At 53.6% G+C, this 57671-nt stretch carries 52 protein-coding genes, 1 tRNA gene and 1 riboswitch (2 of these 54 only partly in view); of the genes, 18 read left to right on the forward strand and 35 right to left on the reverse strand.

All coding sequences use genetic code 11. The features are described 5' to 3' along the window. Both BUB60_RS05825 and BUB60_RS05830 read right to left on the reverse strand, forming a co-directional pair. Positions 1–459, reverse strand: partial view of a radical SAM/SPASM domain-containing protein gene (locus BUB60_RS05825; protein ID WP_084726282.1) — the 5' portion only. Its footprint begins 615 nt before the window's first position; only the first 459 of its 1074 coding nucleotides appear in the window; its start codon is at positions 457–459; the stop codon falls past the left edge of the window. 110 nt (positions 460–569) lie between these two features. Beyond that, positions 570–1349, reverse strand: a complete 780-nt coding sequence (locus BUB60_RS05830; protein ID WP_073076724.1) for a hypothetical protein — start codon at positions 1347–1349, stop codon at positions 570–572. A gap of 205 nt (positions 1350–1554) precedes the next feature. Here BUB60_RS05830 and BUB60_RS05835 point away from each other — a divergent pair, with 205 nt between their 5' ends. Continuing rightward, positions 1555–2304, forward strand: coding sequence for an exodeoxyribonuclease III (locus BUB60_RS05835; RefSeq protein WP_073076725.1), 750 nt, complete (start codon positions 1555–1557; stop codon positions 2302–2304). Between the two features lie 163 nt (positions 2305–2467). Here BUB60_RS05835 and BUB60_RS05840 read toward each other — a convergent pair whose 3' ends face one another. The 9 genes from BUB60_RS05840 to guaA all read right to left on the reverse strand — a co-directional run bounded on the left by BUB60_RS05840 (position 2468) and on the right by guaA (position 14535). Further along, the gene (locus tag BUB60_RS05840; protein ID WP_207650760.1) at positions 2468–4030 is read right to left on the reverse strand and encodes an FtsX-like permease family protein; all 1563 of its coding nucleotides are present in this window, start codon (positions 4028–4030) and stop codon (positions 2468–2470) included. Between the two features lie 302 nt (positions 4031–4332). Continuing rightward, complete coding sequence (locus tag BUB60_RS05845; RefSeq protein ID WP_073076727.1) at positions 4333–5019, reverse strand: ABC transporter ATP-binding protein; 687 nt, start codon at positions 5017–5019, stop codon at positions 4333–4335. 17 nt (positions 5020–5036) lie between these two features. Beyond that, on the reverse strand, positions 5037–6272 hold the full coding sequence (locus BUB60_RS05850; RefSeq protein WP_084726283.1) for an FtsX-like permease family protein: 1236 nt from the start codon (positions 6270–6272) through the stop codon (positions 5037–5039). A gap of 78 nt (positions 6273–6350) precedes the next feature. Beyond that, positions 6351–7994, reverse strand: a complete 1644-nt coding sequence (locus BUB60_RS05855; protein WP_073076729.1) for an ABC transporter ATP-binding protein — start codon at positions 7992–7994, stop codon at positions 6351–6353. 16 nt (positions 7995–8010) lie between these two features. Next, on the reverse strand, positions 8011–9099 hold the full coding sequence (locus BUB60_RS05860) for a S8/S53 family peptidase (protein WP_073076730.1): 1089 nt from the start codon (positions 9097–9099) through the stop codon (positions 8011–8013). A gap of 485 nt (positions 9100–9584) precedes the next feature. After that, a complete protein-coding gene (locus tag BUB60_RS05865; RefSeq protein ID WP_073076731.1) occupies positions 9585–9842 on the reverse strand; it encodes a hypothetical protein in 258 nt (85 codons plus the stop codon). A 14-nt stretch (positions 9843–9856) separates the two neighbouring features. Next, positions 9857–10939: a TIGR04066 family peptide maturation system protein gene (locus tag BUB60_RS05870; protein WP_073076732.1), complete on the reverse strand. Its 1083-nt coding sequence runs from the start codon at positions 10937–10939 to the stop codon at positions 9857–9859. A 5-nt stretch (positions 10940–10944) separates the two neighbouring features. Further along, positions 10945–12354, reverse strand: coding sequence for a Cys-rich peptide radical SAM maturase CcpM (ccpM, locus tag BUB60_RS05875; protein WP_073076733.1), 1410 nt, complete (start codon positions 12352–12354; stop codon positions 10945–10947). A 657-nt stretch (positions 12355–13011) separates the two neighbouring features. Next, a complete protein-coding gene (gene guaA, locus BUB60_RS05880) occupies positions 13012–14535 on the reverse strand; it encodes a glutamine-hydrolyzing GMP synthase (protein WP_073076734.1) in 1524 nt (507 codons plus the stop codon). Between the two features lie 286 nt (positions 14536–14821). Between guaA and rpmG the strand changes: the two genes are divergently transcribed. The 6 genes from rpmG (at position 14822) to BUB60_RS05910 (ending at position 18180) form a co-directional block, all read left to right on the forward strand. Continuing rightward, positions 14822–14971: a 50S ribosomal protein L33 gene (rpmG, locus tag BUB60_RS05885; RefSeq protein ID WP_073076735.1), complete on the forward strand. Its 150-nt coding sequence runs from the start codon at positions 14822–14824 to the stop codon at positions 14969–14971. A gap of 30 nt (positions 14972–15001) precedes the next feature. Next, positions 15002–15283: a preprotein translocase subunit SecE gene (secE, locus tag BUB60_RS05890; protein WP_073076736.1), complete on the forward strand. Its 282-nt coding sequence runs from the start codon at positions 15002–15004 to the stop codon at positions 15281–15283. 5 nt (positions 15284–15288) lie between these two features. Continuing rightward, on the forward strand, positions 15289–15810 hold the full coding sequence (nusG, locus tag BUB60_RS05895) for a transcription termination/antitermination protein NusG (RefSeq protein WP_073076737.1): 522 nt from the start codon (positions 15289–15291) through the stop codon (positions 15808–15810). Between the two features lie 146 nt (positions 15811–15956). Next, positions 15957–16385 (forward strand): 50S ribosomal protein L11, encoded by a 429-nt coding sequence (rplK, locus tag BUB60_RS05900; protein WP_073076738.1) that lies wholly within the window; start codon positions 15957–15959, stop codon positions 16383–16385. Positions 16386–16389: 4 nt separating this feature from the next. Then, positions 16390–17082 carry a 50S ribosomal protein L1 gene (gene rplA / locus BUB60_RS05905; protein WP_073076739.1) on the forward strand — a complete coding sequence of 231 codons (693 nt, stop codon included), beginning with the start codon at positions 16390–16392 and terminating at the stop codon, positions 17080–17082. 246 nt (positions 17083–17328) lie between these two features. Continuing rightward, positions 17329–18180 carry an undecaprenyl-diphosphate phosphatase gene (locus tag BUB60_RS05910; protein ID WP_073076740.1) on the forward strand — a complete coding sequence of 284 codons (852 nt, stop codon included), beginning with the start codon at positions 17329–17331 and terminating at the stop codon, positions 18178–18180. 545 nt (positions 18181–18725) lie between these two features. On the opposite strand, the gene BUB60_RS05915 is transcribed toward BUB60_RS05910, so the two are convergent. The 6 genes from BUB60_RS05915 to BUB60_RS05940 form a co-directional block, all read right to left on the reverse strand. Further along, positions 18726–19277 (reverse strand): TIGR01440 family protein, encoded by a 552-nt coding sequence (locus tag BUB60_RS05915; RefSeq protein ID WP_073076741.1) that lies wholly within the window; start codon positions 19275–19277, stop codon positions 18726–18728. A gap of 99 nt (positions 19278–19376) precedes the next feature. Then, complete coding sequence (locus tag BUB60_RS05920; protein WP_073076742.1) at positions 19377–19769, reverse strand: bacteriohemerythrin; 393 nt, start codon at positions 19767–19769, stop codon at positions 19377–19379. Positions 19770–19848: 79 nt separating this feature from the next. After that, positions 19849–20238 carry a bacteriohemerythrin gene (locus tag BUB60_RS05925; protein WP_073076743.1) on the reverse strand — a complete coding sequence of 130 codons (390 nt, stop codon included), beginning with the start codon at positions 20236–20238 and terminating at the stop codon, positions 19849–19851. A 99-nt stretch (positions 20239–20337) separates the two neighbouring features. Continuing rightward, complete coding sequence (gene dut / locus BUB60_RS05930; protein ID WP_073076744.1) at positions 20338–20784, reverse strand: dUTP diphosphatase; 447 nt, start codon at positions 20782–20784, stop codon at positions 20338–20340. Between the two features lie 26 nt (positions 20785–20810). Continuing rightward, positions 20811–22043 (reverse strand): S-layer homology domain-containing protein, encoded by a 1233-nt coding sequence (locus BUB60_RS05935; protein WP_073076745.1) that lies wholly within the window; start codon positions 22041–22043, stop codon positions 20811–20813. Between the two features lie 222 nt (positions 22044–22265). Continuing rightward, positions 22266–22673 (reverse strand): hypothetical protein, encoded by a 408-nt coding sequence (locus BUB60_RS05940; protein WP_073076746.1) that lies wholly within the window; start codon positions 22671–22673, stop codon positions 22266–22268. A 327-nt stretch (positions 22674–23000) separates the two neighbouring features. On the opposite strand from BUB60_RS05940, the gene BUB60_RS05945 reads away from it, so the two are divergent. Both BUB60_RS05945 and argS read left to right on the forward strand, forming a co-directional pair. Next, on the forward strand, positions 23001–23414 hold the full coding sequence (locus BUB60_RS05945; RefSeq protein WP_073076747.1) for a YwiB family protein: 414 nt from the start codon (positions 23001–23003) through the stop codon (positions 23412–23414). 13 nt (positions 23415–23427) lie between these two features. After that, a complete protein-coding gene (argS, locus tag BUB60_RS05950; RefSeq protein ID WP_073076748.1) occupies positions 23428–25125 on the forward strand; it encodes an arginine--tRNA ligase in 1698 nt (565 codons plus the stop codon). 65 nt (positions 25126–25190) lie between these two features. Here the strand turns inward: argS and BUB60_RS05955 are convergent, their stop codons facing one another. Further along, a complete protein-coding gene (locus tag BUB60_RS05955; protein ID WP_073076749.1) occupies positions 25191–26942 on the reverse strand; it encodes an S-layer homology domain-containing protein in 1752 nt (583 codons plus the stop codon). Positions 26943–27184: 242 nt separating this feature from the next. Further along, positions 27185–28360, reverse strand: coding sequence for a M24 family metallopeptidase (locus BUB60_RS05960; RefSeq protein ID WP_073076750.1), 1176 nt, complete (start codon positions 28358–28360; stop codon positions 27185–27187). Between the two features lie 201 nt (positions 28361–28561). Between BUB60_RS05960 and BUB60_RS05965 the strand changes: the two genes are divergently transcribed. Beyond that, complete coding sequence (locus BUB60_RS05965) at positions 28562–29704, forward strand: aldo/keto reductase (RefSeq protein WP_073076751.1); 1143 nt, start codon at positions 28562–28564, stop codon at positions 29702–29704. A gap of 47 nt (positions 29705–29751) precedes the next feature. On the opposite strand, the gene BUB60_RS05970 is transcribed toward BUB60_RS05965, so the two are convergent. The 3 genes from BUB60_RS05970 to BUB60_RS05980 all read right to left on the reverse strand — a co-directional run bounded on the left by BUB60_RS05970 (position 29752) and on the right by BUB60_RS05980 (position 31471). Further along, positions 29752–29964: a hypothetical protein gene (locus BUB60_RS05970; protein ID WP_073076752.1), complete on the reverse strand. Its 213-nt coding sequence runs from the start codon at positions 29962–29964 to the stop codon at positions 29752–29754. A 288-nt stretch (positions 29965–30252) separates the two neighbouring features. Beyond that, the gene (locus tag BUB60_RS20095; protein WP_073076753.1) at positions 30253–30783 is read right to left on the reverse strand and encodes a hypothetical protein; all 531 of its coding nucleotides are present in this window, start codon (positions 30781–30783) and stop codon (positions 30253–30255) included. Between the two features lie 109 nt (positions 30784–30892). Further along, the gene (locus BUB60_RS05980) at positions 30893–31471 is read right to left on the reverse strand and encodes a class I SAM-dependent methyltransferase (RefSeq protein WP_073077036.1); all 579 of its coding nucleotides are present in this window, start codon (positions 31469–31471) and stop codon (positions 30893–30895) included. 180 nt (positions 31472–31651) lie between these two features. Between BUB60_RS05980 and BUB60_RS20750 the strand changes: the two genes are divergently transcribed. The 4 genes from BUB60_RS20750 to BUB60_RS05995 all read left to right on the forward strand — a co-directional run bounded on the left by BUB60_RS20750 (position 31652) and on the right by BUB60_RS05995 (position 34204). Beyond that, a complete protein-coding gene (locus BUB60_RS20750) occupies positions 31652–31780 on the forward strand; it encodes a hypothetical protein (protein WP_278277468.1) in 129 nt (42 codons plus the stop codon). 15 nt (positions 31781–31795) lie between these two features. Continuing rightward, positions 31796–33040, forward strand: coding sequence for a phosphodiester glycosidase family protein (locus tag BUB60_RS05985; protein ID WP_073076754.1), 1245 nt, complete (start codon positions 31796–31798; stop codon positions 33038–33040). 123 nt (positions 33041–33163) lie between these two features. Continuing rightward, complete coding sequence (locus tag BUB60_RS05990) at positions 33164–33802, forward strand: MarR family winged helix-turn-helix transcriptional regulator (RefSeq protein WP_073076755.1); 639 nt, start codon at positions 33164–33166, stop codon at positions 33800–33802. 30 nt (positions 33803–33832) lie between these two features. After that, a complete protein-coding gene (locus tag BUB60_RS05995; protein WP_073076756.1) occupies positions 33833–34204 on the forward strand; it encodes a metal-dependent transcriptional regulator in 372 nt (123 codons plus the stop codon). A gap of 63 nt (positions 34205–34267) precedes the next feature. Here BUB60_RS05995 and nifH read toward each other — a convergent pair whose 3' ends face one another. From nifH to BUB60_RS06030, 7 genes are all read right to left on the reverse strand, one after another. Continuing rightward, positions 34268–35089 (reverse strand): nitrogenase iron protein, encoded by an 822-nt coding sequence (nifH, locus tag BUB60_RS06000; RefSeq protein WP_073076757.1) that lies wholly within the window; start codon positions 35087–35089, stop codon positions 34268–34270. Positions 35090–35129: 40 nt separating this feature from the next. Further along, entirely contained in the window at positions 35130–36263 is a 1134-nt protein-coding gene (locus BUB60_RS06005; RefSeq protein ID WP_073076758.1) for a nitrogenase component 1, read from the reverse strand. Further along, the gene (locus BUB60_RS06010) at positions 36260–37405 is read right to left on the reverse strand and encodes a nitrogenase component 1 (RefSeq protein WP_073076759.1); all 1146 of its coding nucleotides are present in this window, start codon (positions 37403–37405) and stop codon (positions 36260–36262) included. The genes BUB60_RS06005 and BUB60_RS06010 overlap by 4 nt, the downstream gene beginning before the upstream one ends. Position 37406: 1 nt before the next feature. Continuing rightward, positions 37407–38183: an ABC transporter ATP-binding protein gene (locus BUB60_RS06015; protein WP_073076760.1), complete on the reverse strand. Its 777-nt coding sequence runs from the start codon at positions 38181–38183 to the stop codon at positions 37407–37409. Positions 38184–38195: 12 nt separating this feature from the next. Next, a complete protein-coding gene (locus BUB60_RS06020) occupies positions 38196–39248 on the reverse strand; it encodes a FecCD family ABC transporter permease (RefSeq protein ID WP_084726290.1) in 1053 nt (350 codons plus the stop codon). Between the two features lie 103 nt (positions 39249–39351). Further along, positions 39352–40461 (reverse strand): ABC transporter substrate-binding protein, encoded by a 1110-nt coding sequence (locus BUB60_RS06025; RefSeq protein WP_073076761.1) that lies wholly within the window; start codon positions 40459–40461, stop codon positions 39352–39354. Between the two features lie 198 nt (positions 40462–40659). Beyond that, positions 40660–40805, reverse strand: a riboswitch (molybdenum cofactor riboswitch). A gap of 187 nt (positions 40806–40992) precedes the next feature. Continuing rightward, complete coding sequence (locus tag BUB60_RS06030) at positions 40993–41430, reverse strand: YaiI/YqxD family protein (RefSeq protein ID WP_073076762.1); 438 nt, start codon at positions 41428–41430, stop codon at positions 40993–40995. Between the two features lie 910 nt (positions 41431–42340). Here BUB60_RS06030 and BUB60_RS06040 point away from each other — a divergent pair. Then, positions 42341–47731 (forward strand): leucine-rich repeat protein, encoded by a 5391-nt coding sequence (locus BUB60_RS06040; RefSeq protein ID WP_073076764.1) that lies wholly within the window; start codon positions 42341–42343, stop codon positions 47729–47731. A gap of 11 nt (positions 47732–47742) precedes the next feature. Next, positions 47743–48165, forward strand: a complete 423-nt coding sequence (locus BUB60_RS06045; RefSeq protein ID WP_073076765.1) for a hypothetical protein — start codon at positions 47743–47745, stop codon at positions 48163–48165. Here BUB60_RS06045 and BUB60_RS06050 read toward each other — a convergent pair. Then, complete coding sequence (locus BUB60_RS06050) at positions 48155–48454, reverse strand: hypothetical protein (RefSeq protein WP_143162281.1); 300 nt, start codon at positions 48452–48454, stop codon at positions 48155–48157. The two genes, BUB60_RS06045 and BUB60_RS06050, sit on opposite strands and share 11 nt — an antisense overlap. Before the next feature lie 55 nt (positions 48455–48509). After that, entirely contained in the window at positions 48510–48914 is a 405-nt protein-coding gene (locus BUB60_RS19535; RefSeq protein ID WP_084726292.1) for a helix-turn-helix domain-containing protein, read from the reverse strand. Positions 48915–49087: 173 nt separating this feature from the next. On the opposite strand from BUB60_RS19535, the gene BUB60_RS20100 reads away from it, so the two are divergent. Next, the gene (locus BUB60_RS20100; protein WP_207650761.1) at positions 49088–49300 is read left to right on the forward strand and encodes a hypothetical protein; all 213 of its coding nucleotides are present in this window, start codon (positions 49088–49090) and stop codon (positions 49298–49300) included. A gap of 86 nt (positions 49301–49386) precedes the next feature. Here the strand turns inward: BUB60_RS20100 and BUB60_RS06065 are convergent, their stop codons facing one another. Beyond that, positions 49387–50025: a superoxide dismutase gene (locus BUB60_RS06065; RefSeq protein ID WP_073076768.1), complete on the reverse strand. Its 639-nt coding sequence runs from the start codon at positions 50023–50025 to the stop codon at positions 49387–49389. Positions 50026–50178: 153 nt separating this feature from the next. On the opposite strand from BUB60_RS06065, the gene BUB60_RS06070 reads away from it, so the two are divergent. After that, the gene (locus BUB60_RS06070; RefSeq protein WP_073076769.1) at positions 50179–53502 is read left to right on the forward strand and encodes a UvrD-helicase domain-containing protein; all 3324 of its coding nucleotides are present in this window, start codon (positions 50179–50181) and stop codon (positions 53500–53502) included. 698 nt (positions 53503–54200) lie between these two features. Here BUB60_RS06070 and BUB60_RS06075 read toward each other — a convergent pair. The 3 genes from BUB60_RS06075 to pheS all read right to left on the reverse strand — a co-directional run. Continuing rightward, a tRNA-Thr gene (locus BUB60_RS06075) sits at positions 54201–54276 on the reverse strand. A gap of 155 nt (positions 54277–54431) precedes the next feature. Then, positions 54432–56801 (reverse strand): phenylalanine--tRNA ligase subunit beta, encoded by a 2370-nt coding sequence (pheT, locus tag BUB60_RS06080; RefSeq protein ID WP_073076770.1) that lies wholly within the window; start codon positions 56799–56801, stop codon positions 54432–54434. Positions 56802–57115: 314 nt separating this feature from the next. Then, positions 57116–57671, reverse strand: partial view of a phenylalanine--tRNA ligase subunit alpha gene (gene pheS, locus BUB60_RS06085; RefSeq protein ID WP_073076771.1) — the 3' portion only. The gene runs 470 nt beyond the window's last position; 556 of the gene's 1026 nt are visible here — the last part of the coding sequence; the start codon falls outside the window, past its right edge — the gene reads right to left on this strand; it ends in the stop codon at positions 57116–57118.

Consider the following 57671-nt stretch of genomic DNA (forward strand, 5'->3'; position numbering starts at 1 on the left):
CTTCAGCATGTCATCGTCCAGCATCGTCCCGTTTGTAAATACCGGAAAGACGATATCGGGGAAGCCCGCGGCCGCTTCCAGTACCTCTTTACGCATCAGCGGTTCGCCGCCGGCCAGCAGAACAAAGGAAATCCCCAGCTCCTCCGCCTCGCTGAATATTCTTGTCCAGTCGCTGTCGGAAAGCTGCGAGGCGCAGGCGCTCTCGCCGACGCTTTTGTTGGCCCGCGCATAACATCCCGCGCAGCTGAGATTGCATTGGGAGGCGATGCTGGCGATGAGAAACGCCGGGATGTGGGTGCCTTCTTTCTCCGCCCTCAGCCGGCGTTTTGCCGCCCGCCGGGACGCGCTCATATATCTCAAAATAAATGCCGTCTCCAGCGGATTTTTAAACGCTGCCCGCAGGGCCTGCTTCACGAGCGTTTCAACCCCGTTATTCAGGTATTCCGCCAGATTTTCCATACACATCCCCCAGCATAAAACAATCAAGAATTATTATATGAAAGCTCAGGCCGGTATGCAACGGGAGATCGTAAAAAAAGAGCCTGAATTTGCTTCAGGCTCTTTTCCTCCTATGAACTCAGCCCGCTGCTGGGCAGCTGGCGGAGAATGTCCAGGATCTCTTCGGCACTGGGCTGCGCTGGCTCTCCCTCATCATAAATGAACCGGCAGTCGCAAAAATAGCAGAAGTCCATATCCGAGGACTGTTTGCGCCCGCAGACCGGGCAGACGATGTCGGCGCCCGTGCGCTTCGGAAAATGGGCCTCACGCCGCATCCCCACGTCGGCGGCGCCGGATTCCGTCGGATTATTTTCCGTCGTGCTCACGGCCGTTTCCGTCCCTGACGTACCAGGCTGTTCCCCCGCCGGGCTTTGACTGGCGTCCGGCTCCGACAGCGCGATATCGGCATTGTCTCCGGGGCTCACGGGGGCGGCCGTTTCGGAGGCTGCCGCCGCCTGTGCCTGCTCCTCCGCGCTTCGCCGCAGAGCATTCTCGCGCCCCTGGGCCTCCAGTCTTTTCAGTATTTTCGTCTGCTCAATGGAATTGGTGATCATGTCGGCGTAAACGTGCAAAAGCATCAAGATAAAATAAGAAGCGAACATGCCGCCCCCCGCCACCAGGAGCCCGATTGCAAAACCAAAGCCATCGTTTGTCTGATACCAGATAACGACGCCGAACACAAAAGCGGCAACCGCGCCGAGAAAGCCCCCGACATCCGCTATATTCTTGATCTTTTCAGTCGTATGCTCGTCTTTGATGCCGAGCGCCATCATCGGCCTCTTCGTCACGACGGTATTCGGCTCTTTCGCGAGGATACTTGTCATGGAATTGTCGGGCATCTTGCTCTCCACCCTATTCTCCTGCCTTTATCAGTCTGCGGCCTGAACAAGCGTATAGGCGTTATTCAACGGCGCATGATAAACGTACTTTAAATATATATCGGCAGTTTTCAAAAATAATTCACAAAAATAGACACGGGAGCATTTTGGTTGTCATGCGATAAAGTGATGATATAATGGATTCAAAAGACAATTGTGACAGCAAGGAGAACCGTTTATGAAAATGATTTCTTGGAACGTCAACGGCTTACGGGCCAGCTTGAAAAAAGGATTTATCGAAGCATTTAAACAAATAGACGCGGATATCTTTTGTCTGCAAGAGACGAAAATGGAACAGGGACAAGCAGAATTGGACTTTACCGATTATCTGGAGTACTGGAACAGCGCGCAGCGCAAAGGGTATGCCGGCACCGCTGTTTTTACAAAAAAAGAGCCGCTGAACGCGGCATTTGGCATTGGCATCGAAAGGCACGACCAGGAAGGCCGTGTGATTACGCTGGAATTTGAAGATTATTATTTTGTGAACGTCTATACGCCAAACTCCCAAAGAGAGCTGGTCCGTCTGGACTATCGCATGGAATGGGAGAATGATTTTCGAAGCTATCTTTTAGCGCTGGACGCCAACAAGCCCGTGATTCTTTGCGGCGACCTCAATGTGGCGCATCAGGAAATAGATATAAAAAACGCCAAATCCAATCGCAAAAACGCGGGCTTTACCGACCAGGAACGGGAAAAAATGACGCTCCTTCTAAACTCCGGCTTCTCTGATACGTTTCGGACGATGCACCCGGATGATCACGACGCGTATTCCTGGTGGTCACAAATGCCCGGCGTACGGGAGCGGAACATCGGCTGGCGCATCGATTATTTTCTTGTATCCCGCCGGTTTATGCCTCAGGTAAAAGAGGCTTTCATATTGTCCGAGGTGTATGGCAGCGACCATTGCCCCGTTGGGATTATTGTATAAGGTACGGTCATTTTATTCTGCAAACGGTATGAGCCTGAATCCATCAAATTGTAAGTAACCCATCACTTTTAACAAAATTAATCAAGTAATTACCTCCACTAGCGTATCTTTGGACGTTATTCTCCTATTAACAGACAATCTTAACTTCTGCTTTTACGTTAAGCTACTCTTTTCTCCCGCCCAAAAGTTTCAGCGGCTCTTCCTTTACATTACCGCGCATGAAAACCACGGAGACTAAAGTCGTCGTGAGCAACAGCGCCAGCCCCGCCGCGGGGGAATAAAGCCCGGACGGCGTTCTTTCTTTAAGCGCCACGCCGTCACCTCCGAGCGGGCCGACCGTAAAGCTGGTATCATAGTACTGCTGCGATATGAGTTTGTTTGCGATTTGCTTTTCCGCATAAATACCGGCAGCAGCCCCGACTGCAACCGCTAAAACGGCGGCAAGCAAAAAGCCCGACAATAGAGATGCGGCGCATTGCTTTCTCGTATATCCCAGCATACGCTCAATGGCGGTACGCATTTTATTTTTTGAGATGAACACATGACAAAAGAAAAACACAAGCGCCAGCGACATGGCCGAGCCGATTGCTAAAAACAGCACAGAGATCCGCTTCATGTTTTCCAGCCCGCTATGGAGCTGTGTATAGCCCCTGTCGTGAAACGTAAAATCCAGCTCTGCGTTTCCCTGCAAAAGCCAATTCTTCATGAAGGTTTCTATCGTACCGTTGGGGATTTGGAATGTGGTCGTCGTATCCTTCATAGAACCATATGCGAGTATGTTATCCGCGTCGCTTTCCCGCACCGACGCCGCGGGGATGACGACGGTATTGGCGCCCATGGCGTATGCGGCGTCAGTACCCGGCATATTGGAATAAATCCCTTTGACCGTATAGTCATGGTCAGAAAAAACAGGATACGGTTCCCCGTCGGCGTTCAGAGGCGAGCCGATGTTCCATTCAAACGCCCCTCCGATCGTCGTATGGTCAACTTCCGGAAATCTGTCATTTGGCGCGTTTTGATAGTCTGCAAAGTACAACGGCAGACGGAGCGTATCACCCGGCGTTATATTGTTCAATTTTGCGAAATTTTCGGAAACGAGGCACACCCGCTCCCCAGTTTCATATTCCTCCGAGGTGATATCCTCCCCCCGCGAAACGTAAGCCGTACCATTGTAAAAGGGCAGCAGCAGCTGCGTCCTGTTTGTGGGAAGTACCGGTACCGTCTGATAACTGTTATAGATAGCGCCGGCATATTCCAGCCAGTGCCGCCCGTCCTCCGTTTCATAAAACCCATCGATCACTTCCTGAATAGCCGGAGGGGTAATTTTATCTTCCGTTAGGGTCCCGTCCGGACGGTACTGTGTGGAAAACGTTACGGCCTGCGGTACATATTCCACCGGCCCATACACGTCCTGCGGATCATGCGTGCCATTTGATCTAAGGCACATCAGATAGGTTTTCCCGGCATAGAGCCTCTGGGGGTTGTCATTGTAATGGTCGCACAGAAACACGACGTCGCCCGCTTTTATCGGCAGCAGCGCATACTCCGGGCTCTTGCCGAGCACGCTTTTAATCTGTACCTGAACGGGACTATCAGGCACACAGTCCTCCAAAGGCATTACCTCAACAACAAAAGGGACGTTCAAACGATAATGCGTGTCTTCCGGCCACAAACACAGGTCAGGGCGCCAGGCACCATAGAAAGGTCTTTTTTCCGGGCCGAGCATATAACCTGCCCTGTCAAAATCCAAAACAGAGGGCGGAACGATTGAGGAATAGCTTGGCGCGCTTTTTCGTATGTAATCCTTTGTAAAGGCGTCCCATCTTTCTGTGATTTCCATGGATGTCGGCCGCTGCCGTACCGTCCCGATGGTCATAAATACATTCTCATAGGTTTTGATGGCGGCCTGATTGCGCGCCCATATTATTGTCCCGGTACACACGAAAAAGGCGGCGATAGCAAACAGCACCATAAACAGCGCCGCGGTGACCGGTGTGCGGAAGAGCTGCTTCAGGCTTTTACCAAAAATCATGGCACACGCATCCCATCTGTTAACGCCAGTACGCCGTCTTTCATGCGATACGCCACGTCCGCCTGCGCGGCCACATCGGGATTGTGTGTGACCAGGACCACCAGATAGCCTTCTTTGTGGGCAAGTTCAAGTAAGATATTGACAACGTTCTGCCCGTTTTCCGTATCCAGGTTTCCGGTGGGCTCATCTGCGAGCAAGATTCTGCCGCCCGCCGCGAGACTCCGGGCGATTGCCACGCGCTGTTGCTCCCCGCCGCTCATCATCTTTGGGAACTTTCGGTGTGCTTCTTTTGGAAGGCCCACCTTTTTTAAAAATTCAGTCGCCCGCTTTTTGCGCTCAGCCTTCGGTACACCGTTCATCTCCATCGGCAACATCACATTTTCCTCCACCGTGAGCAGTGGCAGCAGGTGAAATGCCTGATAGACGACGGAGGCCTCGCTCTTGCGGTAGTCGTCGCGGTCTTTTTCGCGTATATCTGTGCCGTCCACCATAAGGTCGCCGCCGTCGGGCAGGTCGAGGCCGGCCAGCAAGGATAAAAACGTGCTTTTGCCGCTTCCTGATTCGCCCATAATGGCGTAAACCTTGCCCGCCTCAAAGGTACAAGTGACATCCTTAACGGCGTGTACTGTCTGATATTTTGTCCGATAACTATACGATACCTGACGGACTGTGATTTTTTCCATAAAGCGTTCCGCCTTTCTTATTCCGGCTGTGCGAGTGCTAACATAACATTCGTACGGCCCAGCCGCAAAAGGGCGATAAAACTGCCCAGCATAAAGCATAGAGAAAACAGGAGGAAGACTGTAACCCCCGCGCTAAAGCTCCCACCGCTGAAGGCTGTGGCTAAAAATACGCCGAACAGACTTCCGCTCAGTGTGAGCGCGGTTATTTCGGTAAAATACAAGCCCATGCTTTTGCGTCTACTCATCCCTAAAAGGCGATGCACAGCATATTCCTCACGCCGGTTTTGTATCATCAGGTACGCGACAAAATATCCAATAGCCGCCAGCACTGCCGCCAGCAGCGGAAAAAAACCCTTGAGCAGCGACAGCGATTCCTGCAACCTGGTCGCCGAGCTGATAAAGGCCGCGTCATTCACCAAGAGGGCGGCTCCCTGGTTTGCTAATACCATTATGGCGGCATCACCGGAAGAGGAAACTTGGGACAGCGAAAGCGTTTTCATCTCCGCTTTGAAAGTATTTAGCGCAAGGGCATCACGCACATAGAAGGACGCTGACGACGCATGGAACGCGATACCCTGATTATGAAAGACCGCTCTTCCATACTCAAACGGAATAACAACGTCCGCCGAATTATTCGTCACCGCTGAGCGCAGATCCGCGGCACCTACGATGCGGGTTTCCACAAGTTCCACCGGCTCATAGGATACCGTGCCGCGGCTTCCATAGAGGTAATAGTACAGATTCAAGGGAACGGTGTCACCCAACGTCCAGCCATTGATTTCCATGAGGTGCGAATCCATCAGGCAAACCGCCTCGGCACCGGTTAGGACGTCAGGGCCATAGCCCGGCAGCCATGTGACAGAGTCTGTCTCCAAACCCTCCAATGCCGCGGTGGTGTTGGTGCCTATGGCACCCCAAATCGCGTATTTTCTAAGCTCCTTCGGCGAAAAATCGCCAATCCCGCACCGCAGTAAAACGGTCAATTGGAGATCGCGCACATGGGCGGAGTGAAGCAGTCCGTCAACAGTGGTCTCCTGAATCTGTAACCCATCAAACCGCGTACCGTCAAGGCTGGCCACACTCGCAGATATCGGTATGGCGGCGGGAAGCTGGAGAAGCTGTTTTTCAGTTTTGTCAATGCCTGCCATGTAGATTTGCAATGTCAGCACGGCAATAACGCAGATAAGAAAATACAATGCCGATTTGCGCGAATGCCGACAGATGCTTTTCAGGGCGTTTGAAAATGTAAACATAAGCGGCCTCTTTCTGACAGATTTCTCGAGAGTGCTTTATATTGTCTCTTCAAACACGCATTTCCTGCTGAAATATTTTTATTGAGTTGACACCGGCACGCAACTCTTATTTTCAAGCTCCAGTACCTTGTCCATGTAGGGAAGAATGCCTTTTCGGTGCGTGACGATAAAGTAGAAATCATAATCTGTATTTCCCTGTATGTACCTGTTAAATTCATCGTCAGACTCCTTATCATAGTTGGATGTGGGTTCATCCAATACGAGAACTTCCGATTTGTGGTATAGAGCACGCAGAAGGGCAACCTTTTGCCGCTCGCCGCCGGATAATTTTGTTCCTTCGCTTCCAACTTGGGTTTCATAGTGCTTGTCCCAGTTCTCTATGGTTTCCGTGCAGAACTTTAGCCGGTGATCTTCGTTGAATGCAATATCTGCATTTTTACCAAATGTGATATTGTCCTTAACCGTTCCTTGAAACAGATGGATATCCTGGCTGACGACACTGAACTTCCGTCGATAGTCTTCGATGTTGTATTCTGTGACAGGAACCCCATCCATCAATATCTCACCTTCAGTCGGCTCATACAATCTCAATAATAAGTTGATGATCGACGTCTTTCCGCTGCCGTTATCGCCAACGATGGCAACCTTTTCGCCCCGATTTATTTTAAGACTCAGATTCTTTAAAATTTCAACCCCTCCAAAGGATATAGAAACGTTTCTAAATTCAATGGTTGATATTTTGTCTGCCAGCGGGAGAGTGGCTGCATAGTTTTCCTCTCCCAGCTCATTAAAGCGCTTCAATCCGTCCACACTTGGTGTGATTTGCTTCAGGATGATCCGAAGTTCCATAATGATATTCACGGGGCTGAAGACATAGGCCGCAAAGGTGATAAAGGCCATCAACCCGCCGAACGTGATCTGCTCTCCCATGATCAAAAAAGCCCCTAAAATATATATGGCGTTCATCAATACAAATTCAATATTATCAGAAAACAACGTATTCTTCTCTGTCAATAAAGAAAGCCGCTTGGAGGATTCGTTAATTGTTTGAACATGGCCCTCATATTCGGCTGTGATCTTTTTACCCAAGTTCCAGAGCTTAATGTCTGTAATACCCGACAGAATATTTGAAAGCCAGGAATTATACTGCTTATTATCATCCATTAATTGTTTGCTGAGTTTTTCGGCGCGTTTTCGTATGACGATATTGATCCAGATTTTTATCGGCATGATTGCTGCTACAAGAATAGATAACCGCCAGTCCAAAATGATGAGGCCAATCATCGCGCCGACACACTTGCAAATAACGACGAAGATGGTTAAGAAACTATTATTTGCAATATTCATTATTTTGTTAATGTCATATAATGCGTCGCTGATTCTTTTATAAAACCCTTGCTCTTTGAAGTACTGGGGTTTCAGTTTCAGGCCATGTTCAAAGGCTTCTGTCTTCAGCCTTTTGCCCAAATCATTCGAAATGTCTATCTCCTGCCTGCGTTGCAAATATTCAACGAATCGTCCTCCTATCTGGAGCAGCGCCAATAACAAGACCAGAGCCATCACCGTGTGGATATCTCCCTGAAGTAGACCCTGGTCAATCATATTTCTATTGACAAAAGGCGTTACTGCGGATATGCCCGTAATGACGACTGCCAGCGACATGATAATCATCATCCGAGTACGATAGGGCTTCATCATTTTAAGGGCACTTTTAACTGTCATACAACACCACTCTTTTCTATGATGTCAATATTTCATGTAATCTATCTGCAACCTTTGAATTTATTTCAATTTCTTGATTATTCTCGTAGCATATCAAAGCCCGGCCATCGCTTTGGCATGTTATTTCAACGTCAATATCTATGTGCTGTTGGATTTTTTCCAACAGTTTTTCCCTTCCGACAATAAAGATAAGATCCGTTTTGTAGTGATGTTCCATGAAATGCAAATCATCCGTTATGGTGTCAATGCTTTTCACATTTTTTATTCTGATATCATATATGCCCTCCGTCAATGATAATGCCGTAGATTGCACTTCATATTTTTCATAAAACCTGTCCATTAATGTGCCGCACATTTCGGTTACATCATCTGCCAAAAAGACAATAGGGATTTCTCTCGCTATTCGCGCCACAGGATAATTAAGCTCTTTATGCTCTTGACCAAGAGGATAGGGTTTTAGGTTTTGAAGCATGAATTTTATATCCGATATTGATTGGCCCTTATTAATCAGCTTGTTCACATAGGCGGTTACAACCGGCACCGCAAAGCTGTTGGACGGTCTGCAGTGCTGCTTCCGCAAACACTTAAAATCGCAATTGGCATAAATATTCGCGCCAAAGGGATCATCCGCACTGTATGCAATTTCACCGGGGGACAACAATCCGGCAGCATCGTTCCTGACCCCAAGCACCTCAGGATAACTCGTGGGTATGCAGACATATTGCTTATTATCCAAAGCGCTGACAACGACAGTATCCGCACTCAGACGGAGGATATTATTATACAGGTGTTTGGAATCCGACAACACCGAGGATACTGCGCTCAAGCTGATAATGTCTATTTTTAATTCCCGGCACAGTTTAAGTGAATTTGCCAATAACTCTATCTCTCCGAACACCTTCCCCTTATTGTCTTTAAATATTTGGATATTCACCAGCTCATAATCTGAAGCACAGTAATCCAGAACCAGCGCGCATAATGTCCCATGGCTTATTTCTCGATGGATACAAGGCTTATTTTCCCCGCACAAATTGATATATTCAACAGCCTTGCCGTTAATGTACGCACAATCAATGGCCGTATCGATAATTGCTATTCTGCTCACGTATCACCGCTCCAGAAACTTCATTTTATTGTAAATATTAGTATACACTAATTGAAAGCGTTGCGCCAGTATCTTTACATAATCGGCGTTGTTGAAAATCTATTCCCCCATCATCACAAAACGGTATCATTCGAGCCGTGTTACCAAAGAGGGAAGAGGCGTATTGCCTCTTCCCCATATCAACGCCAAAATATCAGGTCACTTATTCTGCTGAGTCATATGGAGCAAACTGACGAAAGTGTTAACCGGATACAAAAGCCGCTGCAGAAGAAGCCAATGATGCAGACGGAACCCCGGTATAATTGTATACCGTCGTGCAACTGTTTGAACAAGGACAAGTGCAAGTACACATACTCATCATTGATTCAATTGTTTCTCTTGTAGACTGGAAGTTTTTGTGCAACTTTTTCATTTCTTTCCCTCCTTTCCGTTATTGGACTGCTATAATGGCGTTGATTGCACAGTTTTATAAAGCTTCCTCACTTTTAGCCTGGCATCTCCAATTCAAATAACGCATTTGTCAGATTTTCAACTGTCATTACTTCAAAGGTGTGGTCTTTAAAAATGTTGTATACAGGCAATTCGAGCTTTTTTTCCAGTATGTCAAAAATATAGAGGAAACATGCCGGAATAATTGCCAACTCTCTGTCAATTAAACTTGCGTCCTTCTCTAAATTTGTGATTCCTGTTACATCTTTTACAGCATCACGGATTGTATTTTCAATGACTTCTTTTGAATTCATGTTATACAAGCCCCCTATACCGCACTGGCATTTTCCTGAAGCTGTCTTAAACTCATTTTTATTGTCGCCGCAGCTTCTTCTCGATTAAGTATATTAATCAACGGCAGATCGATGCGCTTTATATCTGGATAGTATTTACATAAATATGAATGATCCAAATAGGCGAAAACAAGCTTTTCATGAATTTCATTTGGTATCTCAACAGCCGTACGCGCTATGGCTATCGCACCGACTGGCACGTTAAATTTATTCCGACAATACTCCGCGACCTTCTTTAGGCCATACTCCAACTTAGGGCCACGCATAAAGTAAGTACACAGAATTGCCATGTCAATGGACACTGCGCTGGATACAACCAGCGGATACTCTGCAAAATGGTGATATTCCTGCATTTCAAACGGAGCAATACCCTCCGGGATACCTAATATAATGACGTCTAAATTGTCCTGTTTCGATATTTTCCTAATGTAATGGTTGAATTTGATAATCTTTTCCTGAAATGGTGTGTTTTCAAATAAAAAGGAGGGCATCGTATAGCATCCGAACAAAACACCCAAGGCGTTGGTTGTCACCGTAATTGCTTCATATTCCTCTTCCAGAACCTCTTTTATCAATAATTGGTTTTCAAATTTATCACAGTTTTTCCCCTGACCGAATACGCCGATTACAGGTACGTCAATATCATAAATCTTAATCTCCTGCATGCATGTGTATTCTTCTTCTATGGCATCCATGCCCTCAGGCAGGAGCTCCAAAAGCCGATACTGGCCGCGGTACTCTTTTAAATCCAATTGTGATTGCGCCGACGGCGTTATAAGGAGCTCTTTTTGATGACTGATAGCGTCTTTGATAATTTGATAATATTTTTCTGTGTCATAACCCCTGAAGTTATCAAGAAGGATAACAGTGTCACTCTCTTCTAAGAGCTGATCATAGGGCATGTCCTCTAGCCCTAATGACTGGTTCAATGAATAAATTAACCCTTTATCTTCTATGTAAGAGACAAATCCAGCAATCTGATAGCCCTTCAAAAAATCTTTGTGCTCAGTTAAGGTCTTAAGATCCGGATGATAGGGAAATAATAAGATCTTTTTCATTTATCCTACCTCGTTTCTTCTATATCAAGATCAAATTCATTAAGAGCACATAACTCGTACATGTCAAAGAGCGCGTTGCTGCAACTTTTGGGACATTCCCTGAGTTTTGATTCTCTCGGGAGGTTCGCTTCAAAATCAACCTCTCTGGCACAAATCGAACATTGTCTGAGGTTCCAACACTTTTTGCATTCAGTATCCGTTAATTCTCCAATGTTTATCAACTTTTTTATTTTTCCCACATCAAGTCCATCGTCGAGCGTACCGATTTTAAAATTATCGATCATTTCATTAACACGCTCACAGGGGAAAAGGGTTCCATCCACCCGAACAAATAAGCGCTGCACGCCCGCCAGGCAAGGACCGCCGTGATGTGTGATTGGTAATATTTCTGAATGGTTATGTATATGTTTCTGGCGTCGCTCCACTTTACTTCTTGAACTTATGGTCAAAGGACTGACATATTTTTTGTCTAGCTTTCCGATTAACGAAGACAACATTTTGATATGCTCAAAGTTTCTTATTTTAAAGTAATTTTTGTCATAGTTCAACTCTCGATTTAAGTTGATTTCATTCATCGCGTTAAATATGATTTGCTTATCACTGAAAATTTCTTTCGTACTAAAATACTCGAGCGCGCATCCAAGATCCATATACGGATTGATCGTTGTCAATATCATTATCTCTTTATAATACTCCGGATGTCGTTTTTGAATTCTCTCAATATTATGAATAATGATATCAAAAGAACCCTCGCCATTAACGAATTTACGACTCACATCATGTTCCTGCTTCGAGCCATCCAAGCTGATACAGAGCGTGAAATCATTTTCAACCATGTAATCCACCACGCTGTCCGTCAGCAGCGTGCCGTTGGTGGTCATGTTAAATCTGATTTTCTTTCCTTCGACCCGACTTTTTGCATACTCGACGCACTGCCTTATCAAATCAAATTCCAACAGCGGTTCTCCGCCGTAAAAGCCTATGACCACAATAGGTAATTCTCCATTTCGCTCAAGGAAAAAGTCGATCGCTTTCTTTGCTGTTTCCAGACTCATCCGATGGTTTGAATGGGTTCTGTTATTATCATAAATCCCGGAATATATACAATATTCACAACGCATATTGCACTGCTGCGTAACTTGGAGTGTCAACTGCTTCATTCTTGTTTTTAAATAATGTTCTATGATTTCCGTCCCAGGATGCTCGATTTTTTCTACGACATTGGACTTTAATATCCCAAGTTCCTGGTATTTTTTTATCACCGGACTCTGCTCATGAGGCAATTCCCCCTTCTCCACCTTCAGTAGCTCTCGGTATTCGTCTTCTGAAAGAATGAGAAGTGAATCTGTGTGCCGATCGTACACATAAGGGTGTTTATAGGTTCTGAATGTTTTAAATATAACAGCGTTCGACATTTTATCCCTCCTTTATCATCGTTTTATATCCTTTATAAATAAACCAAAAGTTGTTGATTTTATAAACATTACAGCATAAAATATTAACAGTAAACATTACCTTTGAATGCTTAGTACCGTCAACAAATCGCCAAGTCTGCCAAGTACGGAATGATTTGTTGGCTTTTTTGCTTTACAAATCTAACGTATTGACAATATAACTATATCATATTTATGCAAAAGATCCATTATATGTTATTACATTTATTACCTATTTCATTAAGCTGTTTCGTAGAATATTCTTGACTTTGAAGAAAATATGTTGCATTTCTTCTGCTCACTTGTCAGTAATATTTTATTAGGATATCTCAGATACATTTAATGCATTTTTCTACCAAATACATAAAGCCGCGAGGCTTATTCTGGTTTGAGATTTAAAAAGCACAGGTTTAATTTCACTTCCGATCTTATTAGGGTAGCTAGTTAGCTTACAAGTTGCTTGGAGTCAGAAGGAATAGCCGGAATTGCTAAAGCATCCAACAAAAAAAGAGCTAACTGACACCCAAAATCAGTTAGCTCTTTCATATGAATAATGCAATCAGTGTTGCTAAGACGTTGCCACGAAGAAATCATAGGATCATTAAATCGAATCATTTCAATGCCTGAGGTTTCAGCAAATTATTCCCACTCTATTGTCGCCGGCGGCTTGCCGGTGATGTCGTATACCACGCGGGAGATGCCCTTGACTTCGTTTACAATCCGGGTGGCGGTGCGGTTCAACATGCTGTGGGAGATGGGGACGACCTGGCAGGTCATGAAGTCTGTTGTTTTGACGGCGCGAAGGGCCACCGTCCAGCCGTGGGTGCGGAAGTCGCCCATGACGCCCACGGAGCGGGTGTCGGTCAGTACGGCGAAGTACTGGTCGGCCTTAACCCGGGAGCGCTTCATCTCCTGGCGGAAGATGGCGTCCGCCTCCCGGAGGAGGTCCAGCTTGTCCTTGGTGATCTCCCCGATAACGCGGACGGCGAGGCCGGGACCGGGGAACGGCTGACGCTCAACGAGCGCTTTTGGCAGACCAAGCTGGCGCCCCAGGGCGCGGACCTCGTCCTTAAAGAGGCCGCGGAGCGGCTCGACGAGATCGGTAAACTGCATGTCCTTGGGCAGTCCGCCCACGTTGTGATGGCTCTTGATGACGGCGGAGTTGACGCCGGACTCGATGACGTCGGGGTAGATCGTGCCCTGTGCCAGGAAACGGATTTTCCCGAGCTTCTTGGCCTCGTCCTCAAAAACGCGGACGAATTCGCTGCCGATGATCTTCCGCTTTTTCTCCGGGTCGTCGACGCCCTTTAATAGCTTTAAGAACCGCTCCTCGGCGTTGACGCGGATAAAATGCAGGTCGCGGCCGGAGAAGGCGGCTTCCACCTCGTCGCCCTCGTCTTTGCGCATCAGGCCGTGATCGACGAAAATGCAATGGAGCTGGCCGGGGATGGCCTTAGCCAGGAGCGCCGCGCAGACGGAGGAGTCCACGCCGCCTGACAGGCCCAGAATGACGTGTTCGCCGCCCACCTGCTCTCGGATCTCATTGATCATGCGCGTCTCGTAATCATGGATATCATAGTCGCTCTTCGCCCCACAGACCTCATAGAGGAAATTGCGGATGACCTGCGTGCCGTTGGGCGTGTTTTCTACCTCGGGGTGGAACTGCGTACCGTAGATGCGCCGTTCAACGTCGGCAATGGCGGCGTGGGGGCAGTTGGACGTGGACGCGATGGAGGCAAACCCCGCAGGGAGCGCGCTCACCTGGTCGGTGTGGCTCATCAGGCCGATCTGGCTCTTGTCGAGGCCCCTGAAAATGGGAGAGGACGGGTCCACCGTCACTTTAGTCCGGCCGTACTCGCTCACATTGCAGGGCCTCACCTCCCCGCCCAGGGAGTAGACGACGAGCTGCAGGCCGTAGCAGATGCCCAGGACCGGGATACCCAGCTTGAACAGCGCGGGGTCGCATCTTGGGGCATCGTCGCAGTAGACGCTGTCGGGCCCCCCGGTGAGGATGATGCCGATGGGGTCCATCGCTTTGATCTCCTCAAGCGGCGTGTTGCCCGGCTTGATGACGGAGGCGACGGCACACTCCCTGACCCGGCGCGCAATAAGCTCCTTATATTGCCCGCCGAAATCGAGGACGACAACAAGCTGATTCTCCATAATATCCTCCCTGCCCTCTCAAAACATGTCTAAAATAATCTTTGTATGTTAACACTAAGGCATATCTGTGTCAATAGTCAATACTTTATTCGCTGTTGCCCATAGTCAATATTGAATTATCTATATATTATTGAAAACAGTTGACCTTTTCAGCTATCTTGTGATATACTCGGGTTACCTGTCGGCAGATGGGTTTATTTTGTGTGCATAAAAATGCGGTCTGAATGCCGGTAGGCCGCAGCATCTGTCAATTCAAAACAGGGAGGCAACAAATGGAGGTGCCGAAATGCGCGTTAAAGTCGTTTTGAGATGCAACGAATGCAAGCAGAGAAACTACAACACGATGAAAAACAAGAAAAACACCCCTGACAAGCTGGAACTCAACAAATATTGTCGCTTCTGCCGCAAACACACTGTCCACAGCGAGACGAAATAACGATCATCACATGGAAAGGACGTGTTTTTAATGTCAGAAGAAGAAAAGCTGGACCAGCCGAACGTCAAAATTCCTGACAGCAAGAAGGACAAAGATAAAAAGGAAAAGAAGAAGCGCAAGAATCCCATCGGGAAATGGTTCCGCGAGATGAAAAGCGAGCTGAAAAAGGTCGTCTGGCCGACGCGGAAGCAGATCATTAACAATACGGTCATCGTCCTTGTCATTGTCGTCATTTCCAGCGTCGTGCTCTGGTGCGTCGACCAGGCGGGATCGTATATCGTCAACACGCTCATCAAGCTCGGAGGGCATTAAGAATTATGTCCGAGGAAGCAAAATGGTACGTCGTTCACACATATTCCGGCTATGAAAACGCCGTCGCGGCTACCATTGTAAAGGCCGCTGAAAACCGCAAAATGCAGGACCTGATCCTGGAAGTCAAGATCCCGCTGGAGACCGTCACCGAGGTCCACGACTCCCAGACAAAAACCGTTGAACGGAAGATTTTCCCCGGCTATGTCCTCATTAAAATGATCATGACCGACGAGAGCTGGCACCTTGTCCGCAACGTGCGCGGCGTGACCGGTTTTGTCGGCTCGGCCAACAAGGCCGTTCCTTTGACGGAAGAAGAGATACTGTCTCTCGGCATTGAGAAACACGAAGTCATCGTGGGTTACGAGGTCGGCGGCACCGTCAAGGTCACCGACGGCCCGCTGGTGGGCTTTCTCGGCACGGTTGAGGAAATCGAAACCGAAAAGTCGAGGGTCCGCGTCATCGTGTCCATGTTCGGGCGCGAAACACCTGTCGATCTGGATTTCGATCAGGTTGAGGCGGTTAAATAAGCCCCGTTATCACATCGCAAAATCACGTCAAACCGTTTTTTGCCGGCGGCGTGCCGGCAAGTGGGAGGAGCAGCAAACGCTCCGCCAAGATGTCTGCAGCATCAGGCTGAGGCATCACCACATTTTATATAGGAGGTGCTCACACAGTGGCACTAAAAGTAACAGGATTTGTAAAACTCCAAATTCCTGCCGGTAAAGCGACACCCGCTCCCCCGGTAGGTCCGGCGCTCGGCCAGCACGGCATCAACATCGGTCTCTTCACGAAAGAGTTCAACGAGCGCACGAAGAACGACATCGGCATGACGATCCCCGTCGTTATCACCGTTTATTCCGACAGAAGCTTCACCTTCGTCACAAAGACGCCCCCCGTATCCGACCTTCTGAAAAAGGCCTGTGGCATCGAAAAGGGCTCCGGCGTTCCCCAGCGCGACAAGGTTGCGAAGATTTCAAAAGATGAAGTCCGCAAGATCGCCGAGATGAAAATGCCCGACCTGAACGCCGGCAGTCTGGACGCCGCCGTCAGCATGGTCGCTGGCACGGCCCGCAGCATGGGCATCGTCGTATTGGAGGGCTGAGAATATGTTCAGAGGTAAGAATTATAAAGAGAGCGCAAAGCTCGTTGACAGAGCACAGCTCTATGACGCCGTCGACGCGTTCGGCGTTGTCATCAACGCCTCAAAGGCCAAATTTGACGAGACGGTCGAGCTTCACATCAAGCTCGGCGTCGATTCCCGCCACGCCGACCAGCAGGTCCGCGGCGCCATCGTCCTGCCGCACGGCACGGGCAAAACGCGCAAGGTCCTCGTCTTCTGCAAAGAGGAGCGACAGAAGGAAGCTCTTGACGCCGGCGCCGATTATGTCGGTGCGCAGGACATGGTCGACAAGATTCAGAAGGAAAACTTCTTTGATTACGACGTCGTCGTCGCGACGCCCGACATGATGGGCGTTGTCGGCCGACTCGGTAAGATCCTCGGCCCTAAAGGCCTCATGCCGACGCCGAAGGCCGGCACGGTCACGCCGAACCTGGCCCAGGCTATCCAGGAGATCAAGGCCGGTAAGATCGAATACCGCCTCGACAAGACGAACATCATCCATTGCCCCATCGGCAAGGTTTCCTTCGGCGTAGACAAGCTTGTCGACAACTACACCACACTGATTTCCGCCATCATCCGCGCGAAACCGTCCGCCGCCAAAGGCCAGTACATCAAAAGCTGTGTCACAGCTTCCACGATGGGCCCCGGCGTCAAAATCAATGCGATGAAGCAGCTGTAAAAAATCACAAAAGACGTCCCGATCCGTTCTGCCGGTTCGGGACGTTTTTTTATAATTTCGACGCGTTATGCTGTATACAGCCCGGCCGAAAAGTGGTAACATAGGGGCGCACATTATCAGATCATGAACGGTCCGCCCTGAATTACATCCGGGCTGCTCAATTTTATCGCCGTCACTATTGACATCCTACCTTTTGCGCGTATTATTGTACTAAGCTCTTAATACAATAATAACAGGAGAGACGATATGCTTTTAACATCCAGCATACTTGAAATCATCAAATCCATCATCTTGGGCATTGTTGAGGGCGTCACGGAGTGGCTCCCCATCAGCAGCACCGGCCATATGCTCCTGGTGAACGAGTTTTTAAAGCTCGGCGAGAGCCAGGAATTTATCGACATGTTCCTCGTCGTGATCCAGCTCGGCGCGATCCTGGCCGTCGTCGTCCTGTTCTGGAATAAGATCATCCCCTTTGGGGCGAACAAAAAGCTCGAAGAAAAGCGGCAGTCCTGGTCGCTGTGGGGAAAGATCATCGTCGCCTGCATACCGGCCATGATCGTCGGTCTTTTACTCAACGATCAGATCGAGGCGCTGTTTTACCATAGCTCCGTCACCTCCGTGATCACCATCGCCGCAACGCTGATATTCTACGGCGTATTGTTCATCGTCATCGAAAACCGCAACAAGGACCAGGTCGCCAAGATCAGGACCCTGCCACAGGTTACATATAAAACAGCGCTGTTTGTCGGCCTGTTCCAGCTTTTGTCGCTCATCCCCGGCACGTCCCGCTCCGGCGCCACCATCATCGGCGCCATCCTGATCGGCACCTCCCGCGTGGCCGCCGCCGAGTTCACCTTCGTCCTCTCGATCCCCGTCATGTTCGGCGCCAGCCTTTTAAAGCTCTACAAATTCGGTTTCGACTTCACCGGCCTGGAGGTCGCCGTGCTCCTCGTTGGCGTGATCGTCGCCTTCATCGTCTCGCTCATCTCCATCCGTTTCCTGATGAACTACGTCAAAAAGCATGACTTCAAGGTCTTCGGCTGGTATCGCATCGTGCTGGGCATCATCGTGCTGGTGTACTTTTTGATCTTTGCGTAACGATTAATATCACAATACATGCCAGGGCGGGGTATACACCCCGCCTTTCCTGTTGACGCGGCGTGGGACGAGAACCGACAGTGTGCCAAGGTCGTCGCGCCGGCGCAGACGCCGCAATTTTGCCGAACACCGTAGGGCGGGACGACTCGGCCCGCCGTCGGTCCAGGCCGCCGAGGGCGGCATCCCTTGCGCGGTAAATAAGCCTTTCCGGGATTATCTGCCGCGCCGACAGGAAGGGCGCGTCTGGGAAGCCAGGCCCTACGCAACCAAGGGGATAGCCGCACAGCATGCAGGCATGGCCCAACACATCAGCTGCGCCCAACGGCGGGCGGGCGATTAATAATCGCCCCTACGCACAAGCCGGAGAGTATAACTGCCGGACGGCCATTGCCGTCCGGCAGAGTATAAACGCAGCCACATCAGTGGAATTATGGGCGCAGCCCGGCGGGGTATGAGGCGCAGCCCCAGCGGGGTATGGGGCGCAGCCCCATCAAGCGGGGGCATGGGGCACCGCCCCATACCTTACAAGGGCGGGTGGGCGGGCATTACAATAATCTTTCGTCGTACACCGCACGTATCCCGCCGATAAATTTCGGCCTCGTGCGGGCGGCGTTCACCGGCGCCTCGCCGACGTGCGTTATTTTGAGGCGGAGCGGCACGGCCACTTTTTTCAGGTGCATGCCGATGAGCGTGTTGCCGATATCGAGCCCGGCGTCGGCCCTGATTTCCTCCACCGCCACGGGGTCTGTAAAGCCATGATACGCGGCGGTGGCAAAGGAGCCGCCGGCCTTCGGCTGAGGGACGACGTTGACGGTATCCCGGTTCCCGGCGGCCGCCCGCTCGATGATGATCGCCCTGTTCAGGTGCTCACAGCACTGGGCAGCCAGGTAAATCCCCTGCGCGTCGAGCACCTCGCGGATGCCCTCAAAGACAGCCTGTCCGATTTCCGGGCTTGAATGACTGCCGACCCGATGCCCCCCGATTTCGCTGGACGAGCAGCCCACGACGACGATCTGCTCTCTTGTCAGCCTCGCTTCCGCGCAAAGCTCCCGGGCCAGCTCGGCCGCCTGCCTCTTTATATCCTCCGGTATTGACATCTGTCCCTCTCCCTTCTCAAGGCATAAGCGTACTTTTTCATAAATTATAGCTGAGGCCGCCGGTTTTGTCGACAGCCTCAGCTTCATTTTATGCAGTATTTACGGTTTATAGTATTTGGCATAATCGGCGTCCACCGATTTGATATGCTCGATCAGCCAGTTGGAGATCATCTGGTTGAGGCTGATCACCAGGGCGACGTTGACGCCCTTTTCCGTGGCTTCCTTTTTCATCTTTGCAATCTTGGCCACAAACTCCGCGTGCTTGGCCTTATGCTGCTGGTACTGCGGATATTTGATCTGCAGCTGGAGCTGCTCCTCGTCGGCGAAATGCCTGATTGTGTAAGACTCGAGGAAGCTCAGGACATTCATTACCTCATCCGCGCCTTTTCCTCTCGAGCCGGCCTCAAAAAGCTTGTCGATCTGGTCACAGAGCTCTCTGTGCTGCTTGTCGATCTGCGGAATACCGAGTGCAAAGCTGTCTCGCCAAGTCAATTTATGTGCCCCCTTTCTGATCTCTGTCGGGTGACTGTCTTAAAAGCTGATTCCGGGCATTAAGCGGCTGTTTTTGTTATTAATGCACGTAGTTCTTCAGGTCGCTGTCGGTGTTCTTGATATGCTCGATCAGCCAGTCTGAAATGGCTTGGTTGATCTTGATGACCATGGCAATATTGACGCCGCCCTCGGTGGCTTCCTTCTTCAGCTTTGCCACCTGATTGATGAAATCCGTGTGCTTGGCCTTATGCTGCTGATATTTCGGATATTTGATCTTCAGCTGGAACGCCTCTTCATCAGCGAAATGCTTTACCGTGTACTTTTCAAGAAAATTCAGCACCTTCGTCACTTCGTCGGCGCCTTTCCCGCGCGTGCAGGCGTCAAAAAGGTTATCGACCTGGTCGCACAGTTCTCTGTGCTGCTTGTCGATCTCCGGGATGCCTATTGAAAAACTATCCTTCCAAGTCATATGTTACCCTCCAGTGTAAACGTACTCATTTCTTTTATCGATATAAAATGAGAAAATTACACCCCCGAAGGATAAATTATTAAACTTTATCATTATGGGCTACACGCGTCCCGTGGAGCCAAAACCGCCGCTGCCGCGTGCCGTCTCGCTCAAAAGCGCCGATTCCTCGAAAACACATGCGGCGACGGGCGTGACCACAAGCTGCGCCACCCGCTCCCCCGGGACGATCGTCTGCGCCTCCCGGGAGTGGTTGAACAGTGCCACGATCACTTCTCCCCTATAGTCGCTGTCAATGACGCCGATCTTGTTGGCCGGCGCCAGCCCACGCTTGGACGCCAGTCCGCTGCGGGCGCAGACGAGGCCCGCGTGTCCTTCCGGGAGCTCCAGCATGAGGCCCGTAGGAACCATGACGGTCTCGCCCGGCGCGACCGTCACCGGCCCGTCGATACAGGCGCAGAGGTCCGCACCGGCCGAAAAGGGCGAGCCGTAGGCCGGGACGACGGCGTCCGGCCTGAGCTTTTTCAGCCTGACAATCTTTTTCTCCATATCCATATCCCCACGCTTTTTATTTTTTACGGCATAAATTCCGTGATAAATCTCTGGAGGAGCACGGCGGCCTGGGCCCGCGTCGCCTGTCCCTGCGGGTCAAGGCGTCCCGGAGCGCCCGTAACGAGCCCGTTGGCCACCGCCCACGTCATCGCCGGCACGGCATACGCTGTGACGGCGCCGCCGTCGGCAAAAGCCGACAAATCCTTGCCGTCCACATCCGTATCATAACCAAGCAGGCCGGCAAAACGGTACAGCAAGACGGCGAGCTGTTCCCTTGAAATCACCTGATACTGGCCGAAGGTCCCGTCGCCGTTGCCGGCGGCAAGCCCATTTCCCAGCGCCCACTTTATGTAACCGGCCGACCAGCCGTCGCTGACAACGTCGGCAAAGCCTGTTTGCGCCGCCTGATCCACGTCGGCGCCCTCCATCCGGCCCAGCACCGTGATGAACATGGCCTTATCCACCGGCGCGCCGGGCGCAAAGCTGGCCTCCGTCACACCCTTCATCATCTGTTTATCCGAGACGAACGTCACCGCGTCATAGAACCAGTTACCCTGGGTCACGTCGTCATAGCACTTGACCGAATACCCCGGGGCGAAACGCAGCACCGTGGGCAGGCCGCTCTCGTCATACCGCTCGATGGACACCGTGTGCGGGATGCCGGCTCCGGTGGAGTCGATGATGATCTCGCCGCTCGCGTCTGTCTGATATTCCATGCTGTCCCAGACGACCGTCGCTCCGGCAACGGGGACTTGCGGCAATGCCGAGCCCTCGGTATTCCCCTGTGTTAAGTCCCGGCTTGTGAATTTGACGACGCCGTCGGAAAGCATCCGTCTAAGGTCGATCTCCGGATACTGGATGCGCGACGGGTCGCCGTAATAGACGACGATCTCATCGCCGGCCTTTACCATTGTAGTGTCCAGCCCCTCGGACACGCTTTCCCCGTTGAGCAGGATCATCCATGCATCGCTGCCTCGACTGTTCTCCTTCAGGTCGGCGACCGCGGTGACGCGCGCGTTCCCGCCGGCGGACACCGTCATCACCGGTACGCCGGCGAGGTCGTTATAGCTGTCGAGCACGCCGCGCAGCGTCGCTGATGCGGTATCCTTCACGGCCAGCGTGCTGTTATAGTACAGCGTCTTGTCCATGCCCTCCACCCGAAGGCTGACGACAGGGCCCGCCGCCGCCGCGGCAGGCGCCGCGAATAATCCAAGCAGCAGTACAAAAACGGCAAAAAGCGATATCTTTCGCTTCATATTATACCTCCGATCCGGGCACATTCATAGAGCGCACCGGCTTATTATTGAGGTAATTATATCGTGTTGACACCATTTTGTAAACATTTGTTTACTGTTTGTAATTTTTACCTAAAAAACCATTCTCCCACTCGTCGGCGCACCATTGGGAAATATCGAAAGACCGTAAAAAAGCGGATGACTTCCGTCATCCGCTTCAGGGCATAATGATCATTCGGCGCTTTATCTTTCGAGGACGATATTGTCCATGCCGTTTTGTTCGAACTCCTCGATATATTCGTCGATACGGCTCGTCAATTCGTTAAAGTTCTCCGGGCCGATCGGTTCAAAGTCCATATCCCTTCTGGCAAGCTCCTCGGCCAAAATCTCAAAGAAAACCGTATCCTCATAGTCGGCAATCGCCTCATGGATGCCGCCGTTTTCAAAAGCGACGGAAGGGACGACCTGCCCGTCTCTCTTCTCGAACAGTGTGTCCATCCCGGCTTTTGCGCATTTCGAGAAAAGCAGACTCTCCACATGATCGTAATCTTCGAAGCGGTCGGTGCCTCGTGTGGAATTCAGTATCCAGTTTCCGATATAAACCATATCCAGAAGACGCCTAAATTCCTTTTCTGTCAGTTCAATATTCATTTTGGCCCTCCCAGCATCTATAATTGTCTTTGTCTCTACAGTATAGCAAATTCCATTCAAAAATTCCACTCATATTATTATATTTGACTTGCCCTATTATTGTATATCTTCGCTGAAAACAGCGATGCTATACGCCATGCGGCACAGCCGCCCCGGCCGTGCGTTATGCCGTACGGCGCGGAATTCACGGCAGTTTAAACTGTAATATAATACTTGCTTTTGCAGGTATTATGGCATATCATAGTAAGGACTCTTTTTGAATGACCATAGTGCCCACAATCATTTGTTTATATACATGTTCTAGTTTTTTGAATGGATATCGAATTTATGAAAAAAGCCCTGATTTCTATCAAAGGTTTCCAAGCAGCGCAGTATTCCGACGAAGAGAGCTTTGAGCTTGTCACCGACGGCGAATATTCCCTGGACGACGGCGTGGCGAAATTCAGTTATATGGAAAGCGAGCTGACCGGCTATGCCGGTATGAAAACCTCCTTTGTCGTGGAGCCGGGCCGCGTCGTCCTGATCAGGGCCGGCGGCCTGAACGGAGAAATGATCTTCAGCGAAGGGCGAAAGCATCATTTCGTCTATGAGACGGCGTACGGCTCGCTCATGATGGGCATAGATACGCAAAGCGTCACACACCAGATGGATGAAAACGGCGGCGATCTTGAAATTCATTACGTCATCGATGTTGACAACGTCGCCATGAGCCGCAATTCATTTAAGATCAACGTAAAGTAGAGGTAGAGTACCATTGGCAAACCTGATCGATGCAGCAAAGTCGCAAATCGACGAGCTGATGAGCGACGCATATAACAAGGCCGTCCAGGCGGGCAGTCTTCCCGCCGGCCATGTTCTGAGCGGCGCCGTGGAGATCCCGCGCGACACACAAAACGGCGATTACGCGGCGACGCATGCCCTTGCCGCCGCCCGGAACATGAAGATGGCCCCCCGCAAGATCGCCGAGGCGATCACGGCGCAGCTTGACCTGTCCGGCAGCTATTTCGGCCGCTTTAACATGGCCGGGCCCGGCTTTATTAACTTCACCCTGTCGGACAAGTGGTATAAAGACGTGCTCCGCGCGGTCGAGACGGAGGGCGAAGCCTACGGCGCGTGCGATGTCGGCGGCGGCGCGCGGGTCATGGTCGAATTCGTTTCGGCCAACCCCACCGGCCCGATGACCATCGGCAACGCCCGGGGCGGCGTTTTGGGCGACACGCTGGCCGCGGTGCTGGAGAAAGCCGGTTATCAGGTCTGGCGCGAGTTTTATGTCAATGACGCGGGCAATCAGGTGGAGCTCTTTGGGAAATCCATCGAGGCCCGGTACATGCAGCTCTGCCTCGGCGAGGATAACTATGAATTCCCCGAAAATGGCTACCACGGAGATGATATCCGCGCGCTGGCCCAGCTCATCCGGGAGCGCGACGGGGACAAATACGTGACGGCCGGCGCGGACGAGCGCGTCAGGGCTTTCGTCTCCTTTGGCCTGCCGTATAATATCGCCCTGATGAAAAAACACCTGGAACGCTATCGCATCAATTTTGACCAGTGGTTTCTGGAGAGCACGCTGCACGAGAGCGGCTACGTTGCCGAAACGGTAAATCTCCTCTCCGACCAGGGCTACACCTATGAAAAGGACGGCGCCGTCTGGCTCAAAAACATGGAGCTCGGCGCCGATAAGGACGAGGTCCTCCGCCGTGCCAACGGGTTTTATACCTATTACGCCGTCGATATCGCCTATCACCGCAATAAATTTGTGGAGCGCGGCTTCGACCGGGTCATCGACATCTGGGGCGCCGACCACCACGGCCACGCCATCCGTTTCAAATCCACGATGACGTCCCCGGCCCTGGGCATCGACCCCAGCCGCCTCGACTTTGTCATCATGCAGATGGTGCGCCTCGTCCGGGACGGCGAGACGGTCAAGGTCTCGAAGCGGACCGGAAAGGCGCTGACGCTGAACGATCTGCTGGACGAGATTTCCGTCGACGCCTGCCGCTTTTTCTTCAACGCCAAGCCGGACACACACCTGGAGTTCGATCTGGGCCTGGCCGTCCGCCAGGACAGCGAAAACCCGGTTTATTACGTCCAGTACGCCCACGCGCGCATCTGCAGCCTTTTATCGGCCCTCGGTGCGGAGGGCCACGACGTCTCCGCCATCGCCGGCGTCGATGCGTCCCTGCTGGCGCATGAGACAGAGCGCGACGTTATTAAGCAGCTCTCCCTCCTGCCGGAGGAAATCAAGCTGGCCGCGCGGGACTACGACCCGTCACGCATCAACAGATACGTCATCGAGCTGGCCGCCCGTTTCCACAGGTTCTATAACGCCTGCCGCATCAAGGGCGAGGAGGAAAATCTTCTGGCCGCGCGGCTGAAGCTGGCCGACGCCGTCCGCGTCGTCATCCGGAACTGCCTCGGCATCCTCGGCGTGACCGCGCCGGAAAAGATGTAAAAAGCGTTAACTAAGGCTCGAAAGCACCTGCTGCCGCATTTGGAAGCAGGTGCTTTTTCTGTCTGCTATAGCCTCTTTCTGTCGGCGGGGGTGGCGATGCGCCCGACGATCGTCGCGGCCTCCGAGCGGGTGAGCAGTCCTTCCGGGCGGAATCTGCCTGCCCCGTCGCTCACGGCAAAAACACCGGCTCTGTAAAGGAGATAGACAGAACCGCCGTATCCGGCGTTTTTCTCCACGTCGGACAGTGCCGGGGCGTCATTGAGCGCCGGGAGCTCCTCCCTCGGCACACAGCCGGAGAAAATGTAAGCCGTCTCCGCTCTGGTGGCAAAGGCGCTGAAGTCATCGAATTCCCCGCTTTTGATGATGCCGTTCCGGACGGCGTAGCGCACGTAGGGCGCGTACCATGGCGTCTCCTCCGGGAAGCTCCCGCTGCCGCCGTGATAAATGTTATGAAGGACCGCCGCCATTTTGACGGCCTCCGACCGTTTCAGATAGTCCGCCTGACCGGCCGGTTTGAGGGCCTCACCCTTCGACGGTGCCGCTTCTTCTTCCTCTTCCTCCGGGGGGCGTTTTCCGGGCGCCGCAGGACCGAAGAGATAGAGCGAATACGGCAGCTCCGTGATTTTCTTGAGGTTTGCCATATTGCCCTCAGGCATAATGTCCCGTGCGGCGGCGCCGGTCAGCAGGGCGGCCATGAGGCGCCCGGCCCCGTCGTCCGTGTCAAAAATCCGGGCGTCGGTGAACGCCGGTTCCGTTGCCGCCGCGCCCGGCACGGCCGCGGGCGGCATAGTGCGCGGCGGGAAATCCGGCAGGCGCGCCGCGGAGGCCACCGGCTGGCCGAGAAACGCCGCCCGAATGTCCGCCTCCCTGCCCTGGACGGACATGGTGATGGTGGCCGTGCCTTTTCCCGGGGCGCTCTCCTCCACCATATTATTGCCGGGGATGCTGTTCTCAGGCCCGGTTTCATTTGAAATATTCCGTCCGGCAACCGGTACGCCGGCCGCGCTTTTCCGCTCGGCCGGCGCGATGATGATGCCGCCTTCGCCGAGCATATTGATCAGTGTCTCCTGGAGCTCGGGCTCCAGCGAGAAGATCGCCTCATAATCCGACGGCGTGAGAAACACCGGCGTTCTCTGCGGCGCCTCGGTCCGGGCCGGTACGGGTGCTTGCCCGGCCTGCCGGAGCACCTCGCCCGCACCCGCTTTGGCGCCTGGCGCGTCCTCCGGCGCCGCCGCCCATGGCAGCTCCGGCTCGGGGGACGCCGCCCGCGTAAATATCTCTTCCTGCCCGACGAGCTGCTCCAGGAGGTTTCTGACGCTGCCGCTGATCAGCGCGCTCGTTTTATTCGGCGCGCCCGGCGCGTTCGGTTCGGCCGGCTGGGTGTCGGGATTGCGGTATATCTGCCGCGGCGCGGCCTTTCCCAGCATCTCGTAATTTTTCGCCCGTGCCAGCTCAAGGGCCATCCCAGAGGCGGCTGGGACCTCCTCTCCGCCCCCAAGGCTGAGCTCGTAGGCGTTGCCGGCCGCGCCCGGCGCCGGCTCTTCTGCCGGCGGCATTCCGCCGGTGGGCGCGCCCGCCCGGCCGCCGGCCGGACTGCCGACGTCCGCTTCGTCGCCGCCGTCGGAGCCCTTGATATCGAGATCCAGTGTAAACGGGTTATTAAGCATTTCCGCCATCGCGCCGTCCGACATAAAGCTGTTGTCCGGCAGCGGTATGATTTCGACCGGCGGGCCGTTGATGCCGCCTTTTCCGGCAACCAGCATCGTCTCCGGCAGTATCGGTGTCACCGATGTGAGGCCTGATGGGATCGCGTCCATGCGGCACCTCCTTTGCGCGTTCAAGCGTTCCTGTTTTGTTTTGTAATGATTATCGGCAGATTTCGCCTTTTCTTGAGCACGGCGGCGGTTAAAAAATACGCGAAAACAGGGCCGGGCGCTCAGATTCGCAATAAACGGGCGCAAAAAAGCCCCCGCAGCATGAACAGCCGCAGAGGCATTCCTCAGCAATACCCGTGATTTTATATTTTGAACACACATTCAATTTTAATTCGGTGCCGATATTACGCACCTGCCGCCCGGCGGACGAAGCCGCCTTTCAACGATTTCAGCGGGCGCCTGTCCTTCAGCGTCAGCGCCGCGAGCGTGGCCGGGTACGTGGTCAAAGGCTCATAGCCGTCCTCCGTCACAAGGACGGTGTCCGAATGTCGGAAGCCGCCGGTGTCGCGCAGGTAAAGGGCGGGCTCGATGCTGATGACCATGTTTTTCTCCAGCACATCCTTGGAGCCGGCGCTCAGCCAGGGCGCCTCATGGCTCCCCACCCCAAACCCGTGGCCGGTACGGTGCAGTATGTACTCCGACAGCCCCTGGGACTCAAAGTAGTCCCGCGTGGCCTGGTCGATCTCCGCGCATGGCGTGCCGGGCTTTATCATGGAAAACGCGATTTCCCGCGCCGTTTCCATGTGATGGAACAGCTCCGCGTCGCTGCCGGAGGGCGGCCCGAGAAACACCGTGCGCGCGCACTCCGCGGCGTAGCCGGCAAGGCGCAGCGTACACACCAGGGACAGCGGCCCCCGCCGGAGCCTGTCGCCGTAATCGGGGACGCTGCAGGGCTGGGCGCTCTGCGGCGCCGGCCGGCCGACGGTTATAAATTCGTTGTCCAGCGGGTCGTAATCGCCTGCTTTGACGATCTCCTTTTGCAGCTGCCGGGAAAGCGCCAGCAGCTCGACGGCCGAGACGCCGTTATACATATTCTTGACGAGCAGTGCCATACCCTTATCGGCGTAACGGGCAACCTGCCGGATACTTTCTATTTCGTCATCCGTTTTGATCAGCCGGAGCTCGCTCACAAGACTGTAGGTGACGATGTCCCGCGCCCACAGCTTTGAGGATATCTCCGCCGGGATGGACGGCTCGACCCCCAGCTTCGAGATACCTCCGACCAGCGCGTTGATCTTATCGTACCAGTTGCCGCCCGGGGCGGCCGGATAGTCGAAATAGGACTGCACCACCCGTATGCCCTGGGCCTTTTTCATACGCGCGCGCTCCAGCTCCGGTACCACCAGATCGGGCGGGCTGTCCGGATAGATGACGACGAAGAAGGGGCGCTCGGCCGTATCGTACGTCGCGCCGGTCAGATAATAGATGCTGTCCTGCGCGGTGACCAGGTATGCATCCAGCTCCTCTTCCCTGATTTTCCGCTGCAAATTGTTCAGCCGCATGACATAATTGTGGACCATGGCCATTCTCCTCTGGGATGCTTTTACAGTTATCATAGCCTTAAAGGATAAACTTGTAAAGCATATTGGGCCCGGAACAGGGCTTAAAGTGACAAATTTCTTTATTCTCTTGACATCCCGCGGCGCTTTGCTTACAGTAAGGTCAATAAAACAGGCCGCCGCCGCGTCCGCCGGCGGGGAATGCCGAAAGGAGAAAATAGTTTGGATAAATCAACATGGGAGCGCCTGGGTATCGAAACGTCGCGGCTGGGCTACGGCTGCATGCGGTTTCCGGTGAAGGAGAACGGCGAGATTGACGAGGGGCCGGCCTCGGAGCTGCTGGACAGGGCGTACGCGGTCGGGATCACGTATTACGACACGGCCTACTTCTATCACGACGGGAAGAGCGAGGAATTTATGGCCCGGTGCCTCTCTAAATATCCGCGGGAGAGCTACACCATCGCCACAAAGCTGCCGGTGATGATGGCGAAAACCCGCGACAACGCCGAGAAAATCTTCAACGAACAGCTGGGCCGCCTGAAAACGGATTACATCGATTTTTATCTCCTGCACGGCCTGGACATGGAGGCCTTCCGCCTGGCCGTGGACCAGGGCATCGTGGATTATTGCGAGGAGCTGAAAAAGGCCGGGAAAATCAAGTATTTCGGTTTTTCCTTCCATGACGCCTACGCGTCCTTTGAGGAGATACTGAATTACCGCCAGTGGGACTTCTGCCAGATTCAGCTCAATTACATGGACACGGAGGAGCAGGCCGGCCTTAAAGGCTATTATCTGGCCGAAAAGCTGGGCGTCCCCCTCGTTATCATGGAGCCCGTCAAGGGCGGGTCCCTGGCCATGCTGCCGGAGTCGATTGCCGAGGAATTCATCCGGGTCCGCCCCAGGGCGACGCTGGCCTCCTGGGCCATGCACTGGATCGGCAGCCTGAGTAACGCAAAGGTCGTTCTGAGCGGTATGACCGTCATGGAGCAGCTGGAGGACAACATCAGGACGTTCACGAATTTCAAGCCCCTTGTCGAGGAGGAGCTCAAGGCGATCCGCAAGGTCCGGGAAAAGGTGCGCCAGCGCGTCAAAAACGGCTGCACCGGCTGTCGCTACTGCATGCCGTGCCCCACCGGCGTGGACATCCCGGCGAATTTCTCCCTGTGGAACAAGTACGGCATGTATGAGAACAAGCCGGACATCGCCTTCTGGTGGACCGCCATGTTCGACGAGAAGGAGAAGGCCAAAAACTGCGTCAAATGCGGCCAATGCGAGGAAAAGTGCCCGCAAAAGCTCAAAATCCGCGACGACCTGGAAACGCTCCAAAAAGAGCTCGACCTCGTCGGCGCGGAAATGAAGAAATAAGCAAACTGCAAAAATCCCTGTGCCGGCAGCGGTCACAGGGATTCTCCTTAAAGCGCCTGCAGCTCCAACAGGACCCTTTGGATCTTCTCCTGGGGATACCGGTCCCGGGCGAGGTTCAAAACGCTGGCCAGCGTCATTTTTTTCGCCATCTGCAGCATGAGGGGATTTGCCACCTCAGGGAATTCCTTTTTCAAAAGTGCCTTGGCCGCGCCATTGGAAATCAGCGCGCCGATGGTGATCTCGTTATTTTGCAGGTCCATATTTTTTCTCCTTTTCAGAAGTCTTTCAAACTGTCGGCAAAGCCCTCCGGGCTCCGCCGGCAAAAAGCCGCATACAGCGCGCTCAGCCGCTCCCTGCTTCCGCCGGGCGCACCGGAAATTCTGCGAAGCTTTTATCTGGAAAACAGGTTTGTCTACAGTCTGAGTCTTTCTATTTCTATATTGTATGACCGGCAGGCCAGCTCATCAACAAAAATTTTGGCAAAGCGAACCCCCTGTGCGCCATCACAGGGGGTTCTGCCGTCATAGGGGATTCTGCCGTTTCAGTTGTTACGAAGCGGAGGGCGAGGCATCGGCCGACGGGGACGGCGATGGGGAGATATAGGCGCTCGGGTTGGGATCGATGTTCGGCCCGTCGTTGATAATTTTCAGCGCTGTGGTGCCGTTTAAGGTCGCGGTAATCACGTCGCCCACGGCGATATCCGACAGTGCGGCGCTCTTAGTGCTGCCGCTGACGGCAAAGCTCGTATTGGTATCCGCCGTAATTGTCTTCGTTCCGGCCGGGTTAACGACGCTCAGCGTGATCTGGTTGCCGTCGATGGTCGTGACTTTGCCCATGACGAAGCCGTCGGGCGCGACGCTGACGCTTGGACTGGGGCTCGGGCTGGGACTGGCCTCCGGGCTCGGGCTGCTGCTGGTTTCCGCGCTTGGGCTGGCCTCCGTGCTGGGACTGGCGGTGGTGTCGGACGCCGAAGGGCTCGGCGACGGCGTGGCGCCGTTATCGGCGTTGCCGGCGCAGCCCGCCAGGGCAAAGGTGACAACGGCCAGGCCGATCAGCAGCGCGATGCCTCTTCTTTTCATGCTTCAATCCTCATTTCGTTTTTATCGTCTGTTATCGAGGCTAAAGTATATCGATACTACTTGAATAAACTCTGAAATAAATATGAACAAATTGTGAATTTTTACAAAATTATCTGACGCCCGTCACAGCATAGAACGCCGCGCCGACCGGTGTTTCCTCAATACCGGTAAACCCGACGCCTTTCAGGAGCTCTTTCACCTGCCCGGCCGGCAGCCTCATATCGGGCGGCGGGCCGCAGCCGGCGTCGGACTCGTTGAACTCGATCACCGCGATTTTACCGCCCTGACCGCAAATTCTCAGCGCCTCGCCGAGAAATCTCGGTTTGTCGTCGATCTCATGCAGCACCGCGCAGATCAGGATAAAATCAGCGGTCAGGTCAGCCAGGCGGAAATCATAGCCGGAGGAATGGACCGTTTCAATGTTATTAAGGCCCCGCGCCGACGATTTTTCAGAGACCTCCCGCAGCATCTCCGGAGAAACGTCAACGGCGTAGATTCTGCCGGCGCCGCTGATTTCAGCCGCCGGGATCGTAAAAAGCCCGGTACCGCAGCCGATGTCGGCAAAGCTGGCACCCTCGCGGTATCCCAGCTCTAAAAGCGTCTGGCGCGGCGTCAGCAGCCGCACCCGCTCCGGGTCGTCCAGCTTCTTTCTTTTGGCAACGTCAAATTTATGTGCTTCATGCGGCATTTTTCTCATCGCCCACTCTCTGTTATTGCACGTCATATTTATGACCGGCAATCTATAATATCACAAAACCCCGCGCATTTCATGCATTTTCTGCAGCAAGCCCGGCAGGCGGCCTTTTCCTGTTGTCAAGCGCGTCGAAACGATGTATGATAAAGTCAGACAGTTTCTGGGAGGGACCACATGGATTTTTTCAAACGTACCGGCGCGGGACCGGAGGCGGCCGGCACCATCGGTCATCACACTGCCCGGCCCGGGGAACTTCCGCCCGGCGCGCACGTCTTAAACATAAAGAAACCCGAAAGCCTGTGAGACGTGGGTAACGATATGGATGTTAAAGAAAAAAAGGTCGTACTGTTCAGCAGGAAGAAAAGAGCCAAAAAGCCAAAGTCGCTTAAGAAAAGGCTGGCGGTATTCGGCATTGTCATTTTGTTGCTGGCCGGCGTATACTGCACGGCCGTATTTTCAAATATTCCGTTTATTAAGAAGTGGCGCGACCTCTACATAGAAACGGCGATGGACACCTACACGCACAAGTGGCTGGCCACAATGTTCATCCCGAAATCCGTGATCGACGGCGTCATGAACGCCAAGGAGGGATTTATCGAGGGGCAGCAGGACCTGCAAAGCTCCTGGACGCCGGCGCCCTCGACCCAGGACCCCAGCGAGGCCCCTTCCGAGGAGGATCAGGCCAAGGCGGACTTTCTGAGCCTGTTTTACGAGCTTGACAAGTCCAGCTTTGACGGTTATATCGCCAAGAACCCGGACATGCTGGCGGACGGCTACGGCAAGCTGCTCATCAACAAGAGCGGCGTCAACGACAGCGGGACGGCCATCTATACGACAAACGGCGATCAGGTCGTGGTGCTGGACGCCGAAAACGGCATCCTTATCGTCAAGGTCACCGGCGAAGGATACGTCGGGAAGCTGGCCATCGTCAAGAATCCCGCGCAGGTCCGGCTTGGCATCTCCAAGCATTTGGGGAACGTCGGCCAGACGGTGGGACAGATCGCCAAGGACAACCACGCCGTTCTCGCGATCAACGCCAGCGGTTTTGCCGACCCAGAGTGGAAGGGCAACGGCGGCCAGGTGGTCGGTCTGCTCATCGCCAACGGCAAAACCCTGAACGGGCCGGTCAAAAACGGCTACCTGAACATCGGCTTCAGCGAGGACGACAGGCTGTATATCGGTGTGTCGACCAGCAAGCTCAAATACAGAGACGCCGTTGAGTTCATTCCCGCGCTCATCATCAACGGCAAAAACGTGACGGACGGCTCCACAGGCTTCGGCATCCAGCCCCGGTCGGCCATCGGCCAGGCGGAAGACGGCACGGTGTTCCTGCTGACGATCGACGGCCGGCAGGTCGGCTACAGCCTGGGTACGACGGTCGGTGTCTGCGCGGACATCCTGCTCAAATACGGCGCCGTTCAGGCCTCCAATCTCGACGGCGGCAGCAGCACGATCATGATCTACCGGGACAAGGTCATCACAAAGCCCTCCAGCACCACCAATATCGGCCGCCTGGTGCCGGACGCCTTCATCGTGGATTACGCGAAGGCTGCGGAAAAATAACCAAGTCCGGAAAAACGTAATATATTTATTAGGTACCTAAAAATTTTACTTGACAACAGCCGCGGTGCGTGCTATTGTCAAGTATATTAGGTACCTAATTATTTTTTTGAAAGGACGATTATTATGGATCGCAACGATTTACGCGACAGCTTCCCCGGCGGCGGCAGCGTCCCGGAGAGATTATATATTCTCCTCCTTCGCTGCTCGCATGCCCTGAGCAGAGGGCATCACCACGAGCTTGCAGCACACCCTGGGCAATGGCGCGTCCTGTCTTTTCTCGCGGCAAACGGCGCCACGGCGCAGCGGGAGCTGCTGGAGGCCGTTCAAATACGCCCGGCGTCACTCAGCGAGCTTCTGGCGAAGCTGGAAAGCAAAGGGCTGATCACCCGGGCGAAGGACGAGGACGATAAGCGCAGCGCTGTCGTCGAGCTCACGGCGCTGGGCCGGGCGGTCATCGACGAAAACGCCGGCCGTCAGCAGAGCTTCGCGGCTGAACTGTTCTCTCCCCTCTCCGCGGAGGAGCAGGAACAGCTGGCCGGGCTTTTGGACAAGCTCGTCCAACCGTGGCACGAGAAGTATCACGCCGGACGTGAAGACGCCTTTGGGCATCACCGTGACCACGAGGAACATGGCTTCCACGGCGGCTGGCACGGCGGGCACGGTTTCCACGGCGCGCATGGGCATCACGGTGAACCCGGCGGCCGCGGCTTCGGCCACGAGGATTACGGCTTTCACGGCGGGCACTGGCGCCCGGCGGACTGATCCGTCAGGACACAAAGGCAGGCGATGGGCATGAAAACGGCCGGGATCACGGCGTCAAAAGAGAATTATTTAAAAACTATTCTGCGCTTGAAACAGGAAAAATGCGTTGTCCGGGCCATCGACATCGCAACGGAAATGAACTTGAGCCGGCCCAGCGTGTCGACCGCGCTCCGGGTACTCGCGCAGGAGGATTATATCCGCCTGGACGATAACCGGTATATCGATTTTACGCCGCAGGGCCTCGCCGCCGCGTTAAAGGTCCAGGAGCGCTACGACACCCTGTACGCTTTCCTGCTGTCTCTCGGCGTCTCGGAAGCCGTCGCCGCCCTGGACGCCGGGCGCATGGAACACGCCATCAGCGACGAGTCCTTCAGCCGCTTCAAGGAGCTTGTGGCGGTATAACAGGAAAACATAAACCGCAGGATTCGCATCAGCGTTTGATCCTGCGGTTTTGTATTTTGTTAATCACAGGAGCGGATTGTGGTTTTCAAACAGCGTCTCCAGCTCCTCGTTCGTCAGCGGCGTGGGGACGGAAAACGCATTGTTTTCGTCAACGGCCCGCGCCAGGGCCATGTACTCGGCGGCCTGGGCCGAGTCCGGGAGATATTCCAGCACGGTCTGGCGCCGGAGCTCCGCGCGCTGCACGTCGTTGTCCCGGGGCAGGAAGTACAGAAGCTTTGTGTTGACCGCGGCGGCGAATTCCTCCACCAGCTGCCGCTCGCCGTCCACCATGCGCGAATTGCAGATCAGGCCGCCCAGCCGCGTCTTCCCTGTGGCGGCAAAGCGCTCGACGCTGCGGCAGATATTGTTGGCGGCGTACAGGGCCATCATCTCGCCCGAGCAGACGATATAGACCTCCTGGGCGCGTCCCTCCCGGATCGGCATGGCAAAGCCGCCGCACACCACGTCGCCCAGCACGTCGTAAAAAACATAGTCCGGATTCTCGTCAAAAGCGCCCAGCTCCTCCAGAAGGCCGATGGCGGTGATGATCCCGCGCCCGGCGCACCCGATACCGGGCTCCGGCCCGCCGGACTCCACCGCCCTGACGCCGAGAAAGCCTGTACGCAGGATATCCTCGAGGGCAATCTCCCCGCCGCCGGAACGCCGCAGCAGGTCCATGACCGTCGTCCCCGGTACGCCGCCCAGAATAAGCCGCGTGGAGTCGGACTTTGGGTCGCAGCCCACAAGCATGATCTTTTTGCCCATTTTGGCAAGGGCGGCAGACAGATTTTGGGTGGTGGTGGATTTGCCGATGCCGCCCTTGCCGTATATGGCGATTTGTCGCATGATGCGTCTCCTTATAATTAATTAAAGCAGATTTCAGAGCTTACAGGACCGTCTCCAGCCATGTGTCGGCATTATCGCCGGTCAGGAGCGGTATCCGGTCCATGTACAGCTTGGCGGACACCGCCCGGTGGGGCAGGTCGATCCACTTGCAGCCGGCAGGGGCGTAACAGCGCATGAACGGGTCCCCGAAAACGACGTCAAACCCGCCTTCGGCGAGCAGGCGCTTTAAATCCTCCTCGCTTTGCAGCCGGATATCCCGCGATGCCATGAGCGCTTTTTCCATGGGGAAAAAGCTGGCCGCGCTGACATCTCGGAAGCCGAAGTCCGACATCAGCGTATACCGCAGCGCATTGGCGCAAAATTGCTCTCCGATGATCAGGACCTTACGGCCCTTTTCCTCCGGGGCCGGGCAGGTCGGCTGGCCGCCGCCCGACAGCGCCTGTGCCAGCAGCCCGCTCCAGGTCTTCCCAAACGGCGCGCCCAGAACAAAGGGCGTGCCGTATTGCTTGCGGAGCCACTCGGCCAGGCGCACGCCGGCGCTTGTCACGACGAAATTCACCGCCGCCCCGGCGGCCCTGCGGAAGTTTTCCGAGACCTCTCTCGGCCCCCAGCCGGAGACGACGGAAAGGTCCCGCGCGTTGAGCCAGGGCGCCAGGTCACAGACCTGCGCGTCACTCCAGTCGATATGGTTGGCACCGATCACGTTGACGCCGCTTACCGGGCCGTCATGCGGCGCTGTGAAGAGCTCCGCCAGGCGCACCAGGGTGCGGGAAACACCGTCGGCGTAAGTGCCGTGGCCGTTGAGCTCCACGTAAGAGGCGGGGATGCCGCCCTCCCGGGAGAGCGCCCGCGCAGCCTCCGCCAGGTCCGTGCCGATAAAGGCGGAAATGGGGCTGCCGGAAATCATGGCAAAGCGCGGATGTATCTTCGGCGCGGCGCGGTTGAATCGCGCGACGATCCTCCCCTGCGTGCCCAATATGACGTCCTCGTTGCCGATTTCGGAGGAGAACACCCGCCGCGTCAGGTCCGCGCGGCTCTCCTCCTGGGTAAAATGGTTGCCGCCGCAGCCGCGCACGTCGTCGATGATGCCGATGCCGTCCGTGCCGTACATGACGGTGGCAAAGCCCGAGGTGTCGGGCGACAGGGGCGGGATACGCTGCCAAAGGTCCTTCATGCTTTCACCTCCCCCACGGCGTTTTCCAGGGCGTCCAGAACACGGTGCAGCGCCTGGAAGCCGGCGGGCTGGGGCAGCGGCCTTTTCAGCTCCCGCAGCCGGCGGATATCCTCTCCCGGCTCGGACAGGCGATAGATATCCTGCTCGACCCGGAACCCGGGCCACGCTTCCCGGAGCGCACGCTCCGCCTCCTGCGCCACCGTCGAAAAGTTATGGAGGGCCACGCCCGACAGGTTAACCCCACGGCTTAAAAGCCACCGGCAGACCTCCAGCGGCGACTCCGAATCGCCGCCCTCCAGATATACGCTTTGACCGGACAGGGACTTCGCCAGGACGCCGGTGCGTTCCTCCAGCGCGCTTTCATAGGCGCCCGCGTCCAGCGGGACGCCGAGGGCGCGCGCCAGCCCGCCGTACTGCGCCGCCAGCAGCTCAGGGTCGTAGTCGCCGTAAAGCGGGAGCCAAGGGGTACCCAGCTTCTTTTTTAAAAATTCGCCGGCCGAATCATACTTCCGGTGCAGGACGATGTTCAGATGCGCGGAGGCCATTTTCAGGTATTCCTTAAAATCGCCGCACGCGCACAGCTCCCGCACCGTGACGCCGTTGCTTTCCAGCAGGGAAATCAGCTCGCAGCCGCCGTCCACCCCGTAGGGGGAGCCGATGAGATTTACCGACGGCTCCGGGCTTTTGGGCGCCGGAACAAGGAAATCGTACCGGAGCAGCTCCGTGGGCAGATTCATGGTCTCGGCCTTGCGCCCGGCGTAAAGATTGAGCCTGTTGACCTCCAGATACCGGACCGGTATGTGCACGGCCTCCTCCATCCTGGCGGTAAGATCGGCATAATCCGTGCCGATCAGGGCGTTCTGGCAGCAGGTGATCAGTATCATGCAGCTGGGCGTGCGCTCCGCCGCAATCTCCCGGGCCGCCTGAATTGTCTTGTCCAGATACAGCCCGGTCACCACATCCGCCTCGCTGACGCACAGGAAGGACAGCTGCTCCCGCAGCTGGAGGATCGAGGTATATAAGCCGTGGCGGGTACAGGAAAAGGGGCCCACAAAAAGCATCTGCAGGCCGGGGATACCCGCCAGGGTCGGGAAAATCGCCGGTGGCACGCCGGGCAGGCGCACGGTTAATTCATTTTTCATATCAAAACACCGCCAAACAAGCGTTTCTGTTGACCTTTTCCACGTAGCTGACCTTGACCTCCGTGTGGTAGACGGCGGAGAGGCATTCCTCCGTGAGGATTTCGGCCGCGGTGCCGACGCGCATGTGCCCGCCCCCGTCCAGGATGCCGATGGTGTCGTCCAGCATCACCGCGTGATCCGGGTTATGCGTCGTCATGATGACGGAATAGCCCTTCTGCGATAGCTCCCGCACCATTTTCACCACCTTGATCTGATTGCCGAAATCCAGGGCGGAGGTGGGCTCGTCCAGCAGTATGAGCTGTGGATTCTGCACCAAAATGCGGGCGATGGCCACCTGCTGCCGCTCGCCGCCGGACAGCTCGGAAAAGCTCCTGGCGGCCAGGTGCCCCACCCCCATCGTCTCGATGGCCTCGAAGGCGGCGGCATAATCCTCCTTCGTGGGCCGACGCAGGGAGCTGATGTAGGGTGCGCGCCCCATGACCACATACTCGGCCACGGAATAGGCATATACGGAATTCAGCGTTTGCGGCACAAAGCCCTGGAGCCTTGCGATATCCCGGCGCGACATGGCGCCGATATCCCGGCCGCCGAGCAGTATCTGTCCGGCGGACAGTTTGTTCAGCCCCGCCAGACAGCCGAGGAGCGTCGACTTCCCTGCGCCGTTGGGGCCGAGAATGGTGAACACCTGTCCCTTCCGCACGGTGAAGGAGACGTCGGAAAATGTCTCGGAAAAAGCGGGGTAGGCAAAGGCCGCATTTTTAACTTCAAGCAGACTCATATTACCCCTCCCCTACAGCCGCGTCCGCGTTTTCATCAGCAGCCAGAAAAACAGCGGCGCGCCGATGACGCCGGTGAGTATGGACAGCGGAATCTCCGCGGCAATGATGATCCGCGCCATGGTGTCGATGAAGAGCATGAAGATCGCCCCCACGAAAAAAGACAGGGGCATCAATCGTACATTGTCCTGCCCGATGATGAGGCGGGTCAGATGCGGAATAATGAGACCCACCCATCCCACAATGCCGCTGATGCAGACGGCGCAGCCCGTCAGCAGCGTGGAGGCGAGGATGAGCACGCCGCGGGTGACCTTGATGTTGACGCCCAGCGCGGCCGCCTCGGTGTCCCCTAGGGACATGATGTTGACCCGCCAGCGCATAAGGAACAGAACGACGACGGAAGCAAGCATGGCGGGAAATACCGACAGCACCTTTTCCGGCGAGACGTTCGCCAGGCTCCCCATCTGCCAATATATAATTTCGGGGAGCTGGGTATCCACGTCCGCCACGTATTTCAATATGCCGATGATCGCGTTCATGAGCCCGGAGACGATGACGCCCGAGAGCACCAGCATGAGCGTAGAGTCGTTTTTCAGAAGCCTCGGTATCGCCATGGACAGAAACACGGCCAGAAGGCCGCCCGCCAAAGCGTAGATTTGTATACCGGTGCTGCCCAGGCCCATAAGGATCGCCGTCGCCGCGCCGACGCAGGCCCCGGCCGAGATGCCCAGCAGATCCGGTGAGACAAGGGGGTTTTTGAATATCCCCTGATATGTGGCGCCCGACAGTGTCAATCCTCCGCCGACAAGGATATCAGCGAGGACACGCGGCAGCCTGACCCGGAAAATGACGTTGTACGTCATAGCCGGCCACGCGTCGGCAGTCCCGGTCACCTGTGAAAGCAGAATCCGCAGGGTGTCCAGGGGCGTCAGGCCATATCTGCCGAGGAAAAGCGCGCAGAACGCCGCTATGACGGTCAGTATGACGCCCAGGGTAAGCTTCACGCTTCCAAATTTGCCGCCCGCGATGGCGGCCGGCCGGAGCTGTGCTTTTTCCGAGTGATTCATAAAGCCTCCTTTCCAGGCTGCGCCGAAAGGACGGGGAAAGTCCCCGCCCTTTCGGCCCGGTCACAGAAGTATTGACAGATGCGCTGAAATGCCATTTCCCCGTTTAGGGCGCGGGGAACAGGATGGCGTTGATCTCATCGTCGGTCAGATCAAGGCCGTAGAACTTGCTGTGGAAGTCGCGCGTCTCCTTCACCATATCGATATCCGAAAACAGCTCCGGCTGGATCACGGTTCCGGCCCACAGGGGCTGGATCGCCTCGTCCGCGCTGCGGACGCACCAGGTATACAGGCCCATGGGGTTGACGTAGACCTTGCCGTTCTTCACGGCGCTCAGCTTGGACAGGGTGGGGTCCTTGGCATACTCGTCCTTTGTGGCGGCGTCACGGCAGACGATGATATCGGGATCCCATTTCATCAGCTCCTCCTGCGTCACGTCCACGAACATGCCCTTGACGCCGTTGGCGGCAGCAACGTTGATACCGCCGGCCAATTCGATCCATTCTGTGACGATGGACCCGATGGCCTCGGTGGTGAGCACCGCGCCGGCCGAGTAAAACACCGTGGGCCTGTCGGCCTCGGCGATGGAATCGGTCCGCGAGGTGCACAGCTCGATGTTGGCGTTATAATAGTCGATGAGGTCGGCGGCCTTCTGAACGGCGTCTCCGCCGAGAATCTGGCCGATGAGGTCCACCGTGAACTGGAGGTCCTTGATGCTGGACGTATTAACGGCAACTGCCGTCAGGCCGGCGTTCTTAAGAATATCCAGATTGCTCTGGCCGGACGTGATGATAACGTCCGGGGCGAGGCTCATGGCCTGCTCCACATTGCCGGCGGTCAGGTCGGCAAAGGGCTGCGGCAGTGTGGTGATTTTCGGCAGCATACGGGCAAACAGCGCATTTTTGGCGTTGTAATCCGTCGTGGCCACGAGCTTGTCCCCGCCGCCCAGCATCAGCACAATGGCGTCCGCCGCGGGATATGTGGCGCAAATGGATTTTACCGTTGCGGGCACCTGCACGCTGTTGCCCAGGGCGTCCACCACGGTCTGCGGGCCGGTGCTTTCAGCCGACGGACTGGCCGACGCCGAAGCCTCGGGGCTGGCCGACGGGGATGCGGTGTTCGCCTCCGTGCCGCCGGTACCGGCGCAGCCGGCAAGGAGCGCCGCCAGCAGGCAGAGCACCATCGTCAGGCTGGCGATTTTTCGTGTCTTCTTCATTTCATTTCTCCTTTTGTCAGTGTGTATATTACCATGCAGCCGCATGTGTAATCCCGGAAACCGGCCCCGATCCGGCAAAATAAAACAGGCATCCGGGCGGAGCCCGATGCCTGAAATCATAAGCGCACTGTACGCGCGTTATTTTTGCCGTATAAATAAAAAAAGCGCTCGACTCGTCAAGCGCCTGAAATTCGTTTATCAGCAAAATTACAGGCTTCTTTCCTGGCAGGATATCCCCTGCGTCATGGGAGGCGGCAACGTTTCCGTCGCCGCCCTGTGAGTTATACTCAGGATCAACCGGCATAGTACCCCTTAGCCGGAAAATCTCGAAGCTTTATGAACTTTGCTATAGGTTAACAAAAACTGTTCGCCGCTGTCAATACGGGGCTTTTATTTTAGTCGTTTTATGACGTTTTAAAGCCCTGCGCCCCCGCACTCTTATATATAAACACAATAAAATCAAATCAAATAAATCTAAACATAACTAAAACTAACTATATTGCGGCATCAATATGCATCCTCACCCCCGCTTTAAACCCTCTCCTGAATCAGCTTAAATAGGCGGTCTTCAAATTTTTTATCCTGCTCTGCCGTGCGCTTGGCCGGACCCTTCAGTCTCCCGCCGGCATTGCGGATCTTTCGGGCCGTATGGCGGGCCAGGAGCAGGGCGTCGATATTTTCATCCGAGTACACCATGCCGTCCTGGCTTAACGGCACGGCCCCCCGGGCCAGGCACATGGCCGCCAGGCCGTAATCCTGCGTTACCACGATATCGCCGGGCTTCAGCAGATTGACAAGCGCGAAATCCACGCTGTCGGCCCCCTTTGAGAAGGTCATTGTCTTAGCCCCCTCCTTCTCAAAAACATGCGAGGTGTCACAGAGAATGAGACATTCGATATTGAATTTCCCGGCCAGATACACGGTAATGTCCACCACCGGGCACCCGTCCGCGTCGATCAGTATGCGCATAGCGGTTCTCCTTTGACGTTTTACAGCAAACGCTCATTACATGACTATACCCCGAATCAGCCAAAATGGAAAGGCGTTGGCGAATTTTGCTCAGTTGCATACGATATATGGGTGATACTATGAACCCCTGTGAATTGAACGCAATGATAGCGGCAATAACCAATTATCTCTACACCGCGCTCAGTAAAGAAGATTTTGTCTGCCTCAGTATTTTCCTGAACGAGCTGAGCAAATCCATGCTCACGACATCCGTATTTAGCGATCTTTGCAACAAAGAGGGCAAGTTCGGGTTCAAGTCATCTTAGCCTTCAAATATGGGCTTACATATCTTTTCTCGTCTCTTATTTTGCATAAAGAAGCCGCGGCTGCAATGATAAAATTACAGCCGCCGGTGCCGTTCACAAAAAATTAACACAATTTCTGTTGCAATTATTCAATTCTCAGTATATAATAATTTGATAATCAAGAAAGGAGTATTCATGTTAATTTCTAAGCAAGAAAACGAAGCATTATATTATTACATCTTTAAAGACGAAAATGACAATAGAGATGTTGATGATCTGATCTTCAAAGACGCAGAGCTTCCCGTTAGTGACAAGTAGAAACTCGAAGGATTCCAGGGACTGACACCCTGGTATTTTTTTGCCCTTTTTTCAGAGAGCAGCTTATCACGCAAAACCCCTGGTATCTATTGCGGAACGACCCATCATGGCCCTATCCGAGAGATCGGGTATCATCGTATAGTGGGCCTGGTGCCATTTACGGTTTTAAAAAACTGATCGGAGGTACCATGGACAGCAAATTACATTAATAGTAATATAAGGTTGATATTAGTCTGGCGGTCAGTCCTTGGGCAACTCGCAAATGGGTTAATTGAGCGAAACACATAAAGCAGAAAGGACGTCTCAAAATGAAAAAAACTAAAGCGGCGATTTCTGTACTCTTAACTCTTGTCATCCTGCTCTCACAGCTAATGCCATTTGGATATTCCTTAAAGCTTGGTATGGTTCAGGCAGAAGCGGCAAATACGAGCTCAGCTGCCAAGCGCATCGACAGTACCGAAAATAATTCCAGTCTTCCACAATTGCCTGACCAGCCTGATGTACCGGATTTGCCTGAAGAGCCAAGTCTGCCTGACATACCGGAAACGACGGCAGCCTCTGCTAACGCTGTCACAAGCGGCCCTTATACATATACAGATAACGGCGACGGGACAATTACAATAACAAATTACAGCGGCACTGATAAAACCGTGTCTATTCCTTCTGAAATTGACGGTAAAACTGTTACGATTATCGGGGATGAGGCTTTTTTGGAAAAGAGTGTTACTAACGTAACCCTGCCCAATACGATTAAAAGTCTAAATTACTTGGCTTTTGCATATTCAGCACTGACCAGCATTAATATACCGGATGGTATATATATCGGCCGTCAGGCATTTGAAGCTTGTAAAGGTCTTACCTCAATCGCTCTTCCCGGCAGCGTCAGGATGGATGATGGTGCATTTAATTATTGCGGACTTATATCTATTGCATTGGGTTTTGGTATTCAATATATCCCATCAAGTGCTTTTGCATATTGCAGATCACTCAAAACAATAGAAATTCCGGCAAGTGTTTACAAGATAGACTACTGTGCTTTTCAGGGGTGCACAAGTCTGCAAAGTGTATATTTTGACGGATTCACAAAAATCGCCGAGTATGCTTTTTATAACACAAGTCCTAAATTCTATTATAATCCTCATAGCTATTCATATCTTCTGCTTTATTTACAGTACTGCGGTGACCCTGTTGACACCGCCATAGGAGCGCATAAAATGACGAATTCCGTCATCACTTTAAACGGCGCTCAAAATCTGTCCTTTGATCTCGCATACTCCTCCAGCCAACTGACATCCGGCACCATGGGGCCCGGCTGGAGCAACGGATATGAAATATATATGGTGCCCCAGGACGACAACAGAATACGCTTATTCTGGACGCCGGGATCATACAGCGATTTCACAAGAAACGATACAACAAGCACAACGTTTACATGCACCGATATCGGCAGGCAAAACTTTATTCTGACAAAAAATTCTGACGGTCACTATTCGCTCAATTGCAATAACGATAAAAAGTATTTATTCGATTCGTCCGGAACTCTCGCGAAAATTGAGAACCGGACCGGACAAGCCTTGGATATATCGCACGATGCGTCCGGTAATGTGATTATTACGGAACCTGTATCAGAAAAAACGCTCACCGTCACTTACGCCGGCGGCAAGGTCTCCAGCGTTTATGATCAGATGGGCCGTACCGTCAAATTTGTATATGATTCTAACGGCTGTCTGACGTCTATTACCGACCCAAACAGTAAAAGCACGACATATACTTATGATATGTATGGGCATGTAGTCACCGGAACAGACGGAGACGGCGTACGTTTCTTTACTGACACTTACGATGACAGCGGCCGAATCTCAGTTCAGGACGACGGAGTGTCCGGGAACAAAAATACCGGCTTCGGCTACGGTACGGCAAGCGTTAACGGCCAGACCACCGTCACCATTACGGACAGGAACGGAAAGACGCGTAAAAATACGTTTAACAGCTTGAGCGAACTGATCTCCGTAACAGACGAGAACGGACATACAACGTTGTTCACATATGATGCAAACGGAAATGTGACGAGCGAGACGGATGCGCTGAATAACACAGTCTCCAAGACTTACAACACACAGAACAAGGTTTTGACCGCGACCGATGCTACAGGTGCCCAAACATCCTATACGTATGACGCGCAAGGAAACCTCCTGACCCAAACGAATCCGGACGGCAGCCAAAGCACACGCACATACGACAGCGCCAACCGTCTCACCAGCCTGACCGATGAGCGCGGTATGGTAACGACATACATCTACGACATAAACGGTCAGCTTACCGAAAAGGATGCCGGGACAATCAAATACCTCGTTGCATATACCGACGGTCTCCCGACAACGATCACAGACTCAAACGGCGGCAAATCATACTTAACATACGATGAGGCGGGCCGGGTTATCCAGATAACAGACGCCAAGGGCAACGTCACAAAATATTCATATGATGCCAACAGTAATTTACTGTCCAAAACTGATGCGTTGGGCAATACCGTCTCATATACATACGACAGCCGCGGGAATGTACTTACGAAGACTGACGGCAACGGCAATGTAACCACCTACAAATATAACGCCAACGGAAAGGTCACATCCGTTACCGATCCCAAAGGCAACACGACATCTTATTCCTATGACGGCGAAGATCGGTTGACCCAGACTACGGACGCACAGGGCGGCACGGCAAACACCACTCATGATGCCGCCGGAAAAATCCTGACTAAAATCGACACAGCGGGCAAAACGACAAAATATACCTATGACGCGGCAGGCAATGTTTCAACGGTCACAGCGCCGGGCGGCGGCGTGACAAAGTATACGTATTATCCTAATTATTACGTTAATACGAAAACCGACCCGGCCGGAAACGAAACAGCGTATTCTTATAACTCGGGCTGGAAGCTGTCCGGTACAGCAAATGCCCTCGGATATGTTACGGCATATACTTATAACGCCGCAGACGATCTGCTGAGCGTCACCGACCCGCTCGGCAATGTCACCTCCTATACATATGACCAATTTGGCAATCAACTGTCAAAAACCGACCCGAACGGCAATGTCACTACATATACCTATGATGCGGGCAATAACCGAACAAGCATGACAGACGCGCTGGGCAGCAAGACGACCTATGCCTATGACCCGACAGGAAAGTTGCTGTCAGTAACAGACGCCCGTGGAAATACAACATCTTACGATTATGACAGCGTCGGCAGGCTCAGTTCGACGACGGACGCTCTAGGTAATATGACGAACGTCGCTTACGACGGCAATGGAAACATCACAAAAGTAACCGATGCAAATGGAAAATCAATATTATACACGTACGATGCTTTAAATTTGCAAACATCATCAACCGACGCCTTGGGCAACACGACGCAAAATACTTTCGATTCCCTCGGTAGGTTAACTGCGACTACCGACCCAATGGGCAATGTCACCATCTACAACTACAATACAAAAGGTCAGATCATCTCAGCAATCGACGCCCTTAACAATACCAGTTCTCAGACTTATGACGACGACGGCAACATCACTTCGGTAACGAATCCGAACGGCGGTTCAATTACGTACACGTATGACACTTCCAACCGTCTGGCGTCAGAATCCACAGCCTCAGGCGGTAAAATCAGCTATACTTACAACGCCTTGAATCTGATTTCAGAACTTACAAATGCGCGCGGGCAAAAATGTGATTACATATATGACAACGCAGGCAGAATCATAAGCTTTACCAATACCGAGGGGACGACGTCATTCACGTATGATAAAAATGGCAACATCCTGGCGGTGACGGACCCAAGCAACACCATCTCTCGCGAGTTTGATGCGCTGAACCGCGTGACAAAATATACCGACGTCAATGGGAATGTATTACAATACACTTATGACGCCGCGGGGAATCAAACCGCTATCGGTTACCCAGACGGCAAGACAGTGATCTATACGTACGACGCGCTGGGCCGCATGACCGGCGTGAAGGACTGGGCAGGCAGAACAACCTCCTATACCTATGACGCCGCCGGAAATTTGATTGCCACCATCAGGCCGGATGGCAGCGCGCAGACCAACGGTTACGACGATGCCGAACGGCTTATTTCCGCCGCTGATATCGACAGTAGCGGTCTGGTAATCAACAGCTATGCCTACACTTATGACACAAACGGCAACATCACAGCCGAAAATGCGGCTTCGATGACGTATGACGCGCTCAATCGAGTGACGAGTAAGACGGATACGTCCAGCGACAGCGTTTATACATACGATGACGCCGGCAACATTACCTATTCCAACCAGAACAGCACAGCCGCCTATAACGTCGGCGCAGCTTATTCCGTTTCAGACAGCACGCCCGTCTCCCCTGTTGACAGTTCTTCCGGCAATTCCACCTATACGGTCACCCCCAGCACGATGGCCTATGATGTCAATAACAGGCTCATAGACTATAACGGGCAGCCTGTATCCTACGATGCCGACGGCAATATGATCAGCGCGCCGCTCGGCGGAGCTGATACGAGCTTTACTTATGATTCGGGCAACCGGCTCATCTCGGCCGGCGGGACAACCTATGCCTATGACGCCGAAAACAACCGCATTGCGCAGACTGTCGGCGGCGTTACGACGAAGTATGTCTATGACACAACGGACAGCCTGAGCCGGATGCTCGTGAGCATCAACTCAAATGGCAACACGGTTTACTACGTCTACGGTCTCGGGCTCATCGGCTCGGAAAATCAAACCGGCAGCTACAGTGTCTACCACTACGACTACCGCGGCAGCACGACGGCGATCACCAATCAGGCCGGCGCTGTAACCGATACGTATGCCTATAGCGTCTATGGACAACCGGACAGCCACACCGGGGCAAGCGAGACCCCGTTCTTGTACAACGGCCAAGACGGAGTTATGACCGATTCCAACGGTCTGGAGTACATGCGCGCCCGGTACTATTCACCGGAGCTCATGCGCTTTGTCAATGCGGATACGTACAAGGGGACGATCACCGATAGTCCCACGCTGAATAACTATGCTTATGCCAATGGGAATCCGATCTCTCTGGTTGATCCGTTCGGCATGAGCGCGGATGGCGGCCGATATCCCAAGCCTATACTGGATGGCGCATCTTTATATACTTGGGCACTTCTTGAAAATCCTACTATAAACAAATATTATGTTAGATATGGTGAGGATGACATACAGCAGAGTTTTTTAAAATATATGATTGGTCCTGAATCTTGGGAAGAACGCTTGCTCGGCATAGCTACTGGATTTGGAGCATATTCAATAATTTTGATGGAGGAAGCAGCTTTAACAGAAGGGACGATTATAAAGGGAACGGGTAAGGCTGCGAAAGTGTATAGTGCCGAAGGAGATGCGGCTCTAAGGGCTACTCGAAGATCTACATTTGATAGCTGGATAAATGAAGGTGTGGAAGTAAATGGACAGACTTTTAAGATGAATCAACATGCAGAGAATAGTCTTTTTAAATCTGGCAGAAAGGACATTATGCCAGATGATATTATTGATGCTCTTGCAAACAAACCGCAGCCAGCACAACCTGGTAGTGTAATGTATGTAAATCCAACTACTGGAACAAAAGTATATGTTAATCCTACTACAAAAGAAATTGTTGGTGTTCAACCTATCAATTTTAAAGATTAGGAGTGAAATAGTTGATTAAATTAATAGAGATAGTTCACGATTCATTTGCGAACATAGAGACATCGTATATTGACGAAATAAAAACATTTAACATTGTTACAAACTTTATGGACGATAACTGTAAGGCTTACGAGATTGGCATTGGTGCAATGTTATGGGTTAATGACAATTCAATAATGGGGGAGTTAGAATGTATTTACCCGCCTATTGTTCAAAATGACCAGTGCACTTTAGCCAAAGACATTAGGTCAGTTACGGGAATTCCAAAACTGAAAGTTATTGATAATAAAGCAGATGTATATTTGCAACTTAGTGAATCGGGTTGCATCATTTGGTTTAAAATGGAATCGAATATTAACTTACAAGTTAATACAAACAATGCTGAATTCCTATTTTCTGATGAACAATTGGCCGCGATAAAGATTATATCGTAATTAAGAATACAGCAAGAATATAGAATATCATAATCAATTTAAAGGCCACACAGTTTCGGCTGATGTGGCCTTTCTTTATGCTTTCAAATGTGTTGACATAATCCAGCTCCGGCGGTTGACCCCACATTGGACCCTTTTTTGCGGTAAGTGTGGTTTTCCTCGCCACATACCCCAAAGCCGACCCAAAGGGGCAAATTCTGGCCCTGGCAAAAATGCCCTTCGCCCCACACTGCGGGATGGTGTTCGCCGGAATGGGGGCGCTCTGCGCCCCCGCTCCTTTAACCTGCATGGTTTTCGTCCCCATGGTTCACCCGCAAATCGGCAGCACAAACCATACACCAGAACTACCTAAAGAATAAAAGGTAGACAGCAGCAATCAGAACAATCGTCAGGCCCGAAAACAAAATCGGCATCCATGTTCTTTTTTTCGACTTTTGATTGTACGCTTTTAGGGCGAATCGATCAGCTTCATCTTTAACCTCTTTTTCAAGCAAGGACTGAATAATATCTTTCTCTTGGTTGACGTTTTCTGTTGAGGCATTGGGGATGTCAACTTCATCGTTGAGTAAGAAATCTGCTGAAACAGCAAATATTTTAGTCAGCTGAACAATATTTTCTGTATCGGGTAAAGATTCGCCCAGCTCCCATTTAGATATTGCTTGACGCGAAACAGTTACTTGCGCCGCGAGCTGTTCTTGTGATAACCCTTTCTTCTTTCTTAAATAAAGCAGCTTTTCACCTAACGTCATTTTCTGCCCCTCCCTGGACTTGATGTGTCAATGATACATCTTTACACGGTTGCTATCTACCATATCGGCCTTGAACATTCGCAGCTTTGGGTTGCAAGGGTTTTTTCGGAGCTGTTCCCAGCTTCTATGCTTGTCTGCCCGAAAAAAATATCTTTGAGCACGATATTGATATCATGGACATAAACTGGTCCGAGGTGATAAAATTGTATTCTTACCGCGAAATTCTGGATTTACAAAGCAGAAGTTCCATGACAGAAGATGAAAAGCTTGAAAAAAAGAACCTGGAAGCCATGCGGTATGCACTCTCTTCAAAATATAAAACGACCGGCCGTGAGCCCACGGAACCGGTCGTCCAAGAAAATAAAACAGACAGCGACGCGTCATAAAGCAGCGTCATATTGCAGGCAGGAGATGCAACAAGGCGATTTTTTCTCGCCTTGTTGCGGTTTATGCCCTGTTTCAGACTATCGATTTATCTTTGCATACCCGCGATGCATTTTTCATAAAGCGCGCCGGCATGCTTCCAGTCGGCGACGTGAAGCCAGTCGTCAATATAGGCCGCCCGCTCGTTATAATGCTTCAGATAATATGCGTGTTCCCAAACGTCAATCGCCGCCACCGGGCACAGGTCCTGCGCGATGGGTGTATCCTGGTTGGCCGATGTCACGATTTTGAGCGACCCGTCCTTGTCGACGACCAGCCACGCATACCCGGAGCCGAATACGGACAGCGCCGCCTTTTTGAACGCCTCATAAAACTGTTCAGCGGACCCGAACTCCTTTACGATCGCCGTATACAGCATTCCGGCCTGCGAACGTGCTTCGGAATTCGACATGCCGTCGAAATAAAAAATGTGATTGTAAACCCCGCCGCCGTTGTTTTTTATGGATTGCTGGATAGACGCCGGGAGCCTGTCTGCGTTATAAACCAACTGCTCCAGCGTCCAGCTGTGCAGCTCCGGATGCTCCTTAAGCGCATCGTTGAGGTTGTTTACATATGTTTGCAGATGCCTGTCATGGTGCAGATGCATCGTTTTTGTATCAATATACGGCTCGAGCGCGTCATAGGCATAGGGCAGGGGCGGATTCACAAATGGATAATGCTCATTCATAATAATAACCTCCTAGTTATCAGTATTATGAGGCTTCAATGAATGATATGAATTGAAATGGCGCCGTAACAGCTTCCCCATGAATTAAGGCTGCCAGGAAGAAGCGTTTTGTGGTATGATAAATGTGAATTAATCAAACGCGGGTGTATAGCTATGTTTATTGCCGATTTTCACATTCATTCAAAGTACTCCAGAGCGACAAGCAAAGACTGCGTGCCGGAGGCTCTGGAGCTCTGGGCGCGCCGGAAAGGCCTGGATCTCATCGGGACGGGGGATTTTACCCATCCGGCCTGGCGGGCAGAGCTCCAGGAAAAGCTCGTCCTCCAGGGGGACGGGCTTTATGAGCTGAGGGATGAATACCGCAGGGAAGACAGCCTCGCCGGGCCGGATTCTAAGCCCAGGTTCATCGTTACCGGTGAAATCAGTTCCATCTATAAAAAGAACGGACGGGTGCGGAAGATCCACAGCCTGATCCTTCTCCCCGGCATCAGCGAGGCGGAAGCCCTCTCCCATAAGCTTGAAGCCATAGGGAACCTCCATTCCGACGGCAGGCCGATCCTCGGCCTTGACGCGCGGGATCTTCTGGAAATAACCCTTGACGTGTGTCCGGACGCAATCTTCATCCCCGCCCATATCTGGACGCCTCATTTTTCGCTGTTCGGGGCCTATTCGGGCTTTGACACGATCGAAGAGTGCTTTGAGGACCTGATGGGGTATATCCACGCGCTTGAAACGGGGCTTTCCTCAGACCCGCCGATGAACTGGCGGCTCTCCGCCCTGGACGCCTTCACGCTTGTTTCAAACTCGGACGCCCATTCTCCTTCCAAGCTTGCCAGGGAGGCAAACATTTTTGATACGGCCCTCTCATATCCGCAAATCGCAAGGGCGCTTCAAAACCGCGATACGCAGGAGTTTTACGGCACGATCGAATTTTTCCCCGAGGAGGGAAAATACCACTGCGACGGGCACCGGAACTGCAAGGTGTGTCTTCTGCCCTCGGAAACCGAAGCCGCTGGGGGGCTCTGCCCTGTATGCGGCGGCAGGATTACGGTGGGCGTGCTTCACAGGGTCACGGCGCTTTCGGACCGGGACGAGGGCTTCGTCCCCCCGGCGGCGAAGCATTTTGAAAGCCTTGTGCCGCTCCCGGAGGTGATTGCCGCATCGACAGGGCTCACCGCCGCGAGCGTGAAGGTCCAGGAGCGGTACATAGACCTGCTGCACAACCTGGGTCCGGAGCTTTTTATCCTCCGCGAAGCGGCGCTGTGTGACATTGAGCGCAAGGCTGGCCCGCTTGTTGCCGAGGGCATCCGCAGGCTCCGTCGCGGCAAAGTGGAAATTCTGCCCGGATACGACGGGGAATACGGGAAAATCAAAATCCTGGACAGGAACGAAATAGGCTCATTTTCCGGCCAGCTGTGCTTTTTCAGCGGCGAGGAAAAGGACGTACCGCCGGCACCAAAAAAGGTTCGGAATAAAAAGGTCGCCGTTCCCGCACCGGACGCGGAGGACAGCCAGACGAAAAGTGGCGCGGAGGATGGCCTCCGGGCGGCTTTGGAGGCCCCGCCCTACGGCCTGAACCCGGAGCAATGGGAAGCGGTTTCCGCCTCGGAGCCCGCCGTCACGGTCATTGCCGGGCCGGGAACGGGCAAGACAAAAACACTCGTCAGCCGCGTGATCCACCTCATCGAGAAATGCGGCGTACCTCCGTCCGAGATCACCGCCGTCACCTTTACGAACAAGGCCGCTCGTGAGATGCGCGAGCGCCTCACGGCGCATTTTGGGGACAGCCGTACCGTGCAGGCTATGCGTATCGGCACCTTCCACGCCATATCCCTGAAGCTCCTGTCCGAACGGAACGGCGGGGAAACCGTCACGGTCATCGATGAAATGAACGCCCTGTCCATTGTCGAAGACATCTTGAAAAGGCTTGGCGTGAAAAGCTCCCCCCGGGAGGTCCTCCGCGGGATTTCTCTGATCAAAAACGGCGCGTCTGCCGCCGGTAAAGCGCCGGATATCCCACAGGAGGTATATGACCTATACTGCGCGCAGCTTGAACGATACGGGGTTCTTGACTACGACGACATCCTGCTGAGAGCGCTCGGGCTGTCTGAGGCGGACGACAGCGGCGGCGAGCCTCTCTTAAGCGCCTTTTCCCATCTTTTCGTGGACGAGTTCCAGGATTTAAACGATATCCAGTATCGCATAATCAGGGAATGGAGCAAAGGCTGTAAAAGTATTTTCATCATCGGCGACCCCGATCAGTCCATTTATGGCTTCCGGGGCTCGGCCCCCCGTTACTTCGAGCAGTTTAAAAAGGACTTTTCAAACATCCGGCACGTCAGCCTCACCCGGAATTACCGCTCCACACCGGAAATTCTTCATTGCGCCAAATCGGTTATTTCGAAGGAAAGAACCACCGGGGAATACGTTCGACTTCTGAATGCGAACAGGGACAGCGGCGCGAGGGCGCGCCTTCTTAACGCGGCCGACGAATTTTCGGAGGCGCTGTTTGTGGCCAAGGAGATAAACCGTCTGGTCGGCGGTATCGACATGCTTGACGCGCACGTGTCGCCTGCCGCGGGCAAAAAAAGAGCCGCCGCAAAGCATCCGAGGGGCTTTTCCGATATTGCCGTGCTGTACCGCGTGAACCGCCAGGCGGAAATCCTGGAGCAGTGCCTTTTGAAAGAGGGCATACCGTATACGGTGGCCGGGCAAAACGAGCTCCTTGCGGACGCGCAGGTGCAAAAGGCGACCGCTTTCTTCCGCTTCCTGCTGAGTCCAGGCGATCTGATGTCGCTTGGGACATGCCTTAAAACCCTGGCCTCCTGCCGTACGGACGACGTCCAGAAGCTTCTCGGCAGCTTCGCCGAAGCGGAAAAAAGCCTCCCGTCCTTATTAGATATCCTTAAAGCGTCCTGCCCGTCCCCAGCCCCGGAAGGTCTTCAAAGGTTTACGGAGCTTCTGCAGAAATACGGGCCCGTCGTCCGCAAGGGAAAGCCGTACCAGCTGATTGAAGCCTTCATCGGCGACAACGCCCTGTCTGAGTTCAAGTCCATGGAGCTGCTTCTCAACACAGCGGTTCTGCATGACGACATGCCTGCTTTTCTTCAAAACCTTGTTTTGGGTCGCGAGGCAGATTTGGTGCGGAGCGGCGGCCGGGTCTATTCTCCCGACGCGGTTTCGCTCATGACTCTGCACGGGGCAAAGGGCCTCGAGTTCCCCGTTGTCTTCCTGTGTGGTTTGAACGAAGGCCTGATTCCTTTCAAAAGACACGGCGGCGACAGCGACCCGAGTGAGGAAAGGCGTCTTTTTTACGTCGGCATGACAAGGGCGCAGGACGAGCTCATCCTCCTGACCTCCCCGTCCCCGTCCCCCTTTCTTTCAGACATATCCAGGCAGTTCCTTGAAGACGAAGGTACCTTTGCACACCGTCCGGCCCCCGAAGCACAGCAGCTCAATCTTTTTGACGGCGTATAACAAGCGGTGCCGCCAAAACCCTCTCCGCCATTGATGCGCATGGTACCATTGTCAATTGAATTTCTCACATTCTGATTCTTCGGTAACAGCCTTCTTATTTTTAACTCCGCCGATGATATAAAGGATGGGACACACAACACCGACAGCAGTAACACAGAGTGCCTTATCAATTATTGGATTTTAGGATAAGCTTCAACGTATATTACCTGTTTCTTAAATATAGCCAGCTTTACCTGTGTCGTAAATCTGGCTATATTTTTTTCTTGCTTATTTATGGAAAACAGAGTATTATCAGTCAATCACTACACAAGGAAGCAGGTTTATGAAATCCGCAAACGATCCGAAATTGCCTTCAAGCTGTTCAGAGTGTACCAATAAGACATGTACCCTCCCCTACAGTAAAGTGTTGCCGGGCAGAATGATAGCAGAATACTATTACAAGCGACATAAAAATTGTATACTTTCAAGCAAACCGCAAAACAAAGATTCATAACAACAGCTGACATTGCGTAGGATCAGGGATGATCCTACTTTTTTTATTCACTGGTATGCCCGGAACAGTTGGCCTCATCTGTTTATTGAGCCGCCTTTGCGAACCGACGGTGAAGTGCCTCTGCCGCGAACTTATCTTACTGCTATCTGATAAATCTATGAAAAAGCAAAAAATCCTGTGACTATTGCAATCACAGGATTTTTCTTGGAGCTGGTAGTCAGACTCGAACTGACGACCTGCGCATTACGAATGCGCTGCTCTACCGGCTGAGCTACACCAGCGTTTGTCCGCCTCATATAGGCGAAGGTTATTATACAGCATACCGACTGCGGTTGTCAATCCAAAAAAACGGCATTTTCAAAAAAGTCGCGGGGCGGGGGGCGGACCTTTCCACCGCCCGCCGCCGCGTCAAACGCATAGTAATGCGTCTTATGTTTTACCGGATCACGGCGCCGGTTTCCTTCTCCAGGAGCGCCAGGATTTTCTTTGTGGCCTCGTCGGCGTGCTCGTCGGTGAGGGTCATGTCGTCGGCGCGGAGCTTCAGGGCAAAGGCCACGCTCTTTTTGCCCTGCGGCACCTGGCTGCCGGTGTAGATATCGAACAGCTCCACTTCACGGAGGAGCGCGCCGCCGCCGCGCTTGATGCAGTCCTCCAGCGCCCCGACGGTAACGGCGGCGTCGCAGACAAGGGCAATATCGCGCTCCACAGCCGGGAAGCGCGGGAGCGGCGCATACTTGCCTTCGGCCGCGCGGCAGGTCAAAAGCGTGGTAAAATCGAGCTCCGCCGTATAGGTCTCGCCGAGATCGTACGTCTTGTCCACAGCCGGGTGGATCTGTCCGATAACGCCGATTACCGTCTTGCCGGAATAGACGGCGGCACAACGGCCAGGATGATAGGACGGATTGCCGCGGTCGGCCTCAAACCGGACGTCCGGGATGCGCAGGTCGCAAAGCAGCGCCTCCACGCAGCCCTTTACCGCGAAGAAATCGGTTTTCCCGTAGGCGCCGAGGGTGAGGATGAGCCGCTCGTCCGGCAGGGTCTCGCCGGAGGGACGATAGACCTTCGCCATCTCGTACAGGCGAACATTCTGGTTGCGGTAGTTCATGTTTCGCGCCAGGGTCTCCAGCATGGAGGGCAGCGCGGTGGTGCGCATGACGCTGGTGTCCTCGCCCAGCGGATTGAGGATGACCGTGCTTTTTCTTAAAATTGAATCACTATTCAATTTAATCTTATCATAGGCCGCCGGGCTGATGAAGGAATAGGTGTAAATCTCCGAAAAGCCCATACCGCGCAGGACCTGACCCACGTGGCGCTCCAGCGCCTGTTTTTCCGTGAGGCCGCCGGCAACCGTCTCGCCGCCGAACATAGCCGGCGCAATGACGTTATAACCGTAGAAGCGGGCAACCTCCTCGGCAAGGTCCGAGTAATGCTCCACGTCCCCGCGCCAGGACGGGACGGTGACGGTTTCGCCGCTGACCGTGAAGCCGAGCTTTTGGAGCGTTTCAATCATAAACCCGGCGGGGATCTCGGCGCCCAGCAGACGGCAGATTTTTTCCGGTTCCAGCTGCAGCGTTCTCGGGAGATACTGCTTTGCCGTAATGTCGACGACGCCGTCCAGCACCTCGCCGGCGCCCAGCTCCTCCACCAGCTCGCAGGCGCGCTGCACGGCCCGGAAGGTGTTCTCGGGGTCGAGGCCCTTTTCAAAGCGCGAGGACGCGTCGGTGCGCATATTGAGCGCCATGGCCGTTTTGCGGATGGAGATGCCGTTGAAGCTGGCGGACTCGAAGACGGCGTATTTTGTATTTTCCGTGATCTCGCTGTTCTCGCCGCCCATGACGCCGGCGACGCCCACCGGCTTTTTCGCGTCGGCAATGACGAGCATATCTGCCGTGAGGGCGCGGGGCGTGCCGTCCAGCGTGTGGATGGTCTCGCCGGGGCGCGCGGTGCGGACGACGATCCTGCCGCCGTCGAGGCAGGCGTAATCAAAGGCGTGCATCGGCTGGCCGTACTCCAGCATCACGTAGTTGGTGATGTCGACAATGTTGTTGATGGGCCGCACGCCGGCGGCGCGCAGGCGCTGGCGCAGCCACTTCGGGGACGGCTCGATCCTGATGTTTTTGATCATCCGCGCGGTGTAGCGCGGGCAAAGGTCGGGATTTTCGATCTCTATGGCGAGCTGTTCCGCGATATCGCCGCTGCCGCCCCTGACCTTCGGCTCGGGGATATGGAGCTCCGTGCCGAAGGTAACGGCGCTCTCGCGGGCCAGGCCGATGACGGACAGGCAGTCCGGCCTGTTGTTGGTAATTTCAAATTCGACGATGCTGTCGTCGGCGCCGATGACGGGCCTGATATCGTCGCCCGGCTTGCAGTCCTCCTGCAGGATGAAGATGCCGTCCTCCTCGGCGTAGGGGAAATCATGCTTGTCGAGGCCCAGCTCGCCGAGGGAACAGAGCATGCCGTTGGACACCAGCCCTCTGAGCTTCCCCTTCTCGATCTTCTTGCCGCCCGGCAGAAATGACTTGTGCATGGCGACCGGCACCAGGTCGCCGGCCCTCACATTCTGCGCGCCGGTGACGATCTGGATCGGCTCGGCCTGGCCCACATCCACCTGGCAGACCCACATATGGTCCGAGTCGGGGTGCCTGTAAATTTCCTTGACCTGCCCGACGAGGACGTTTTTGATCTCCTCCGACGGCTCCCGGATCAGCTCCACCTTGGAGCCGGACATCGTCATTTTATCGGCATACTCCTTGGAGAACGCCGTGATATCTGTATAGGCTGACAGCCATTTGCGCGATAAATCCATTACAATCTTCCTTCCTTTTAAGGCTCCCTCAAACGAGGGATGCAGTCGCCCGCGGGCGACTGAGGGAGGGATACGGCGCAGCTAAGTGCCGTGTATCTCTCCTTCCGTCATTTGCTCTGCAAATGCCACCTCTCTCGTCCGAGGGAGGCTGACGGGGGCCCCTCATCCGTCATGGTTTCACCGTACCACCTTCCCCGGAGGGGAATGCCAATGGGGTCCGGGGCGAAGCCCCGCCAGGGTTTGGGGCGAAGCCCCAATCAGCAGGGTCATAGGGGCGCAGCCCCTATACCTCTTGGGGCGGGTGGGCGGGTATTTTAAAATTGCGATAAAAACCGCATGTCGTTTTCAAAGATCAAACGCATGTCGTCGATGCTGTATCGGAGGAGCGTCATACGCTCCAGGCCGATGCCGAAGGCAAAGCCGGAATACACGTCCGGGTCGATGCCACAGCCGGCCAGCACCTTCGGGTGTACCATGCCGGCGCCGAGCAACTCGATCCAGCCCTCCCCCTTGCAGACGCGACAGCCGGAGCCGCCGCAGTTGAAGCACTGCACGTCGACCTCGCAGGACGGCTCCGTAAACGGGAAGTGGTGCGGCCGGAAGCGCGTGGCCGTCCCCGCGCCGTAAAGCTTTTCAACCAGCATGTTCAGTGTGCCCTTCAGGTTCCCCATGGTAATGCCCTTGTCCACCACGAGCCCTTCGATCTGATGGAACATGGGCGAGTGCGTGGCGTCCACCTCGTCCTTGCGGTAAACGCGGCCGGGCGAGATGATGCGGATGGGCGGGGCCTGCGATTCCATGACGCGCACCTGCACCGGCGACGTCTGGCACCGCAGGTGGACCGATTCGTCCTCGGTGATATAAAACGTG

It is taken from the genome of Sporobacter termitidis DSM 10068, assembly GCF_900130065.1.
GTDB classification, from domain to species: Bacteria; Bacillota; Clostridia; order Oscillospirales; family Oscillospiraceae; genus Sporobacter; species Sporobacter termitidis.

Bases quoted from the DNA above. Each gene is read 5' to 3' on its own strand.
- BUB60_RS05835 (WP_073076725.1), top strand. From the start codon at position 1,555: ATGAAAATGATTTCTTGGAACGTCAACGGCTTACGGGCCAGCTTGAAA.
- BUB60_RS05840 (WP_207650760.1), bottom strand. From the start codon at position 4,030: ATGCTCGGCCCGGAAAAAAGACCTTTCTATGGTGCCTGGCGCCCTGAC.
- BUB60_RS05845 (WP_073076727.1), bottom strand. From the start codon at position 5,019: ATGGAAAAAATCACAGTCCGTCAGGTATCGTATAGTTATCGGACAAAA.
- BUB60_RS05850 (WP_084726283.1), bottom strand. From the start codon at position 6,272: ATGTTTACATTTTCAAACGCCCTGAAAAGCATCTGTCGGCATTCGCGC.
- BUB60_RS05855 (WP_073076729.1), bottom strand. From the start codon at position 7,994: ATGACAGTTAAAAGTGCCCTTAAAATGATGAAGCCCTATCGTACTCGG.
- BUB60_RS05865 (WP_073076731.1), bottom strand. From the start codon at position 9,842: ATGAATTCAAAAGAAGTCATTGAAAATACAATCCGTGATGCTGTAAAA.
- BUB60_RS05870 (WP_073076732.1), bottom strand. From the start codon at position 10,939: ATGAAAAAGATCTTATTATTTCCCTATCATCCGGATCTTAAGACCTTA.
- ccpM (WP_073076733.1), bottom strand. From the start codon at position 12,354: ATGTCGAACGCTGTTATATTTAAAACATTCAGAACCTATAAACACCCT.
- guaA (WP_073076734.1), bottom strand. From the start codon at position 14,535: ATGGAGAATCAGCTTGTTGTCGTCCTCGATTTCGGCGGGCAATATAAG.
- rpmG (WP_073076735.1), top strand. From the start codon at position 14,822: ATGCGCGTTAAAGTCGTTTTGAGATGCAACGAATGCAAGCAGAGAAAC.
- secE (WP_073076736.1), top strand. From the start codon at position 15,002: ATGTCAGAAGAAGAAAAGCTGGACCAGCCGAACGTCAAAATTCCTGAC.
- nusG (WP_073076737.1), top strand. From the start codon at position 15,289: ATGTCCGAGGAAGCAAAATGGTACGTCGTTCACACATATTCCGGCTAT.
- rplA (WP_073076739.1), top strand. From the start codon at position 16,390: ATGTTCAGAGGTAAGAATTATAAAGAGAGCGCAAAGCTCGTTGACAGA.
- BUB60_RS05910 (WP_073076740.1), top strand. From the start codon at position 17,329: ATGCTTTTAACATCCAGCATACTTGAAATCATCAAATCCATCATCTTG.
- BUB60_RS05915 (WP_073076741.1), bottom strand. From the start codon at position 19,277: ATGTCAATACCGGAGGATATAAAGAGGCAGGCGGCCGAGCTGGCCCGG.
- BUB60_RS05925 (WP_073076743.1), bottom strand. From the start codon at position 20,238: ATGACTTGGAAGGATAGTTTTTCAATAGGCATCCCGGAGATCGACAAG.
- dut (WP_073076744.1), bottom strand. From the start codon at position 20,784: ATGGAGAAAAAGATTGTCAGGCTGAAAAAGCTCAGGCCGGACGCCGTC.
- BUB60_RS05935 (WP_073076745.1), bottom strand. From the start codon at position 22,043: ATGAAGCGAAAGATATCGCTTTTTGCCGTTTTTGTACTGCTGCTTGGA.
- BUB60_RS05940 (WP_073076746.1), bottom strand. From the start codon at position 22,673: ATGAATATTGAACTGACAGAAAAGGAATTTAGGCGTCTTCTGGATATG.
- BUB60_RS05945 (WP_073076747.1), top strand. From the start codon at position 23,001: ATGAAAAAAGCCCTGATTTCTATCAAAGGTTTCCAAGCAGCGCAGTAT.
- BUB60_RS05955 (WP_073076749.1), bottom strand. From the start codon at position 26,942: ATGGACGCGATCCCATCAGGCCTCACATCGGTGACACCGATACTGCCG.
- BUB60_RS05960 (WP_073076750.1), bottom strand. From the start codon at position 28,360: ATGGTCCACAATTATGTCATGCGGCTGAACAATTTGCAGCGGAAAATC.
- BUB60_RS05970 (WP_073076752.1), bottom strand. From the start codon at position 29,964: ATGGACCTGCAAAATAACGAGATCACCATCGGCGCGCTGATTTCCAAT.
- BUB60_RS20095 (WP_073076753.1), bottom strand. From the start codon at position 30,783: ATGAAAAGAAGAGGCATCGCGCTGCTGATCGGCCTGGCCGTTGTCACC.
- BUB60_RS05980 (WP_073077036.1), bottom strand. From the start codon at position 31,471: ATGCCGCATGAAGCACATAAATTTGACGTTGCCAAAAGAAAGAAGCTG.
- BUB60_RS20750 (WP_278277468.1), top strand. From the start codon at position 31,652: ATGGATTTTTTCAAACGTACCGGCGCGGGACCGGAGGCGGCCGGCACC.
- BUB60_RS05985 (WP_073076754.1), top strand. From the start codon at position 31,796: ATGGATGTTAAAGAAAAAAAGGTCGTACTGTTCAGCAGGAAGAAAAGA.
- BUB60_RS05990 (WP_073076755.1), top strand. From the start codon at position 33,164: ATGGATCGCAACGATTTACGCGACAGCTTCCCCGGCGGCGGCAGCGTC.
- BUB60_RS05995 (WP_073076756.1), top strand. From the start codon at position 33,833: ATGAAAACGGCCGGGATCACGGCGTCAAAAGAGAATTATTTAAAAACT.
- nifH (WP_073076757.1), bottom strand. From the start codon at position 35,089: ATGCGACAAATCGCCATATACGGCAAGGGCGGCATCGGCAAATCCACC.
- BUB60_RS06005 (WP_073076758.1), bottom strand. From the start codon at position 36,263: ATGAAGGACCTTTGGCAGCGTATCCCGCCCCTGTCGCCCGACACCTCG.
- BUB60_RS06010 (WP_073076759.1), bottom strand. From the start codon at position 37,405: ATGAAAAATGAATTAACCGTGCGCCTGCCCGGCGTGCCACCGGCGATT.
- BUB60_RS06015 (WP_073076760.1), bottom strand. From the start codon at position 38,183: ATGAGTCTGCTTGAAGTTAAAAATGCGGCCTTTGCCTACCCCGCTTTT.
- BUB60_RS06020 (WP_084726290.1), bottom strand. From the start codon at position 39,248: ATGAATCACTCGGAAAAAGCACAGCTCCGGCCGGCCGCCATCGCGGGC.
- BUB60_RS06025 (WP_073076761.1), bottom strand. From the start codon at position 40,461: ATGAAGAAGACACGAAAAATCGCCAGCCTGACGATGGTGCTCTGCCTG.
- BUB60_RS06030 (WP_073076762.1), bottom strand. From the start codon at position 41,430: ATGCGCATACTGATCGACGCGGACGGGTGCCCGGTGGTGGACATTACC.
- BUB60_RS06040 (WP_073076764.1), top strand. From the start codon at position 42,341: ATGAAAAAAACTAAAGCGGCGATTTCTGTACTCTTAACTCTTGTCATC.
- BUB60_RS06050 (WP_143162281.1), bottom strand. From the start codon at position 48,454: ATGCAGGTTAAAGGAGCGGGGGCGCAGAGCGCCCCCATTCCGGCGAAC.
- BUB60_RS19535 (WP_084726292.1), bottom strand. From the start codon at position 48,914: ATGACGTTAGGTGAAAAGCTGCTTTATTTAAGAAAGAAGAAAGGGTTA.
- BUB60_RS20100 (WP_207650761.1), top strand. From the start codon at position 49,088: ATGGACATAAACTGGTCCGAGGTGATAAAATTGTATTCTTACCGCGAA.
- BUB60_RS06065 (WP_073076768.1), bottom strand. From the start codon at position 50,025: ATGAATGAGCATTATCCATTTGTGAATCCGCCCCTGCCCTATGCCTAT.
- BUB60_RS06070 (WP_073076769.1), top strand. From the start codon at position 50,179: ATGTTTATTGCCGATTTTCACATTCATTCAAAGTACTCCAGAGCGACA.
- pheT (WP_073076770.1), bottom strand. From the start codon at position 56,801: ATGGATTTATCGCGCAAATGGCTGTCAGCCTATACAGATATCACGGCG.